The organism is Acidimicrobiales bacterium, assembly GCA_035512495.1.
GTDB lineage: Bacteria > Actinomycetota > Acidimicrobiia > Acidimicrobiales > CADCSY01 > DATKDW01.
Genome location: DATKDW010000070.1, coordinates 1 through 57,671, shown reverse-complemented (window position 1 = coordinate 57,671; position 57,671 = coordinate 1). Strand labels below are relative to the sequence as shown.

Genomic DNA, 57,671 nt, shown 5'->3' with positions numbered 1-57,671 from the left:
GTTGGCCAGCGACTGGTCCATCGTCTGCATGCCGTACTTCGCGCCCGCCTGCATGGCGGAGTAGATCTGGTGGGTCTTGCCCTCCCGGATCAGGTTGCGGATGGCCGGCGTGGCGATCATCACCTCGGCCGCCACCGCCCGGCCCTTGCCGTCGGGCGTGGGCAGCAGCTGCTGGGTCACGATGCCCTGGAGGGCGGTGGCGAGCTGCACCCGCACCTGGCCCTGCTGGTTGGCGGGGAAGACGTCGATGATGCGGTCGACCGACTGCGGGGCGTCCTGGGTGTGCAAGGTGCCGTAGACGATGTGGCCGGTCTCGGCGGCGGACAGCGCCATGTGGATGGTCTCGAGGTCGCGCATCTCGCCGACGAGGATGACGTCGGGGTCCTGGCGCAGCACGTGCTTGAGGGCCTGAGCGAACGACTGGGTGTCCTCGCCCACCTCGCGCTGGTTCACCACCGACATCTTGTGGTGGTGGAGGAACTCGATGGGGTCCTCCACCGTCATGATGTGGTGCGGCCTCTTGCGGTTGATGATGTCGATCAGCGACGCCAGGGTGGTCGACTTGCCGGAGCCGGTGGGGCCGGTGACCAGCACCAGGCCACGGGGCAGCTCGGCCAGCTGGGCCACCGCCGGCGGCAGCCCGAGGTCCTCCAGCGGCACGATCTCGTAGGGGATGACTCGCATGACCGAGCCCACCGCGTCGCGCTGGAGGAAGACGTTGACGCGGAAGCGGCCGAGGCCCGGGATGGAGTGCGAGGTGTCGAGCTCCTTGTCCGACTCGAAGCGCTCCCGCTGCTTCTGGGTGAGGATGGCGAAGATCATCCGGCGGATCTCGGAGCCGTTCAACACCGGGAACTCGGTGAGGCGCTTGAGCTCGCCGTTGACGCGCACCACCGGCTCGGAGCCGTTGGTGAGGTGCAGGTCGGAGCCCCCGAGGTCGAGGACCCTCTGGAGCAGCTCGTTGACGTGCAGCTCGTCGGCGCCGCCGTCGTCCCACCCACCGTGGACGGTGGGCTCCTCGCTGATCTCCATGGGCTCGCCGGTGGGGCTGGTGGCGGGCGCGGCCGACGGCGGTTGGCCGTACATGCTGGTGACCACCCGTTGCAGCTCGCTGCGCACGGCGACGGCCGGCTTGACCGCCCACCCCGTCGCCGAGGTGATGGCGACCGTGGCGTCCTTGTCGGTGGGGTCGGCCATGGCAACCACGAGCTGGTCGGCGTCGACGTCGACGGCCACGGCCAGGTGCTTGTGGGCCAGCTCGGCGGGGATGCAGCGGTCGAGGTCGACCGGGATGATCTGCTCGGCCAGGTCGATGAAGGGGGTTCCGACCTGGTCGGCGATGGCCGCCACCAGGTCCTTCTCCCCCACCAGGCCGGCAGACATCAAGATGGCGGGCAGGGGCTGGCCGTCGGCGGTTTCCTTCTGGAGAGACATCTCCAGGTCTTCGCGGGAGAGGACCTTGCGCTCGACGAGGAACTCACCGAGGTGACGCGATCGATTCGACATGGCCTTCCATCGGCACGTCCACCACACATCCTGAGCCCCAGAGCCCGATCTGCTCCCCACGCGGGTCAGCGGTTGCGGACGGCCTGGATCTGGCCGACGGGCAGGGGAAGGGTCGACGAGGTCGAGAGGACGCCGGCAATGGTGCCGCTGGTGGTGCCGTCGGGGCCGGTGGCCGTCCAGGTGGCGGTCCAGCGCTGGGTGGCGGTGACGACGTTGTCGTCGTCGACGTGGCGGTAGGTGTGGCGGACTTCGCCGTCGGGATACGGGCCGCCCTGGCTGGTGACGCCGGTGACCACGGTGCCGTCGCCCCAGTCGATGTCGTAGGTGGAGCTGGTGGTGATGGTGATGGCGAAGCCGAACGCACCCATCGCCGGCAGCCGCTCGCCCTGCGTCCCGCCGATCTCGAGGTACGCCGGCAGGCCGGTGACGGCACGGCCCGGTGAGATCTCGAGCGTCGGCGCCGGCAGCGTGACCCGCTCCCGCCACAGGTGCTCCGCCGCGGCATCGGCGCTCACCCTCGGGAGGTCCTGGAGCGGCGACGACGGGCAGTAGCCGTGCTCGGCGATCTGCGCCCTGGCCCGAGCCTCGTTCTCGATCCCCTCCCGGGAGGTGGGGCTGCCCGGGACGCTGAACACGTTGACGCACCGAGACCCGTCGTCCCGCAACCCCAGCGACGTGCTCACCATCGTCAGGGGAGGAGGGGCAGAAGGGCCGGTCGAGACGGGCGAGGTGGAGGGTTGGGAGCGGCGGGAGCGTTGACGCTGCGATCCCAGCTCCACTTGCATCTCGTCAAGACCCACGGGTGTCACCGTGGGCTCCTGAGCTCCCAACGGAACCCGGCCGTGACTTGCCAGTACGAAGATGACCCCCAAGGTCAGGACTCGTCGCCACATGGGTCGATCACCTCCTCAACGGTGCGTCCCTCAGCTGTGACCTCTCGGCTGACTCTCCAAGCAGTGGGATTCCTGATACTCACTTGAGTCGGCGCCGGAACCAACTGCAGATAGCCGGGCGAGACCTCATATCCACTACTGAAGATTCCGCCGTAATCGCGTTGGTCGCTCACAAAGATGCACTCAGGGGTTGCGCTCACAACCTGCAGGACCTCGGTGACTGGATCGCTGGGTTCCTCCCTGATCCCATCGAACTCGTCGCCCGCGATCTCCCCCAGTAAGTCCTCCATCTGCCCATACGCCGGTTCGGCGTAGAGCTCGGCTAGCCAGGCGTGGTTGTCGACGGTGGGGCCTTCGTCGGCCTTGTACTGGCGGAACATCTCGCCCCAGGACTCGTCGAGGGCGTCCATCACGCGCTGGACGTACTCGACGGTGATCTCGTCGGGGATCTCGTCGACACCCACGGTGGTGGAGGTGGTCGTGGGGGCGATCGGGAGGGTGGTGACCGGGGCTGAGTCGGGCGCTGCATCGCCGCCGCAGGCCGACACGGCGGCGAGGGCCGCCACGACCAGGCACCATCGCTTGCGAACCCTCACCGGCTGCTCCCGCTGCGTGTCATTTCATGCACTTCGACGCAAGGGCGCAATCTACGCACCGCCACGCCTCCACCGCAACGCCCACACGGCACGCCGCCCGCGACACCGGAGTGCCCCGCGGGGCACTCGGCGAGCCCGCGCACCCGTTCTCCGGACCAAAGCTCCCGGAAATGCGGAAGAACCGTCCGGAGAAGCGCCCGAAACGGTCCGGAGAACGCCCGACAACGCCCGCCAACGCGCCTGACCGCGCAGCACCCGACTGGGGCGCTACGCCACCACCCGGAGGAGCTCCTCCACGGAGGTCTGGCCGCTGGCCACGTGCTCGAGGCCGGCCTGGCGGAGGGTGAGCATGCCCTCGGACACGCTGACCTTCTTGATGTCGTCGGACGCGGCACGCTCGGCGATGAGGGTCTCGATCTCCTCGGTGACCAACAGCACCTCGTGGAGGGCGAAGCGGCCGACGTAGCCGGTCTTGCCGCAGGTGCCGCAGCCCACGGGGCGGTGCAGCTCGGCAGGCAGCTGGCCGCCCTCGATGTCCCACCCGAGCGCGGTGATGTCGCCGGCGCCGGGCGTGTAGCGCTCCTTGCACCGCTCGCACAGCCGGCGGATGAGGCGCTGGGCCACCACGCAGTCGATGGCGCTGGAGACCAGGTAGGGCTCGAGGCCCATCTCGACGAGGCGGGTCGGGGTCGAGCAGGCGTCGTTGGTGTGGAGGGTCGAGAGCACGAGGTGACCGGTGAGGGCGGCCTCCATGGCGATGCTCGCCGTCTCGCGGTCGCGGATCTCGCCGACGAGCACGACGTCGGGGTCGGCGCGCAGGATCGTGCGCAGCGCCGAGGCAAAGGTGAGGCCAGCCTTGGGGTTCACCTGCACCTGGTTGATGCCGGCGAGGCGGTACTCGACCGGGTCCTCCACCGTGATCACGTTCTTGGTGGGGTCGGACAGGACGTTGAGCGTGGCGTAGAGGGTGGTCGACTTGCCGGAGCCGGTGGGGCCGGTGACGAGGATGGTGCCGTAGGGCTTGGTGAAGACCGACTGGTAGCGCTTCAGGGTCTGAGGCAGGAAGCCGAGCTCGGGCAGGGCCAGCAGGGCGGTGCTCTTGTCGAGGATGCGCATGACGATCTTCTCGCCGTAGACCGTCGGCAGGGTCGCCACCCGGAGGTCGACCTGGCGCCCGCCCATGGTCGTGGAGATGCGCCCGTCCTGGGGCAGGCGCCGCTCGGCGATGTTCAGGTCGGCCATGATCTTGACGCGGCTGATCAGGCCGGCCTGGACCCGCTTGGGCGAGCGCATGACCTCGTGGAGCACGCCGTCGATCCGGTAGCGGATGCGCACGTCGCGCTCGGTGGGCTCGATGTGGATGTCGGACGCACGGTCCTGCACCGCCTGGCGGATCAGCAGGTTCGCCAGCTTGACGATCGGCGCGTCCTCGGTGACCTCCTTGAGCTGCGCCAGGTCGCCGGCATCGTCGGCCTCGTCGATGGCCATGCCGCCGACGTCCTCGAGCTCGGCGTCGAGGCGGTGGTGCTTGTCGATCGCCTCGTGGAGGGCGACCAGGGTGGTGACGACGGTGCGGACCTCGGCCTTGGCCACCGAGCGGATGTCGTCGACGGCGAGGACGTTCGACGGGTCGGCCATCGCCACGATGAGGACCTTCTCGTCCCACGCGATGGGCATGGCCTGGTAGCGGCGGGCCAGCGCCTCTGGGATGGCGGCGACGGCGACCGGGTCGATCGGGTACTCGGCGAGGTCGACGAACTCCATGCCGATGCCGGCCGCGATGGCCTCCACCAGCTGGGACTCGGTGACGATCTTGCCCTCGATGAGGATGCGGCCGATGGCGTGGCCGGACTGGGCGGCCTCGGCGGCGGCGGCGTCGAGCTGCTCCTCGGTGACGAGGCCACGATCGAGGAGGAGCCCGCCGAGCTGATCACGCTCACTCGTGCTCGCGGTTCCCACCCCCTCGTCGCTCGTCGTGGTCATGGTTCCCACCGCTCAGGTTCGCACAGATGAGAGGAACTTGAGCAGCGCGCCGCGGTGGGCGGGGTCGACCGGCTTGGGGGGCTCGTGACCCTTGCGGTCGGGCTTCGGCGAGGCATCGCCTGCCGGCGCGTCGGCCTCGTCGTCGTCACGGGCGGACTCCCGCTCGGGACCGTCGGCGGTCTCGCTCGGGCGGAGCCCGGCGAGGTGCTGGAGCAGGGCAGGGTCTTCCGGGACCGGGAGGACAACGTCGGTGCTGAGGGCGTCGGCCCTTGTCGCCGACTTGGCGGGGGTCGCGGGGCGGTGCTGGGGGTAGAGGCTCGACCAGGTGGGACGGGGGCCCTGCGGCTCCTCGACCGGCGCGTCGACCGCAGCCTCGGCCACCTCGGCGCCTTCGTCGTGGGACACCGGCCCGTAGGTCCCGGTGACCGGGTCGATGTCCACGTCGACGTCCTCCTCGTCGTCGAAGGCGGTCACGACCAGGTCATCGACCTCATCGTCGATCTCGTCGCCGAGGGCGGTCACGACCAGGTCATCGAGCCCGTCGACCTCGTCGTCGTCCTCCTCATCGAGGGCGGTCACCTCGTCGTCGAGCAGGTCGGCCACCAGGTCGGCCCCGACGGTCCAACGGTCCGTCTCGGTGGCCGATTCGCCGGTCGAGGGCTCAAGGACCTCGACCAGTCCCGCCTCGACCAGGGCCCTCACGGTCCGGCTGGCGGCGAGCTCGTCCTGGCCCAGGTCGTCGCCCATGGCGCGGACCGACGTCCCGCCGCCGATGGCGACCAGGCCGTCCCACTGCGCCTGGTCGACGGGGACCGACTCGGCCGGCAGGATGCGCGTCAGCGCCACCCGGTGTTCGAGCGAGGGCACCACGGCGACGATCTCCCGCCACTCGGCGAGGAGGACCTCGGCGCCGGTGAGCAGGTCTTCGACCTCGGTGGGCTCCTCGGGGTCCTCGGAGCGCTCACCGCTCTCGAAGGCGAAGCTGCCCTCCTCGAGGCGCAGCAGCTCGAAGGCGCGGGTCTCGGGGGTCTCGCCACCGAGCGGCGACTCGATCCCCACCACGAGGCCGGCGTCGAGCCAGGCGCCACCCGCGCCGCGCGGGCTCGTGATGCGCAGGTGGCCGGTCTTCGATGTCGCCGCCAGCAGGCGGATGACATCAGCGAGTGCGAACGTGTCGAGGGTGCCCTGTAGGGACACGGTGACCTCCGAAGGGGGGATGACGGTTCTATCCCATCGGCCGTCCCCGGCCGGAACTTCACCGGTTTCTCCGGATCGGGGCTCAGGTTCGCTCAGGGTGGCCGGCGCCGGCGAGGTGGGCCAGCACGGCCGCCGACATCGCCTCAAGGGGCGCGTCCTCCCTGGTCCAGAGGCGAAAGGAGAGCGCCGCCTGGTGGATCAGCATGCCCACGCCGTTGGCCGCCCGGGCGCCTCGCTCCCGCGCCGCGGCCACCAGCGGGGTGACGAGGGGCTCGTACACGAGGTCGACGACGAGCTGGCCGGGGCCGAGGAGCCCGGGGTCGAGCGGCAGCAGGGCGGGATCGACGTGAGCCTCACCGATGGGGACCACACGCTCCCCCTCCTCGGGCCCGCCGGCGACCCGCTGGCCCATCCCCACGGGGGTGGCGTTGACGACGAGCTCGGCGCCGTCGACCTCGTCGGGCGACCCGACCCGCCCGGCGGCACCGGCGAGGGCGGCCGCCACCCCGGCGGGCTCCTCTCGGCGGGCGACCACCACGACCTCCGACGCCCCTGCGGCGGCGAGGGCGCGGACCACGGCCCGGGCCGCCCCACCCGACCCGAGGACCAGGCAACGCCGGCCGGACGGGTCGAAGCCGTCGTCGGCCCGCAGCGACGCCACGAAACCGTCACCGTCGGTGTTGTGGCCCTCGAGCACCGACCCCGACCGGACGACGGTGTTGACCGCCCCGAGGGCGGTCGCCGCCGGGCTGAGCGTGTCGACCGCCGCCGCCACGTCGGCCTTGTGGGGCATGGTCACGTTCAGGCCGTCGATCCCGAGGGCCCGCACGCCCTCGATCGCCGCCCTCGCCCCACCGGCCGGCACCGCGAAGGCCAGGTACACCCAGTCGAGCTCCAGCGCCCGGAACGCGGCGTTGTGGAGCCGGGGCGACAAGGAGTGGCGCACCGGGTCGCCGATCACCCCCGCGACCCGCGTCGACGCCCCCGGCCACGACGAGCCGGAGCCGGCGAGGGCGGTCACGGGATGAGCCCGGCTTCCTGGGCCGCGCGCCGATCACGCAGGAAGTCGTTGTAGTCCTCGGAGAACGAGTGGACGCGCGGGTCCTTGAGGACGTAGTAGAGCCACGGCCCGTCCTCGGGGTTGAGGGCGGCGTCGAGCGACGCCCGGCCGGGGGCCCCGATCGGGGTAGGCACCAGACCGGCGTTCTGGCGGGTGTTGTAGGGCGAGTCGATGGCCAGGTCGGACTGAGTGAGGCTGCCGCCCCGCCGGCCGAGGGCGTAGTAGAAGGTGGCGTCGATCCCGAGGGTCATGCCCTCCTCGAGGCGGTTGTGGATGACCCGGCTGATCTTGGCCCGGTCCTCGTCGGCCTTGGCCTCCGCCTCGATGAGCGAGGCCACGATCACGACCTCGTAGGGCGTGAGGCCCACCCGCTGCTCGGCCTCGGCATAGCCCAGCTCGTCGAGGGTGGCGTCGAAGGAGGCCACCATCCGCCGGAGCAGCACGGCCTCGTCCTCCCGGCCGTCGAGGGTGTAGGTCTCGGGGAAGAGGAGCCCTTCGAGCGGCTTGCCGTCGGGCTGGTAGCGCGAGCGGACCTCGCCGGCCTCGATGACCTCTCGGAAGGCGTCGGCGTCGAAGGCCTCGTCTCGCCCGATCACCTGGACGATCTCGTCGAGGACCAGGCCCTCGGGGACCGTGAGCCGTCCGGCCACCGTGGCGCGCGGGCCCCGTTCGAGCACCTCGACGACGTCGCCCATGCCCATGTTGCGTGCCAGCTGGTACTCACCGGCTTGGAAGGGGCCACCACCGTTGAACCGCAGGTAGAACCGGAAGATCTGACTGTCGCTGATGACGCCCTCGGCCTCGAGCATCTGGCCGATGGCGGTGGTGCTGCTGCCCTCGGGGATGACGAGGACGATCTCCTCGCCGGGGCCGCCGGGCGGGTTGATCTGGCGCTGCACCCACACCCCGACGAGTGCGGCGCCGATGAGGCCCACGATCGCGACCACGCCGAGCACGGTCAGCACCCGGCCGACCCGCCCTCCCCCTCCCCCGTCGTCGACGTAGCGGACGTCCTCGTCGTCGTGGAGGAACGCCGGGTCGTCGTCCGCCCCCTCGTCACCGGCGAGCACGGGACCCCGGCTGGCCCCCCGCTCGTCGTCCTGGTCGAAGAAGATCTCGCTCATCTGGGGGGCTCCGTGGGCTGGGATCGGGGCCGGCCGTCGAGCCAGGTCTGCAACAGGACGGCGGCGGCCACCTGGTCGACGACCTTGCGGCGGGCAGGCGCCTTCATACCCCGTTCGATCATCGAGCGATCGGCGGTGACGGTGGAGAAGCGCTCGTCGACGGTCTCGACCGGGACGTCGAGGGCGGCGGCGAGCTCTTCGACCTCCGCCAGGACCTTGCGGGCGGCCGGACCGGTGCGGCCGTCGAGCGACAGCGGCAGGCCCACCACGACCCGTTCGGCGCCCGCCTCCTCGACCAGCTCGGCCACCCGGCAGTGGTCGGCGGCCGAGGAACCGGAGCGCTGGATGACCTCGCACGGCGAGGCCAGGGTGCCGCTCGGGTCGCTGACGGCGACGCCGATGCGGCGCGCGCCGAGGTCGAGCGCCAGCACCCGCACCTAGCCCCCGATGCCGGCGGCAGCGCGGACCTGGTCGAGGGCGAGGTCGAGGGCGCTCGGGTCCTTGCCCCCGGCCACGGCCAGGTCAGGGGCTTTGCCGCCCCCGCCCTTGACGGTGCGGGCAGCGTCGGCGATGAGCTCGGAGGCGTTGAGGCCGCTGTCCTTGGTGACGGCCGAGACCAGGGCGGCGCCCCCGCCCTCGGGCGCACCACCGAGCACCACGGCCCGGACCCCGGGCTGGTCGCGCACGGCCACCGCCAGGTCCTTGAGCTCGTCGCGGGACACGCCGTCGACCCGGGCCACCACGACGCCGTCGACAGCCTCGGCGGCGAGCGACGAGGCGCCCGCACCGGCGGCCTGCTTGCGCAGGGACTTGAGCTCGTCGCGCAGCTCCTTGATCTCGTCGAGGCGCTTGGCCACGCCGTCGACGACCTGCTCCGGGGGCACGCCGAGGAGGCGAGACGCCTCGGCGAGGCGGTCGTGCTCGTCGCGGACGATCTCGAGGGTGCCGGTGCCGGTGGTGGCGAAGATCCGCCGCTGGTTGGCGCCGATCGAGCCCTCGGAGGTGATCCGGATGGGGCCGATCTGGCCGAGCGCCCCGACGTGGGTGCCGCCGCAGAGCTCGACGGAGCGCCGGCCCGCCTCGAGGACCCGCACGACCTCGCCGTACTTGTCGCCGAAGAAGGCGATGGCCCCGAGCGCGTTGGCTTCGTCCTGGGTGGTCTCGTAGTGGCGGACCGACTCGTCGGTGAGGACCTCTCGGTTGGCGAGGTCCTCGATGGCAGCGAGCTGCTCGTCGGTGACCGCCTCGTGGTGGCTGAAGTCGAAGCGCAGGTACTCGGGTGACACCAGGGAGCCCTGCTGCTTGACGTGGTCGCCGAGGACCTCGCGCAGCGCCCAGTGCAGGATGTGGGTACCGGTGTGGTTGCGCCGGATGGCGGCACGGCGCTCGTCGTCGATGGTGGCCACGGCGTCCTGGTCGGGGGTGATCTCGCCCTCGACCACGTGGCCGGTGTGGCGGTGGAGCCCGGGCAGGGCGTAGGTGGTGTCGATGACCTCGACCCGGCCGGTGGCGGTCGTGATGGTGCCGGTGTCGCCCACCTGGCCGCCGGCCTCGGCGTAGAACGGGCTGCAATCGAGGAAGACCTCGACGAGCTCGGCGGCGTCGTCGGCCTCGGAGGCAGGCCGGACGAGCAGCGAGAGGACCCTGGCCTCGGTCTCGGGCTCCTCACGCCCGGTGAAGACCGTGGGCCCGCTGCGCTCGAGCAGCTCGCGGTAGGCCTCGGAGGCCGTCTCGTCGGCGGGACCGGCCTTGCGGGCGCCCTTGGCCCGCTGGCGCTGGGCGTCCATGGCGACGGCGAAGCCCTCGTCGTCGACGGTGACGTCGCGCTCGGCCACCACCTCGCGGGTGACGTCGAGGGGGAAGCCGTAGGTGTCGTGCAGGCGGAAGGCGACCTCGCCCGGCAGCACGCCCCCCGCCGGGAGACCTGCCAGCTCGGCCTCGAGCAGGTCGGAGCCGGTCTTGAGGGTCTGGCGGAACCGGCCCTCCTCGCGTTCGACGAGGGTGGTGATCGAGTCCTGGCCGGCCCGGATCTCGGGGTAGGCGTCGCCCATCAGCTCGACGACACCGGCGATCATCGGTGGGGTGACGGGCTGTTGCACGCCGAGGAGGTGAGCGAAGCGCACGGCCCGGCGGATGATCCGGCGCAGCACGTAGCCGCGGTCCTCGTTGCTGGGCAGCACCCCGTCGTTGACCAGGAAGGTGATGGTGCGGGCGTGGTCGGCGAGGAGGCGCAGGGCCACGTCGGTCTCCTCGTCCTGACCGAGTTGGCGACCGGTGACCGACTGCGCCCGATCGACGAGGCCGGCGAGCACGTCGGTCTCGTAGACCGACGTCACCCCCTGGAGGATCGACAGGATCCGCTCGAGGCCGGCGCCGGTGTCGATGCCGCGCATGGGCAGGTCGGTGAGGCTCCCGTCGGCCTGGCGGTAGTGCTGGGGGAACACGAGGTTCCAGATCTCGACGTAGCGCTCCTCTCCCCCATCGGCCGGGCCGCCCTCGGCCCCGAGGTCGGGGCCGAAGTCCCAAAAGAGCTCCGAGCTCGGGCCGCAGGGACCCGTGTCGCCCATCTCCCAGAAGTTGTCCTTGTCGAGGCGCTGGATGCGCGCCGCCGGGAAGCCGACCGAGTCGCGCCAGATCTCCTCAGCCTCGTCGTCGCTGACGTGGACGGTGACCCACAGGCGATCGGCGTCGAGGCCGAGGACCTCGGTGCACAGCTCCCAGGCCCACGGGATGGCCTCGGCCTTGAAGTAGTCGCCGAAGCTGAAGTTGCCGAGCATCTCGAAGAAGCTCACGTGGCGGTGCGAGCGACCGATGGCGTCGAGGTCGTTGTGCTTGCCGCCGGCCCGCACGCACTTCTGGACGGTGGTGGCCCGCTTGAAGGGCGGGGCCTCCTCACCGAGGAAGTAGGGGACGAACTGCATCATCCCCGAGTTGGTGAACATCGGGGCCGTCGGGTGGTGCGGGATGAGGCCCGCCGAGGGCACGCGCGTGTGGTCGCGGTCGGCGAAGAACTCGGTGAAGGCGCGGCGGAGCTCGTCGGCAGTCATTGCCCTGGCAAGCCTACCGGCGGGCCCAGACGGGTCCGGCCGGCTATCGGTCGAGCTCGGCCCGGAGCTCTTCCTCGCGCTCGCGCATGGCGAGGCGACCCTCGGCGACGGCGGCGCGGAGGTCGGACCCGAGCTGGGTGATGGCCCCAGCGAGGTCGGCCGACACCTGCTCGGGGCGGTAGCGCTCGACGGTGTCGCGCACGAAGCGCATGAGCCAGAACGAGATGCCGAAGCCGAAGCTGGCGCCGACGACCAGCCAGAAGATGCGCTTGAACATCCCTATCGCCGCCGCAGGGCACGGGCGGCTCGGCCCGTCCCGGCACTGAAGGCCAGCACCTTGATGATCGGGTTGGAGAACGCCAGGTAGGCGAGGCGGGAGGCGGAGTCCACGGTGAGGGTCACCGACTGGGCCGAGTCGAGGAGGCCGTCGACCCGCTCGAGCTCGACGTTGGCCTGGGCCACGGTCCGCTGCAGGTCCTTGACCACGGGCAGGGTCTCGCGACGCAGCTCCTCGATGCTCAGGCGCATGGTGGTGAGGGTGCGGTTGACGGAGATGAGCGCGAAGACCAGCAGCACCACCACCACCACGCTGGCGATGGCCACCACGACGGCGGCGAGGTCGGTGGCGGTCACTGCTCGCCGGACGTGGTGTCCGGCCCCTCGGTGCGGTGGGCTGCCATGCGCTCGCCGATCTCCTGTTCGTGGCCGTGGGATGAGGGCTCGTAGTACGCGCGGCCCGCAACCTCGGGTGGGCGGTAGGCCTGCGGCACCCAGCCCTCGGGGTGGTCGTGAGGATAGTCGTAGCCCTTGCCGTGCCCGAGCGCCGCCGCGCCACGGTAGTGGGCGTCGCGCAGGTGGGTCGGGACCTCGCCGGCGGGCCGCTCGGCCACGTCGGCCCGGGCCCGGCCGATGGCCACGGTGACCCGGTTGGACTTGGGGGCGGTGGCCAGGTGCACCACGGCCTGGGCCAGGTTCAGCTGGGCCTCGGGCAGGCCCACCAGCTCGACCGCACGGCCCGCGGCGTCGGCCACCAGCAGGCTCATCGGGTCGGCCATCCCGACGTCCTCGGAGGCGAGGATCACCAGGCGGCGGGCGATGAAGCGGGCGTCCTCCCCGGCCTCGAGCATGCGGGCCAGCCAGTAGAGGCCGGCGTCGGCGTCGCTGCCCCGGATGGCCTTGATGAACGCGGAGACGATGTCGTAGTGCTCGTCGCGGCCGTAGCGCAGGGCCCGGGCGTCGAGCGCCGCCTCGGCGTGGGCCAGGGTGACGTGGGGGGTCGTCGTGAGCCCGGCGGGGTCGATGGCGAGCGCCACCGCCACCTCGAGCGCGGTGAGGGCAGCGCGCCCGTCGCCACCGGCTCGGTCGGCGAGGTGGTCGAGCGCCTCGTCGTCGGCGGTGGCCCCCTCCTCCTCGAGGCCCCGGCGGAGCAGCGTCGCCACCGGGCCGGCCTCGAGAGGGTGGAGGCGGAACAGCGTGGAGCGGCTGAGCAGCGGGGCGTTGACCTCGAAGTAGGGGTTCTCGGTGGTCGCCCCGATCAGGGTGAGGGTGCCGTCCTCGACCGAGGGCAGCAGGGCGTCCTGCTGAGCCTTGTTGAAGCGGTGGACCTCGTCGAGGAAGAGGATCGTCCCCGTGCCCTGCTCGCCGAGCCGCTGCCGGGCGAGGGCGATCACCTCCCGCACGTCCTTCACGCCGGCGGTGACGGCCGAGAGCTGCTCGAACGCCGAGCTCGTGGCCCCGGCGATCAGGCGCGACAGCGTGGTCTTTCCGGTGCCGGGCGGTCCCCAGAAGATCACCGACGAGAGGCGATCGGACTCGATGAGGCGCCGCAGCGGGCGGTCGGGCCCGAGGAGGTGCTCCTGGCCGACCACGTCGTCGAGGGTGCGAGGACGGAGCCGGGCGGCGAGCGGGGCGGAGCGGGCCAACCGGTCCTGGGCGGCCGCCGCGAAGAGGTCGTCGTCGGCGGTCGGGGGCACGGCCCGGAGGGTACCGGGGTGGCCGGGAAGGGTCAGCGGGCGGACATCTCCAGGCGGTCGAGGAAGGCCTCGAGGCAGGTAGCGACCTCGTCGCTCCGCCGGCGGTAGACCCTGCGGCCGACGCCGACGCCCCCACCGGCGACCGCACCGGCCACCGGCAGGCTGACGAGCGCCAGCTCTGCGGCGATCGCGACGCCCAGCATCCCCCCGCTCACGACCCCGGCGACGGCCGCGACGCCACCAACACCCCACGCCGTGGAGGTGCGGAGCGGCGCCAGGTCGGCTTCGAAGCGGACCAACGTGCGGGCGGCGTCGCTTCCGGGCTCCTCGACCACCGACAGGGTCACGGGGTCGACCACGCCGTCGAGGTCGAGGCGCTTCCACAGCCTGTCGACCTTGCGCCTCGCCATCGCCACCCAGCCCCGGCAGGGTCGCCAGGTGGAACGACCAGGCTGCTGGCGCTTGACCTCGAAGAGCTGGTCGCGCAGGAAGCGCTCTGCCTCGCCGGCCGCCCTCGCCGGCGACACCTCGACGACGCGCTGGGCCTCGACCGCCGGCGGACCCAGCCAGGTGATGGGGGCCTCGTCGTGGCGGGGCGCCAGGCCGCCCGTCCGCAGCTCGGCCAGCGCTCGCCGAATGGCCACCGGCGACAGCCCGGCACCCGCCCCGATCTCGAGCAGGGCGTCCTCGTCGAAGTGGCCGTCGTCGCCGGACACGCCGTCGCCCACCTCGAGCTCGGCCGCTCGGGCGAACACCACGGCAGCCTCTTCGGCGGTCACGGCCCGGCCGCTGACCGCCGCTGCCCGCCCTCGCACCCTCGGCTTCATGCCTCCAACGCTACCGATGGAGCCTCCACCCCGTTCTGGCACCAGAACCGCGCCGGTTTCCAGCGCGATCCTGGTGCCAGAACCTCAGCGTCAGGCCTGGGGCAGGCAGCTGGCGAGACGTTCCCGCCGGGCGGCCCGGATGCGGTCGACGACCTCCGCCGGGCGGTACCAGATCGCCTCCTCCCAGATCCGCACCACGCTGGCGAACCCCGCTCGATGCAGCGCGGCATCTCGTGCCCGGTCGTTGCGCGCATCGACAACGCTCGTGTGGTGCAAGACGCTGTCCACCTCGTAGATGATCCCGAGCTCCCGGTCGAGGTAGTCGACACGACCGACCCACTCGTGCCCGCCGACGTCGACCTGACGTTCCACGGGTCCGGCACCCGCCTCGGCCACGAGCTTCTCGAAGCGCGCCTCGAGGCCGCTGGCAGGTACCTGCGCTCCCACGGGGCGCGTGTCGAGGATGGCCCGCATCACCGCGATGCCGGGTCGCCCGCGCGCAGCCAGCTCACCCATCAGCTGGTGCAGTCGCGCGGTGGTCGCCGGGCTCCTGGTGATGACGGTGTCGACCAGCCGTTCGAGCCGAGCGGCCGGAACCCCGACGGCAGCGAGGTCGAAGATCGTGCGAGCCACTGACGTGCAGGGGATCCCGTCGACCACGGTCACGTGGTGGGCCGGCAGGGAACGAGGACGATGGATGGTGGCTGCCACCGGCTGGCGCCCGTCGAGGCCCCGCAACCGGCTCACCTCGAGCCGACGGAGGTCGAACCCGGGAAGTCGCCACAGCGCGGCCGCCGATCGGTGCGACAGCACCGCGGCCGGCCCCGCGTCGAGCACCGCGCACATGGCATCCTGCCGCTGGGTCTGCGGCGCACCGGTCAGCCTGAGGACCCTCGGGGAGGCTGACTCCCAGTCGGGTCCTCGAAGGCGGCGCAGCACGTCTGCCCGGCTTGCACCGAGCGCCCGCGCCTGGCTCCTCGCCATGAGGGCGTGTTGCCGCTCGGCCAGGTCTCGGAGTGCGTCATCCAGCTCCATCGGCCCATGCTGTCGGCGGCATGTGACACTCGGCGACGGTGGGGCTCCCCCAGCACCTCCCCCGCCGCTTCTGGCACCAGAACCGCGCCGGGTTCCAGCGCGGTTCTGGTGCCAGAACGCCTCCGGGTTGAACGCGGCTCAGGCCTTGGGTGGGAGGAGGCGGAGTGCGAGGTCGTCGAGGACGCGCTGAGACACCGGCTTGGGGGCGTCGGTGAGCGGGTCGTGGCCGGACTGGGTCTTCGGGAAGGCGATGACCTCGCGGATGTTGTCCTCACCGGCGAGGATGGCGACGAGGCGGTCGAGGCCGACGGCGAAGCCGCCGTGGGGCGGGGCGCCGTAGCGGAACGCCCCGAGCAGGAACCCGAAGCGCGCCGCCGCCTCCTCTTCGGAGATGCCGAGGGAGGCGAACACCTTCGCCTGGACGTCGCTGCTGTGGATTCGGATCGAGCCCGACCCGAGCTCCCAGCCGTTGAGCACCAGGTCGTACGACTGCGAGCGGACCCGCAGTGGGTCAGATTCGAGCAGGTCGAGGTCGTCGAGGTGGGGCATGGTGAAGGGGTGGTGGGCCGACACCGGGTTGCCGGCGTCGTCGATGCTCTCGAAGAGCGGGAAGTCGGTGATCCAGACGAACTCGTATGGCCCCTCGCTCACCGGCGGCCGGCCGAGGTCGTTGCGCAGCTCGCCGAGGACCTTCCAGACGGTGGGGCGGTCGTCGGCCACCAGCAGGAGGAGGTCGCCGGCCTCGGCCCCGAGGGCCGCGGTGATGCCGGTGGCCTCGTCGTCAGAGAGGAACTTGGCCACCGGCGAGTCGAGGGCCCCGGCGTCGCCGACCTTGAGCCACACCAGGCCCTTGGCGCCGAGGGCCTTGGCCCGGTCGGTGAGCGCGTCGAGGCGGCCGCGCCCGTGCTCGGCCGCCGCCGACGGCACCCGGATGCCCTTGATGCACGCGGCCGACGCGAACGCCTTGAAGCCGGTGGAGGCGAAGACCTCGGTGAGCTCCACCAGCTCCATCCCGAAGCGAAGGTCGGGCTTGTCGGAGCCGAAGCGCTCCATGACCTCGGCCCACGTGAGGCGAGGGATCTCGGGCGGCCGCTCCCCCGTCACCACTTCGGCGGCATCGAGCACCGCCTCGCTGATGAACCCCAGCACGTCGTCCTGGTCCACGAAGCTGGCCTCGACGTCGAGCTGCATGAACTCGAACTGCCGGTCGGCCCGCAGGTCTTCGTCGCGAAGGCAGCGGGCGAGCTGGTAGTAGCGATCGAGGCCCCCGACCATGAGCAGCTGCTTGGCGATCTGGGGGCTCTGGGGCAGGACGTAGAAGCTGCCGGGCTGGAGGCGCGACGGGATGACGAACTCGCGGGCGCCCTCGGGGGTGGGCGTCCACAGCATGGGCGTCTCGACCTCGGTGAAGCCCTGGCGGTCCATGGCCTGGCGGAGGGCGCGGTTGACCTCGGAGCGGACGCGGAGGTTGCGCTGCATGCGGTCGCGACGCAGGTCGACGTAGCGGTGACGGAGGCGGATGGACTCGTCGGCGTCGACCCGGTCGGTGACGGGGAACGGCGGCGGCTCGGCGGTGTTGAGGACCTCGATGCTGCAGTCGCCCACCTCGACCTCGCCCGTGGCCAGGTCGGGGTTGACGGTGCCCTCGGGCCGGGCTCGCACGGTGCCGGTGACGCGCACCACGTACTCGGAGCGGAGCTCGTGGCCGCCGTCGACCACGCACTGCACCACCCCGGAGCGGTCGCGGAGGTCGACGAAGGCGAGGTGCTCACCGTGCTCGCGGCGGCTGGCCACCCAGCCGCAGACCGAGACCTCGGCCCCGACGTCGGCTGCGGTCAGCTCACCGCAGCCGTGGGTGCGCATGCTCGTGGCCGGCGCGGCGGCCGGGCCCTCTCTCGACGTCACAGCAGTCCCTTCACGTGGTCGATCACCTGGTCGCGGGCGACGGTCTCCTGGCCGCCCCCCTCCTCCATCCGACGGACCGTCACCGTGGCCTGAGCCGCCTCGTCCTCGCCCACGATGAGCGCGAGCGGTGCACCGGACCGGTCGGCCAGCTTCATCTGGGCCCTCATCGACCGGCCGTCGAAGGCCCGGTCGGCCGCGACACCGGCGCGCCGGAGGCCGGCGGTCAGGTCGCGGGCAGCGTCGCCGCCGGTGAGGTCGACGACGAACACGTCGAGCGTCGTGGCCGGGCCAGGGAAGACGCCCTCGGCGTCGCACGCCAGGAGCATGCGCTCGATCCCCAGGCCGAAGCCGATGCCCGGGGTGGGATCCCCGCCCATCACCTCGACGAGCCGGTCGTAGCGGCCACCGCCGCCGATGGCGTTCTGGGCCGACTCCAACGCCGAGGCCTGGAGCTCGAAGGTGGTGCGCGTGTAGTAGTCGAGCCCGCGTACCAGCCGGCTCTCGATGGCGAAGGGGATGCCGGTGGCCGCCAAGCCCTGCTGCACGCGCTCGAAGGCGGCGTGGCACGGCCCGCAGAGCTTGTCGATCAGGCGGGGGGCGTTGCGGGTGGCATCCCTGCAGGTCTGACGCTTGCAGTCGAGAACCCGCAGCGGGTTCTCCGTGTGCCGAGCACGGTGCTCGTCACAGAGCTTGTCGGCACGCTCGCGGAGGTAGACCGACAGCCCGTCGAGGTACGCCGGCCGGCAGGCCCGGTCGCCGAGCGAGTTGAGCAGGAGGACGACGCGGCGGAGGCCGAGCGACGCGAACAGGTCCCACGCCATGGTGATGACCTCGACGTCGAGGTCGGGGTCGTCGGAGCCGACCGCCTCGACCCCGAGCTGGTGGTGCTGGCGGTAGCGACCGGCCTGGGGTCGCTCGTAGCGGAAGCTGGGCGCGGCGTACCAGACCTTCCAGGGGGTGGTGGGCCGGTGCTGCACGTAGGCCCGCACCACCGATGCCGTGCCCTCCGGGCGCAGCGCCAGGTGGCGGCCACCCTTGTCCTCGAAGTCGTACATCTCCTTGCGCACCACGTCGGTCGCCTCGCCCACCCGCTGGAACACGCCGAGCTCCTCGAACATCGGCGACTGGATGAGGCCGTAGCCGGCGGTGCCGGCGGCGGCGGCGAAGCGGGCCACGAGGGCCTGCCACCGGTCGGACTCCGGGGGGAGGACATCGTGGGTCCCCGTCGGGGCCTTGAAGCGGGCAGGGGGCACGGTCGGCGAGGTTACCGGTGGCCCGGTGGGCCTCCCCAACCGGTTGTACCGTCGGACGCCATGGTGCGACAAGGACGAGACCGGGCACGACGGCGCCGACGGCCGGTGGTGCTGGCAGCGGCAGCCTCCGCGCTGGCCGTGGCGGTGGTCGTGGTGGTCATGGTCCCCGGTGACCGGGCGCGCCGCGACGGAGGCGGGCTGGCCACCATCGGCCGGGCGGGGAGCGAGCTGGTCGACCGCGACCCCTCGTCACCCCTCCCGATCGGGGACGTACCCGTGGCCTACCGGATCACCTACCGCGTGGAGGCACCGATCGAGGGCGAGATCGACGTCTCCACCGAGGAGCTTGCGGTCCGGCGCCCCTTCGACACCGTGGTCCGCTCCTACCGCGGGGAGCGCGCCGAGGGTGTCGCGACGAGCGGGCGGATCGCGTCCTTCGGCCGCTTCGCCATCATCAGCGGCACGCAAGAGCTGGTGCTCGCCTCCCGCCCGGGGGTGAGCCCGTCCGACGTCCGCCTCGATCCGGTGCTGCGCCAGGCCCTGGTCGGCCAGCAGCTCGAAGCACGCGAGCAGCGCCAGGTCGCCGGCCGTCCGTGCCAGGTGTACCGCTCGCTCGACCCCCTCGGCTCGGGATCAATCACCCCGGCGACCTCCGACCAGCGCTACACCGACACCTGCCTCGACGGCGCCGGACTGGTGCTCGAGGACGTGGTGGTCGCCGGGGGCGACGTGCTCGTGCGCCGCCTGGCCACCGAGGTCGAGGTCGACCCGCACCTCACCGACGACGACTTCGAGATCACCGCGCCCACCATCGACGTGAACAGCGGCGGTGGCTCGCTGCTGCGCATGGCCGAGGGGAGCCGGCCCCCCGGCACCTTCTGGGAGCTTGCCGCCGCCCCCGCAGGCTTCACCCACTGCGGGCGGTTCAGCTACGTCGCCCCCAGAGAGCAGCCCGACGACCCCGACGACCCTCTGCAGGAGGTCCACGCCGTCGCCAGCGCCGTCGACGTGTGGGTCCGGGGTGCAGACGTCCTCGTGGTGGACCAGGGGGCCCCGCTCCGCGGGCCGGCCCCCTTCGCCCTTGGCGCACCGCTGGTCGACCTCGGCGACCTCGGCGACGGCGACGTGGTGCTCGGAACCCAGGGCGCCTCGGTGCGGGCCCTGCTCGGGGGTGGTCGCTTCCTCAGGGTGATCGGCACCCTGCCCTCGAGCGAGCTGATCGAGGTGGCCCGCTCGCTCGAGGAGGTCGAGGGCGGCACCCTCGAGGTCGTCCAGGGCACACCCACCTGCGACGGCTGACCGAGCGGCGGGCACCCGTGGCGCGACAGCGGGCGGCGGCCCCACATTGCCGCCGCCCGCCACCACCGATCAGTGGTGTGGTCGCCCGCTCACTGGGGGGCGCGATCGCCGTACTCGGGCGGCGCGTCGCCCTCGGGCCGGCTCTCGTGGAACGTGATCGCCCGCGACGGGTCGAACACCGCGGCGTCCTCCGTGGGGTGCTGACCGGGCAGGTAGCGCAGGCCGTCGTGCACGTAGCGGTACATGCCGGCCCCGGGGTTGCCGACCTCGTCGTCGCCGGTGGCGGCGATGTCCCACCAGATCTCGGTCACGTCGTCGTACTGGGTGTAGTCGCGGAACGGCCAGATGCCGTGATCGCCCCAGGAGGTGTGGGGCGAGGTGAGGAACCCGCCGGTGGGCGGGTAGGCGAAGAGGCCCCGCACCCATGAGATGGTGTTGAGGTCCGGGCCCGCCATGTGGATCCCGGTGAAGATGGTACGGGGCTCTGCGTAGATTATCCCGTAGGTGTTGCCGGCTTGGGGGGCGGTGCCGTGGTGCCACATGTGCACCTTGTACGCCTCGCCCTGCTCCTGCGGGTAGCGGGCGGTGAGGAACGAGATCCCGAACGCCTTGTCCCACTGGTTCTTGTCGTAGGTGCGGGCGAAGATCGTGGTGTCGGTCAGCGCTGAGCCGGTGATGATCCACTCCGGGAAGTAGGCCTGGTTGGTGGCCTCGGAGGTGAAGATCGCCGGGGTGATGGGATCACCGGAGAAGATGACGCTGGTGACGCCCTCGCTCTTGAGCTTCTGGATGAACGGGCGAGCCTGGCGCTGCACGTTCTCGAGCGGGTAGATGAACGCCAGCCGGGCGGCGAGCTTCACGTTGCACTTGGCCAGCTCGCGCTCGAAGTAGTCGATGCCCGCCTTGTAGGCGTTGTCCTCGCTCTCATAGTAGAGGAGGCCGAACTTGCGGTCGTTGATGCTCAGCGGCGCACCGTCAGAGGTGCCGGCGTACTGGGCCTTGCGACCGGCCACCCGCTTGCAGATGTACTCCGACCGATGGACGTAGCCCTGGGTGGAGCCCATCAGGGTCGTGTAGCCCAGGTAGGGCGACAGCGCCTCGTAGGTCTCGTTCGGCTGGGAGACGGTGCACACGCAGAGCACCTGGCGACTGGCCATCTCGGTGACGAACGCCAGCGAGTTGCTGCCCCACACCAGGAACGGCTGGATGTCGGTGGCGATCTTGATGGCGTCGGCCTTGGCGGCGGCGTCGTCGGTGGCCTCGGCGGTGGCGTCGACCACGATCAGCTCCACCTGCCGGCCGTACAGGTTGTAGTGGGCGTTGAGGTAGTCGACGTAGGCCTTCCGCGTGGCCATGGTGTCGTCGCGTTGGTCGGCCGCACCGGCAGCGGTGAGCGCCGCCGTGGTGGCCGGGTTGGCCTTCTCCCAGTAGTAGACCACCTTGATCGTGTCGGCAGTGACGCCGCGGGCGGTGGCACCACCGTTGTCGCCGGAGAACGGCGGCATGCACGGCGGGGCGAAGTTGGTCGGCACCTTGATGCGCCCGGTGGCCGGGTCGCAGTTGGCAGCCAGCTCGCCGGTGGTCTGCAACGGCTCGGAGCCACCGCCGGAGGTGCCGGTGGAGCCCGCCCCGGAGGTGCCGCCGGCACCCCGGCCGGTGGAGCCGCCCCCTCCTCCCTTCGACCCCCCGCCGGAGCCACCGATGATGTTGCCCTCGTCGTCGAGCTCGAGTTCGCCCAGGTCGCTGTCGCCACCGATGCCGCCGGTTCCGGAGCCACCGGTGGACGGAGAGGCGAAGTCGTCGATGGACTCGATGTCGCGACCGTCGTCCGGGGTGCCGGGGAGGAAGACCATGAGCATGACGATCACCGCGCCGACGGCGATGAACGGCTGGTAGCGCCGCAACCCCCGTGCGATGTCGCCGAGCTTGATCTCATCGAGCTTGTTCATGATTGACCCCCGTTGGTGGTGTCGTCGCCGGCCCGCAGGGGAGCCCGGCGACGCCGGCTGGTGGCGGTGCGCTTCCCGCCGGTGGAAGAGGAGCGCGGCACAGACGAACGAGCCGGTTCGGAACCGGATCGATAGATGACCTCCTCGGAGGTCCCGAGGTAGGAGGAGACGACCTGTGGGTCGTTGACCACGTCGTCGGGGCTGCCCTCCACCACGGTCTGGCCGAGGTCGAGGGCGAGCATGCGGTCGGAGATGGAGGTGATGAGAGGCATGTCGTGCTCGATCACGATGAGGCTGGCACCGGTGGCCTCACGGATGCGCAGGAGCAAGGGCCCGAGCGCCTCCGTCTCGCGCTGAGCGATGCCCGACGACGGCTCGTCGAAGAGCAGGACGTCGGGCTCGTGGGCCAGCACGCAGGCCAGGTCGACGATGCGCCGGCTGCCGGTGGACAGCTCGGAGATGAACTTGTCGGCGAAGGCGCCGAGGCCCATCAGCTCGACGAGCTCGTCGACCCTGCGGGCGATCGACCGCTCGGAGTCGGCCACGACCGGCAGGTTGAGGGCGGCCGCGATGGGGTCGCGGATCTCGATCTGGCGCTCGAGGGAGAGGGCGATCGTGTCGGTGACCGATAGCGCCGGGAACAGGCGGGCGTCCTGGAACGAGCGGCCCATCCCGAGCCTGGCCCGGGCGTCTGGCGGCATGGTGGTCACGTCGAGACCGTCGAGGATGATCACGCCCCCATCGGTGGGGAGGTAGCCCGACAGCAGGTCGAACAGCGTGGTCTTGCCGGCGCCGTTGGGCCCGATGATCCCGAGGATCTCGCCCTCGTCGAGCGAGAACGAGACATCGTGGACGGCGCGGATGCCGCCGAACGTCTTGCCCACGGAGCGCACGTCGAGGATCGGCTGGCCCGTGCGGGCGGCGCTCGAGCGACGCACCACGGCACCGCCCCGCTTTGCCCTGGCCACATTGCTCTCGCCGTCCATGCTGCCGGCGCCCTCGAGGAACACCGAACGCAGCACGTCGGGGCGCTCGAGCAGCTCGGCGGTGGGACCCTGGAAGCGGATCTCGCCCTTCTCCATGAAGAAGGCGGTCTCGGCGATGGTGAGCGCCACGTTGACGGACTGCTCGACGAGGATGATGGTCGTGCCCCGGGCGCGGATCGCCTCCACGATCACGAGCAGCTGCTCGACGATGACGGGGGCGAGGCCGAGCGAGAGCTCGTCGATCATGAGCAGCCGCGGCTTGGCGATGAACGCCTGGGAGAGGGTGAGCATCTGCTGCTCGCCGCCGGACAGGTTGCCGGCCGTCTGATCCCAGCGCTCGCGGAGGATGGGGAAGAACCCGAGGACCTCCTCGGTGGCCTCCTTCAGGTACGCCTGGTCCTTCTGGTAGAGCCACCCGGCGATGCGGATGTTCTCCTCCACCGTGAGCCCGGGGAACACCCCCTTGCCGCCCGGCACCTGGATGACGCCGCGCGCCGCGACCTCCTGGGGCGGGGCGTAGGTCATGTCCTGGCCGTCGAAGATGACGGCTCCCGCCGTGGCCGGCAAGAGGCCGGAGATCGCCTTGAGCAGGGTCGACTTGCCGGCACCGTTGGTGCCGAGCAGGGCGATGATCTCGCCCTCGTCGACCTCGAAGTCGATCCCGAAGAGGACCTGCACGCCGTCGTAGCCGGCGTCGAGCTCCTTGACGAGCAGCAGCTTGGACTCGCCGCGGCGCCGCGCGGCGAGCACGTCGGCCTGGGCCACGCTCGAGGCGCGGACCTTGTTGATGTCGGACGAGAGGAACGAGCCGGCCGAGGCGATGATCATCGACCCGATGAGGTAGATGGGCACGAGGAACAACAGCGCCCCGCGGATCCCGATGTCGTCGGCGATGCCGCCGATGATCGGGATGATCAGCAGGCCAGGGAGGATGTAGAGCGACCCGATCGAGAAGCCGATCGCCCGGGCACGGGGCGGGATTGCCAGCGACAGCACCGCATAGACGCCCGGGATGATCACCGCGAGCACTCCGGCGACGAAGATGTTGGCCACGATCGCCAAGGCCAGGTTTGGGGCGCCGGCGAAGGCAACGATGCCGACACTCACCACCACACCGACTGCGGCGAGGAACTTCAGGACCAGGGCTGGGTCGCGAGCTGCCAGCTTGGCGGCGATGGGGATGCCGATGACGATGCCGAGGACCTGGAACGGCTCGGTGCCGGCGAGGATGAAGCCTCGCTGCGCCTCGTTCATCCCGAAGACCTCTTCGTAGTAGATCGAGTACAGCGAGGCCAGGCCGAAGAGCGACACGGCGAGGAACGGCAGCGACAGCCAGATGCGGCGCAGCGTCTGGACCTGGTTGCAGATCCGCCAGGCCTCGGCGAACGAGGGGGGTACCTCCTCGGTCCCGATCGACTCCTCGCTGGCGCCCATGGCCCGGCGCTCGTGGCCGCCGCGCACCGGGTCCTTGAGCATGGTGACGGCGAGGAAGACGAGGATGGCGGTGGGGATCCAGAAGATGAGGAAGGGGGCCCGCCACCCGAAGTAATAGGCGACGACGCCGGCGATGGCGGGGCCGAGGAACTGCCCGACGGAGTTGGCCGCCCGGTGGAAGCCGTAGACGGCGACCCTGGTCTCTGGCGGGTAGTAGTCGGAGAGCAGCGAGTTGTGGGTCGGGTCGTTGACGGCCCGACCGATGCCGGTGAACGACCGGGCCACCACGAGCAGCACCACGGTGGGGACGATGCCGGTGAGGAGGGTGAAGAACCCCCACGTGGCAGCCCCCGCGCTTGCGATCTTGATGCGGGAGAACCGGTCGGCGTAGTAGCCGATGAAGACCTGGCCGCCGAGGGCGACGAAGCTGACGAGGGCGATGACGCTGAGGATGCCTTCGTTGTCGAGCTCGAAGTGGTCGCGGATGTTGGGGACGAGCACGCCGAACGCGCTGCGGTCGAGCTCGTCGACGGCGTTGAGGCCGAAGAGGATGAGCAGGGGGCCGATGGCGGCCCCCTTGGTGACCCGAGAGGGTGAGAGCTTCTCGCGGAGCGTCATCACCGGCCGCGGCAACGACGGGACCTCGGTGATGGGATCGGGGTCGATGCTCATGACTTCCTCCCGCCCGTGCCGACGGGACGTCGGCGGCGCGGCTCGTCGGGCGGATCGTCCTCCAGGAGGACGGTGGGATCGGTGACCGGCGCGGTGCCGGAGCCGTGGCCCGACGCGCTGACCACCAGTGCTTCCTCGAGCTCGTGGGCCACGTCGGTGGGCACCACCGGGGCACCCGTCTCGTGGCCGGGCTCGGCGAAGCCGGGCGGGAGCTGGCGGGAGTCGGCGAGGAGGCTCGGCACGATGATCCCCCGCCGCTCGGCCACCTTGCGCAGCATGCGGTCGCGCAGGTCGTAGAAGACCTGGCTGAAGCCGCCGGGGATGATGAGGAGCACGATGACCAGGCCGATCCCGCCGGTGATGAAGGTGAGGTAGGGCCGCAGCACCTCGGGGAAGACGTTGGCGAAGTACTGCGTCCCCTGGATGAACACCGTGCCGAGGAGGGCGCCCGGGATCGTGCCCAGGCCGCCGATCACGACCATGACGAAGACCTCGAAGCTGCGGTCGATGCTGTAGGCGGAGATGCCGAGACCCTGCTGGTGGTGGACGAAGATCCCACCGGCGAAGGCGGCCATGAACCCCGAGACGGCGAACGCGGTGAGCTTGGCCGACGTTGCGTTGATGCCGAAGGACTGGGCGGCGCGCGGGTTCTCCCGCACCCCGATCAGGACCCTTCCCGTCCGGCTCCTGCGGATGCCCCGCGCCATGACGATGGTGAGGAACAGGGCGGCGAGGGTGAGGTAGTAGAAGCGAGCCTCGCTGTCGATGACGATGCGGCCGAAGAGGGGCGGGCGGCTGATGCGGCCCTGCGGGAGCCACGTGACGAACTCGGGGTTGAGGCCGTAGATCGACACCGCCAGGGCGAACGAGAGGGTGATCACGGCGAGGAAGAGGCCCCGGATCCGCAGGGCCGGCAGCCCGATGAGCAGGGCGGCCACCGCGCCGGCGAGGCCCGCGACGATCACCGCCAGGGAGAGGTCCCACCCGCGCGTGCTGGTGAGGTAGCCGGCCACGGCGGCGCCGATGGCGAAGAACCCCATCTGGCCGAGGCTCACCTGGCCGGCCCAGCCGGTGAGCACCACCAGCGAGATGCCCACGATGGCGAGGATGGCGATGACGGCGGCAAGGTTGATCTGGCCGATGGAGAGGATGAGCGGGAGCAGGAGCAGGAAGGCCACGAGCGCCGCCATCCCTCCGATGCGCCCCCAGCGGACCTCGGGCAGGTTGACCAGCTCTCGGGGGATGACCCGGATGTCGCGTGCCGCCTGCCAGGACGAGGTCTGGTCATCGTCGCGGGACTGCTGCCCGCGGCGCTGGAGGAGCAGCGCGACGAGCACCACCAGGAACAGGATGGGCGGCACGAACACGCCACGGCTGGTGGAGAAGAGGATCGACGCCTCGAGCACGCCCAGGGCCAGCGACGCCACGAAGATGGTGGGCAGGTTGACCATCCGGCCGATGATGGCGGCGGTGAGAGCAGGCACCATGACGATGGCGCCGAGGGAGCTGCCGATGGGGAGCCCGATGATCCCGGCCCGGAGGAAGATGCCGGTGGTGGCCAGCACGCTGGCCACCACCCAGACGATGGTCTGGGTCCGCTTGACCGGCACCCCGCGCAGCGCGGCCCGGTCGGCGCTCTCGGCGCTGGCCCGCACGGCGATGCCCACGTTGGTGTAGCGGAAGAACGCGCCCAGGGCAGCGATCACGAAGGGGATGGCGATCATGGCCAGCACCTCGTTGCCCCGGAACACCGTGCTGCCGACGTTGAAGTTGATGCCCATGGGCGAGGGGAACGACTGCCCCGGGCTGCTGACGTCGAAGATGGCGGGCAGGGCGAAGGTGAGCCCTGCCAGGATGGTGGAGACGCCGATGGTGACGACCGTGAGGATGAGCCGCGGGGCCTTGGCGAAGCGCCGGATGAAGATGAACTCGACGAGGGCGCCGAGGGTGATGCCCGCGACGATGGCGACCGGGAAGGCGACGAGGTAGGGGACGCCCGGCCCGAGGATGAGGATCACGCCGAGGGCGGCGGGCGCGCCGCCGAGGTCGCCCTGGGCGAAGTTGATGATCCGGTTCGAGCGGTAGATGAGGGCGATGCCGAAGGCGATCATGGCGGTGAGGCCGCCGATGACCACGCCCTGGAGCAGGACGCCGATGGGCGCCGGCCAGAGGAGCTGGAGCACGAAGTAGAAGCCGAGCACGGCCGCGAGGGCGTTGAGGCCCTTGCGCACGCGCTCGTCCTCGACCACGGACCCGAGCCCGCCCGAGGGCTGCCCGATGACCTCCGTGACGCCGCTCTCAGTCAACACACGACCCCCATGCATCTGTCTGCCGCCAGGGACCCCGCGCCCTGACCCGCGGGTCAAGATTGGCACACGGTCTGGCATACTTGCCACTCATGGGACATATCGCCGACCTCAGCCTCGCCGACGTGCTCCGCGGCGCCGGCCGGTACCGGCCGGTGGTGCTCACCGTCGCAGCCATCGCCGTGACCGCCCTGGTGCTCGGCCCCATCTCGGGGGGCGGCGACGAGGTCACCACCGACCTCCTCGCCAGCCCGCCCACGACCCAGCCGGGCGCGGGGTCCGACGGGGACACCGACCGCGACGAGACCGACGACGGCGCCGGGCCCACGGCACCGACTCCCCCGTCGCCCGCGCTCGGCTCGGCCTTCACTCGCTCCCCCGCGTTCTCCCCCACACCCAACCGTTCGCCGTCACCGGCTCCCACTCCTGCCCCCTCGGACCCCCAACCTGGTGATGGCGGGCTCGGCCCCGCCCCCGTGTACGACAGCGGCGACGAGGACGACGACCCCCTCGTGGTCACCACGACCCTCTGGACCAGCCGCCAGGCGGGAACCCCCCTGGCGTCGGCCGGCGTGCCCGAGGGCGCCCTCCCGGTCGGCAACCGCCTCGGCCAGCACGACAAGCTCACCTACCTCCGCTTCGACGGCACCGGCGCATTGACCCTCGCCGAGGACCCCGAGGGGACCCGGGAGCCCAGCCCAGCCGGCGAGATCGACCTCCTGGCGTGCCAGGTGACCGATCCGGGTTGGGAGGAGGGCGAAGCCGCCTCGTTCGACGACGCCCCGGCCCACGACGATGCCGCCTGCACGCCCGGCGCGCGGGCCGACGACGGGACCTGGACCTTCATGCTCTCGGGGATGGACGGCGCCGCCGGTGTCGTGGTCATGCCCGGGGAGGGCGCACCGGTCGACTTCCAGGTCGCCCTGGTCCCCGCCCCCTGAGCAGCCCCGCCGGGCGCTCGACTAGAACGATGACGTCCGCATCAACACAGGAGATCGACGATGGCGTGGGATTTCTCTACTGAGCCCGAGTTCCAGGAGAAGCTGGACTGGATCGAGCGGTTCTGCCGCGAGGAGATCGAGCCGTTCTCGATCGTCTTCCCCTACGCGCTTCGCACCAAGGACCCCAAGGTGCTGGCCATGGTCCGGGAGATGCAGCAGCAGGTGAAGGACCAGGGCCTCTGGGCGCTGTTCCTCGACCAGGAGCTCGGCGGGCCTGGCTTCGGCCAGCTCAAGCTGGCACTGGTCAACGAGATCCTCGGCCGCTACCCGGCCGCCCCCCAGTTCTTCGGCACAGCGGCGCCCGACACCGGGAACATGGAGCTCCTCGCCGCCTACGGCACCGAGGAGCAGAAGGAGCGGTGGCTCGTGCCGCTCATGAACCAGGAGATCTTCTCCGCCTACTCGATGACCGAGCCGCAGGGTGGCTCCGACCCCACCCTGTTCAAGACCACCGCCATGCGCGACGGCGAGGAGTGGGTCATCAACGGCGAGAAGTGGTTCACCAGCGCCGGGCGCTACGCCGACATCCTCGTCGTGATGACCACCAACGGCATGTTCGTCGTGCCGACAGACACCCCAGGCGTGGAGTTCGTCGAGGGCGGTCCGCGGGCCCACTCCCACATCCGCTACAACGACGTCCGCGTCCCCCTCGACCACCTGCTCGGCCCGGAGGACGGCGCCAAGGTGCTGGCCCAGCGGCGCCTCGGCGGTGGTCGCATCCACCACGCCATGCGGGCCATCGCCCAGTGCACGCTCGCCTTCGACATGATGTGCGAGCGGGCGCTGAGCCGCGAGTCGCACGGTCACGTGATCGCCGAGCACCAGATGGTCCAGGAGGCTGTGGCCGACTCCTACGCCCAGATCCAGCAGCTGCGCCTGCTCGTGCTCTGGACGGCCTGGACCATCGACAACTCGAGCACCCAGGAGGCTCGCACCCAGATCGCGGCGTGCAAGTTCACCGCCGCCACCGTGCTCCGCGAGGTGTCGTACCGCGCCATCCACATCTTCGGCTCCCTCGGCGTGACCGACCTGACCCCGCTCCAGGCCATGTGGGCCGGCGCGCCCACCATGAGCGTGATGGACGGCGTCGACGAGGTGCACAAGGTCACCGTGGCCCGCAACATCCTCAAGGGCTACCGCCCGCACGACGGCCTCTGGCCGACCGAGTACCTGCCGGCCAAGAAGGAGGCGGCCTGGAAGAAGTACGAGGGCCTCTTGGCCGAGGACGAGGACCTCAAGCGCTACGCCGAGGGCATGGCCAAGTACCTCACCGCCAGCGGCCGCTGAGCCGGTCCGCCCCTGCGTCCGAGGGCGTCTCCTCAGTCGTGGGTGGCGCCCGGCAGGACCCGGTATGCGTCGTAGACGGAGTCGATGCGGCGGATGGTGGTGACGAGCGAGTCGAGGTGACCGGGGTCGGCCAGCTCGAAGTCGAAGCGCATGCGCGAGATCCGATCGGTCCCGGTCTGGGTGGTGCACGCCAGGATGTTGACGTGGTGCTCGGCCAGGGTGGCCGAGACGTCGCTGAGCAGCTTGGCGCGGTCGAGGGCCTTCACCTCGACAGAGACCACGAAGGTGTCACGCCCCCGGTCCTGATCCCACTCCACCTCGATGAGGCGGGCGCCCTGGCCCTCGGCGAGCGAGACGGCGTTGGCGCAGTCGGCCCGGTGGACCGAGACCCCCCGCCCGCGGGTGACGAAGCCCAAGATCTCGTCGCCGGGCACGGGCGTGCAGCAGCGGGACAGCCGCACCATCACGTCGTCGAGGCCCTCCACGTGCACCCCGCCGGTGGGCTTGCGACGGCGGGGCGCCCGGGCGGTGACGGGCAGCTGCTCCTCGCCCTCCCCGCCCCGCAGCTCGCGGGCGAGCCGCTGGGCCACCGACTTCGCCGACAGGTGGTTCTCGCCGATCGCGATGTGGAGCGTGTCGAGGTCCTGGTAGTTGAGCTTGGCGGCCAGCTCGACCATGGCCGGCCCACTCGCCACCTTCTGGACCGGGAGCCCCTCGCGACGGATGGCCTTGACCAGCTCCTCGCGCCCGGTCTCCATGGCGTCCTCGCGCCGCTCACGTGAGAACCACTGGCGGATCTTGTTGCGGGCGCGGGGGCTGGCAACGATCTGGAGCCAGTCGCGCGAGGGCCCGCCCTCGACCTTGGCGGTGAAGATCTCGACGGTGTCGCCCGACTGGAGCTTCGAGTCGAGCGGCTGGAGGCGGCCGTTGACCCGTGCGCCGATGCAGGCGTGGCCGACCTCGGTGTGCACCGCGTAGGCGAAGTCGATCGGCGTGGAGCCGTCGGGAAGGGTGATCACCCGGCCCTTCGGGGTGAAGATGAAGACCTCGTCGTGCTCGAGGTCGACCTTCAGGGTCTCCATGAACTCGGCGGGGTCGGTGGTCTCCGACTGCCAGTCGACCAGGTGGCTCAACCAGGCGATGTCGGTGGCGGTGAGCTCGTCCTTGTAGGCCCAGTGGGCCGCCACGCCCATCTCGGCCCGGTGGTGCATCTCGCGGGTGCGGATCTGGACCTCGAGCGGCTTGCCCTGGGGCCCGACCACCGTGGTGTGGAGGCTCTGGTACAGGTTGAACTTGGGCATGGCGATGTAGTCCTTGATTCGCCCCTGCACCGGCTTCCAGGTTGCGTGGATCGAGCCGAGGGCGGCGTAGCAGTCCTCCACCCGCTCGACGACGACCCGGATGCCCACCAGGTCGAAGATGTCGTCGAACTCCTTGCCCTTCACGACCATCTTCTCGTAGATGGACCACAGGTGCTTGGGCCGGCCCGTGACCTCACCGGTGATGTGCAGCTCGACGAGGCGCTCGCGCACCTGGTCGAGGACCAAGCTCAGGTAGAGCTCGCGCTCGGGGCTGCGGGTCGAGACCATCTGCTCGATCTCGGCGTAGCGCTTGGGGTGCAGCGAGGCGAAGCCGAGGTCTTCGAGCTGTTGCTTGAGGTCCTCCATCCCGAGGCGGTGCGCCAGCGGTGCGTAGATCTCGAGGGTCTCGGTGGCCGTACGCTCCTGCTTCCAGGTCGGCATGGCGGCGATCGTGCGCATGTTGTGCAGCCGGTCCGAGAGCTTGATGATCAGGACCCGCAGGTCCTTGGCCATGGCCACCAACATCTTGCGCATGGAGGCGGCCTGCTGAGCCTCCTTGGTGTCGAAGCGCACCCGGTCGAGCTTGGTGACACCGTCGACGATGGCGGCGACCTCGGGGCCGAACGACGAGACGATCTCCTCGAGGGCGAGTGCCGTGTCCTCCACCGCGTCGTGAAGGAGGGCGGCGGCGATCGTGACGTCGTCGAGGCCGAGGTCGGCGACGATCATCGCCACCGCCAGGGGGTGCTCGATGTAGGGCTCGCCCGAGTTGCGGACCTGCCCGGCATGTGCGTTGGCGGCCTCGGCGTAGGCCCGGCTGATCAGGGCGGTCGGGGCCTTGGGGTGGCGGGCGCGGTAGGTGACGAGGAGCGGGGCGATCTCCTCGGCCGGCAGGGCGTTGCGACGCCACGGCAGGACGCGGTCGACGGTCGCCATGGCTAGGCGTACGAGGCCAGGGTCACGACCTCCCGGCCCGGGAGCTTGGCCCGCCCCCCGAGGGCGGCGAGCTCGAGGACGAAGGCGAGGCCGACCACCACGCCGCCGAGGCGCTCGACGAGGTCGGCGGTGGCCGCCGCCGTCCCGCCGGTGGCGAGCACGTCGTCGATGATCAGCACCCGCTCGCCCGCGGCGACGGCGTCGGTGTGGATCTCGAGGGTGTCGGCGCCGTACTCGAGCCCGTAGGCGGCCGACTCGACCGCGGAGGGCAGCTTGCCTGCCTTGCGGACCGGCGTGAAGCCGGCCCCGAAGCGGTAGGCCACGGGGGCGGCCAGGATGAAGCCCCGTGCCTCGATCCCGAGGACCCGGTCGACCACCTCACCGGAGAAGGCATCGGCGAGGGCGTCGACGGCGAAGCGGAAGGCGTCGGCGTCGGCGAGCAGCGGCGTGATGTCCTTGAAGGCGATGCCGGGGCGCGGGAAGTCAGCGATGTCGCGCACGTGGCTGGTCAGCCACTCGGCCCTCAGCTCGCTCGTCGCCACGACCTCACGGTACAAGGTGGTCGACCCGTCACCGGGTCGAGCGACCGGGCTCGCCCCACTAGCGGCGCCGGCCCTTCTTGCGGCCCCGCGGCTCGATCGGTCCGCGGGCGGCGGGCGGGGTGGTCCGCGCCGGTCCGGCGGACTGCGTCCGGTCGGATCCGAACGGCACCTCGACCTCGTCGCCACCGTCGTCTCGACCGGCGGGCGCAGCAGGGCCGGGGTTGCGGCCACCGGTGGGCGCCACGGCGCCGGTGCGGCTCTCGGCCCGCTCGCGCAGCGCCTGGTTGCGGGGCTCGCGCTCCTTGAGCCACACCAGCACGGGGGCGGCCACGAAGAGCGAGGAGTAGGCGCCGACGGCGAGGCCGATGAGCAGGACGAGGGCGAAGTCCTGGAGCGTGGCGGCGCCGAGGAGCGAGCCGATCACGATCAAGGAGGTGATCGGCATCAACGAGGTCACCGTGGTGTTCACCGAGCGCATGAGCACCTCGTTGAGGGCGTTGTTGACACCCTCGGCGTAGGTGAGGGCGCGCTGGCCCGGCGGCGGGACGGCCACGTTCTCGCCGACCTTGTCGAACACCACGATGGTGTCGTACAGCGAGTAGCCGAGGATGGTCAGGAAGGCGATCGCCGTGGCCGGGGAGATGTCGAAGCTGAACAGCGAGTAGATCCCGATCGTGACCAGGATGTCGTGGGCCACGGCGGCGAGGGCGGCGACAGCCATCTTCCACTCGAAGCGAAGCGAGATGTAGGCCGCGATGGCGAGGAAGAAGAACACCAGGGCGCGCAGCGCCGAACGGCTGATCTCCTCGCCCCAGGTGGGGCCCACCTCGTTGATGCTGATGTCGTCGACATCTGCACCGGTGAGCGCGGCCAGCTCGTCGGTGATCTCGGCGGTCCGCTCGGTGGCCTCGACCCCTGCGGTCACGCGGATCGTCTCCACCCCCTCGCCCCCGAAGGCGGGACTGACCCGCTGGATGGTGGCGTCCTCGAGGCCGAGGGGGGTGAGCCCGCTGCGGACCTCGGCGATGCCGACGTCGTTGGCCGGCACCTCCCAGACGGCACCACCGCGGAACTCGATGCTGAAGTCGAGGCCCTGGACGGCGACGGAGATGCCACCGACGACCAGGAGGGCGACGGAGATGACCAATCCGACGCGCCGGCGACCGTAGAAGTCGACGCGCTGCTCGCCGCGGTACAGCGTGGAGATGACACCCATCACGAACCTCCCGGGGCACCGGCCGTGGCCAGGCCGGCGGTGTGCTCGGGCACGCCGAGCATGGCCGGCCGGCCGAACCTGGGGCTGCGGCCGAGGAGGATGACCGCCGGGCGCATGAAGAACCAGCTGGTCACGACGTCGATGACGGTGGCGAGGCCGAGGTAGAAGGCGAAGCCCCGGACCGGCCCCACGGTGAAGTAGTAGAGGAGGGCGGCGCCGATGAGCGAGGCGGCATCGGCGCGCAAGATGGTGCTGAACGCCCGCTTGAACCCGCGGTCGGTGGCCGAGCGCATGGTGCCCCCGGCCATGACGCTCTCCTTGAGGCGCTCGTAGTAGACGACGTTGGAGTCGACCGCCACGCCGATCGACACGATGATGCCGGTGATGCCGGCCAGGGTGAGGGCCAGCCCGGTGGTCTCCCCCAGATAGGAGATGACCGCGAAGAGCAGCGATGCCGACACGGCCAACGAGGCGATCGCCACCAGCCCCAGCAGGCGGTAGTAGGCGACCATGTACAGCGCCACCAGCGCGAGGCCGATGCCACCGGCGATGAGGCCGGCCCGCAGGGAGTCGCGGCCCAGGCTGGCCGAGATCGTCTGGACGGTCTGAGGCTCGAGCTCGACCGGCAGGGCACCGAAGCGCAGCACCAGGGCGAGGTCACGGGCCTCCCGGTCGCTGAAGCTCCCGGAGATCTGGATGCGGTCGCGGGCGAACTGGGGGGCGTTGATGGTCGGTGCCGACTGGACGACGCCGTCGAGCACGATGGCCACCGCGCCGCGCGCGCTCGTGGCGTCGATCCCGATCGGCGGGCATTCCTGGGAGGTGGCGAAGCACTCGGCCGCCAGCGCGTTGAAGGCACCGATGCCCTCGCCGGTCATCTCCAGGTTGACCGTCCAGGTGCCGAACTCGTCGACCCGGGCCTGGGCCGTCGAGACGGCGTCGCCCCGCAGGCGGGTGGGCCCGAGCAGGTAGCGCTGGCCATCGAGGCCGGGGAGGAGCACCACGGCGTCGGGCTCGTCGTCGTCGGGATCGGTGGTCTCCAGATCGGCCGGAGCCTCCGGCACGGTGGTGACAGGCACCTCGGGGTCGTCCTCCTCGACCGCATCGGGGTCGTCGTCCACGGCTGCATCGGGGTCCTCGGCCAGCGCTGTGGTCGTGGTGGTGTCGTCCGCGCCGTCCTCGAGGCCCTCGTCCTCGAGGTCCCCGAGATCCTCTCCCTCGGGGGGGATGCCGGACCGCAGGACCGGGCGGAAGCGCAGCTCGGCGGTCTGGCCCACGACATCAAGGGCCCGCTGGCGGTCAGCCACGCCGGGCAGCGACACGATGATCGAGTCACCCTGGCGGGCGATCTCCGGCTCGGCCACGCCGAGGCCGTCGACGCGGCTGCGAATGATGGAGATGGCCTGCTCGAGGTTCTCGTCCGGCGTCGGCTCGGTGGGCTGGAGCACCACCGAGGCGCCACCCTGCAGGTCGAGGCCGAGCGCCGGGGAGTAGTTGGCGGCGACGGTGGCGGCGAGAGACCCGAAGGCGAGCACGACGATCCCGATCATCGAGACGTAGAGCGGGCGACGACTCCTCACGCGTCGGGTCCCGGCATGCCTCCCTCGGCGGCGCCGGGCCCGAGCTTGCGGCTCACGGCGCCGCGCAGCACGCGCACCTCGACCCCGGAGCCCACCTCGAGACGGAGCTCAGCCTCGTCGAGCACCCGGATGGTGCCGACGATCCCGCCGGCGGTGACGACCTCGTCGCCGACCTGGAGCTCGGCAACCAGCTGTCGCTGGCGCTTCACCCGCTGCTGCTGGGGTCGGATCAGCAGGAGGTACATGATGAGGAACAGGAGCGGAAGGATGATCAGGTCCATGAGGGAGGGGGTGGCACGCACCGGTCGTTCCGGGCCCAGGCCAGCGCCCGACACTACCGGACGCCCACGCCGGCCCGGCACCGCGACACCCGCCGCGCTGGCCTGGGCGCGGAGGGGGGCGGGACGCGCTGCGGCCGGCGACGGCATCTTCGACCTCGTCGACGCCCCGACCCTGCCGCGCCCCTAGCGCTCGGCGTCCAGGCCCCCGCCACCCGTGCCGTCGGGGTCTGCGGGGTCCGCGTCGAAGAGACCAGGGACCGACGACACCGGTGCTACCGGCGGCGCATCCAGCCCCATGTGGGCCCACGCCGCGGGGGTGGCGACGCGTCCGCGCGGGGTGCGCATCAGCAGTCCCTGCTGGATGAGGAACGGCTCGTAGACGTCCTCGACGGTCTCGGTCGGCTCGCTCACGCTGATGGCCAGGGTCGACAGCCCGACGGGTCCGCCGGCGAAGCGGGCGCACAGGGCGCTCAGCAGCGACCGGTCGACCTTGTCGAGGCCCAGCTGGTCGACCCCGAACAGCGCCAGGCCGGCGACGGCGGCGGCGTGGGTGACCGTGCCGTCGCCCCGGACCTCGGCGTAGTCGCGGACCCGGCGGAGGAGGCGGTTGGCGATCCGGGGGGTGCCGCGGGCGCGCCGGGAGATCTCGACCGCTCCATCGGCATGGAGCTCGACGCCGAGGATGGCTGCCGCCCGGGCGACGATGGCCTCGAGGTCGCTCGGTGGGTAGTGCTCGAGCCGCTCGACCAGGCCGAAGCGGTCGCGGAGCGGGCCGGTGATGAGCCCCGTGCGGGTGGTGGCCCCCACCAGGGTGAACCGGGGGAGGTCGAGGCGGATCGAGCGCGCCGAGGGGCCCTGCCCGATGACGATGTCGAGCTGGAAGTCCTCCATCGCCGGGTAGAGGACCTCCTCCACCGTGCGGGGCAAGCGGTGGATCTCGTCGATGAAGAGCACCTCCCCCTCGTCGAGGTTGGTGAGGATGGCGGCGAGGTCGCCCGGCCGGTTCAGCGCCGGTCCCGACGTGATCCGCATCCCCACGCCCATCTCGGTGGCGACGATGCCCGCCAGGGTCGTCTTGCCCAGCCCGGGCGGCCCGGCGAGGAGGATGTGGTCGGCCGCCTGCCCGCGCCCCCGCGCCGCGCCGAGGACGATGGTGAGGTGGTCCTTGAGCTCGGCCTGGCCCACGAACTCCTCGAGGCTCCTCGGCCGGAGGCCGACCTCGTCGGGCTCGTCGTCGGGCACGGCGGCCCCGGTCAGCAGCTCTTCCCGCACCTCAGCGCACCGTCGAGAGCGTCGTGAGGGCCGACTTGAGCAGGAGCGCCACGTCGCCGTCGGCAGGGAGGTCGCGCACGGCGTCGCGGATCTCGTCGGGGCCGTAGCCGAGCGACGCCAGCGCGGCCCGCACCTCGGCGCGTGCCGGCGCGACGGCCGGCGGGTCGTCCGCGGCGCCGGCGACGGCACCCACCATCGTGGCCAGGTCGCCGTCGGGGAGGTCGAGGCGGGCCTTGAGCTCGATGAGCAGCCGCGCCGCCGTCTTCTTGCCCACGCCGGGCACCAGGCACAGTGCGTCGACGTCGTCGTCGGCCACCGCCCAGCGGAGGGCGTCGGGCCGGTGCACCGACAAGATGGCGAGGGCCAGTGCCGGCCCCACCCCGTGAGCACCGATGAGCGCCTCGAAGCAGGCCCGCTCGTCGCGCGACGGGAAGCCGTAGAGGGTGAGGGCGTCTTCTCGCACGTGGAGGTGGGTGTGGAGGAAGACCTCGGCCCCGGGCTCACCCACCGCCGCGACCGCCGCCGGCGACACCAGCGCCCGGTAGCCCACCCCCGCCACCTCGACCAGCACCTCGCCAGTGGCGGCGCGCTCGAGGAGCGTGCCCCGCAGCGAACCGATCATCGGGCGACCTCCTGGTCGACGGCGCCGGCCACCCGCGCTGCCAGCGGCGCCACCGCGTGGTGGCACAGGGCGAGGGCGAGGGCGTCGGCGGCGTCGGCGGGCTCGGGGAGCGCGGCCAGGCCGAGCTGGGCCTGGACCATCCGCTGCACCTGCTCCTTGGGCGCGGCACCCCAGCCGCACACCGCCAGCTTCACCTCGTTGGGGGTGTACTGGACGACCTGGCAACCGGCGCTGCTGGCCTCGGCGAGGGCGAGGCCGCTGGCTTGGCCGACCGACATGGCGGTGCGCACGTTGACCTGGAAGAAGACACGCTCGACGGCCACCACCGCTGGTCGCAGCTCGGCGATGAGGTCCCGCAGGCCCGCTTGGAGCTCGGCCAGCCGCTCGGGCAGCGGTGCCTCCCGGGGCGTGGTGAGGACACCGGCCGACACGGCGACCAGCGCAGCGGGCTCCCGGGCGACGGCGCCGTAGCCGCAGCGGGTGAGCCCCGGGTCGATCCCCAGTACGAACACGGGTTCGACCCTACTGGGGTCCACCCCGCAGGCGGGGGATCCCTGCGGGCGGGCCCGGTCTCGCGACGCCGACGAGGGCTACGAGGCGTCGCGCACCGCCGCCACAAGCTCGTCGGTCTTGCGGAAGGTGAGGCCGGCGATGGCCCGATGGGCGTAGCGGATGACCCCGTCGCCGTCGACCACGAAGATCGAGCGCCGGTAGAACCCGAGCGGGCCGAGCACGCCGTAGGCCTCCCCCACCGACTTGTCGGCGTCGGCGAGCAGGGGGAAGGCGAAGCCGTGCTTGTCGGCGAACGCCTCCTGGCTGTCGATGCCCTGGGGGCTGATGGCGAGCACGGCGGCGCCGAGGTCGGTGAAGTCGTCGATGTCCTCGCTGTAGGACCGGAGCTGGGTGGTGCAGACCGGCGTGTTGGCGCCCGGGTAGAAGACCAGCACCACCGGCCCACCCCGGAACCCGTCGAGGGTGCAGACCTTGCCGCCGGTCGACGCCAGCGAGAAGTGCGGCGCCCGGTCGCCCACGGCGACGCTCACCGGGTCACCTCGAACTCGGGGGTCGGTGCGGCGGCGAGGTCGGGGAGGCTGGGCACGAGCCGGAGGCTACCGCCGGCCTCAGGCCCCCACCGTTTGCAGGATCTGGTCGGGGATGTCGAAGTTGGCATAGACGCCCTGGACGTCGTCGTGGTCGTCGAGGGCGTCGATGACCCGCAGCACCTTCTTGGCGTCCTCGGTCGTCTCCAGCGGCACCGTGGTGGTGGGCAACATGGTGACGTCGGCGGAGTCGAAGGCGATCTCGGCGGCCTCCAGCGCCTCGCGAACCTGGGTGAGGCTGCTCGGCTCGCAGGTGACGCGCCACGTGTCACCGTCGTCGGCGAGGTCCTCGGCGCCGGCCTCGAGCACCACCATCATCAGGTCGTCCTCCTCGATCGCCTTCGGGAGGATCACCACGCCCTTGCGCTCGAACTGCCACGCCACCGCCCCGGGCTCGGCGAGGGAGCCGCCGAGCTTGTTGAACAGCGAGCGGATGTCGGCGCCGGTGCGGTTGCGGTTGTCGGTGAGCACCTCCACGTAGACGGCCACCCCGGCGGGGGCGTACCCCTCGTAGGAGACCGGCTCGTAGCGCACGCCCTCGAGCTCGCCGGTGCCTCGCTTGACGGCCCGCTCGATGGTGTCGATCGGGACCGACGCGTCGCGGGCCTTCTGGAACATGGTGCGCAGCGTGGCGTTCGAGTCGAGGTCGCCGCCGCCCTCACGCGCCGCCACCTCCACCTGACGGATCAGCTTGGCGAACAGCTTCCCCCGCTTGGCGTCCTTGGCACCTTTCTGGTGCTTGATCGTGGCCCACTTGGAGTGACCCGACATCGGCTAGCCCTCCCTCTCCCGGGCACTTTTGCCCGCGTCCTCAGTCTCGTCGATCGATCGCAGGAACAGGTCGTGGAGCCGGGCGTCACCTCCGAGCTCGGGGTGGAACGACGCCACCATGATCGCGCCCGCCCGACAGAGGACCGGGCCGGCCTCGACCTCGGCCAGCACCTCCACGCCCTCGCCGACGCGCTCCACCACCGGCGCCCGGATGAACACGGCGTGGAACGGGTCGTCGAGGCCCCTCACGTCGAGGTCGGCCTCGAAGGAGTCCCGCTGGCGCCCGAAGGCGTTGCGGCGCACCATCAGGTCGATGGCGCCGAAGCTGCGCTGGTCGGGCCGGCCGTCGAGCACCTCAGAGGCCAGCACGATCATCCCCGCACAGGTGCCGAACGCCGGCATGCCTTCGGCCAAGCGGGCGGCCAGCGGCGCACGCAGCCCTGAGCTGTCGAGCAGCATCGACATCGTCGTCGACTCACCTCCGGGGATCACGATGGCCTCGACCGCCTCGAGGTCGGCGGCCGTGCGGACCAGCGCCGCCTCAGCCCCGAGCTGGTTGAGGGCGCCGACGTGGCGCGCGGCCGCGCCCTGCAGCGCCAGGACGCCCACCCGGCGTCCCACCTGGGGGCCGTCCCACGGGGCTACCAGCCCCGCTGGGCGAAGGTCTGGTCGAGCGAGCCGATCTCGAGGCCGGGCATGGCGTCGCCGAGGCCGCGGCTGACCTTGGCGACCAGCTCGGCGTCGGCGAAGTGCGTGGTCGCCTCGACCACGGCACGGCCCATTCGGGCGGGGTCGCTGCTCTTGAAGATGCCCGATCCCACGAAGACGGCCTGGGCGCCGAGCTGCATGACGAGCGAGGCGTCGGCCGGGGTGGCGATGCCCCCTGCACAGAACATCGGCACGGGCAGCTCGCCGGCCGCGGCGACCTCCTTGACCAGCTCGACGGGGGCCTGGAGGCGCTTGGCCCACTCGTAGACCTCGGCCGAGTCGGCGGTGGTGATCTTGGCGATGTCGCCGCGGATCGCGCGCAGGTGGCGCACCGCCTCGACGATGTTGCCGGTGCCGGCCTCGCCCTTGGAGCGGATCAGGGCCGCACCTTCCGAGATCCGGCGGAGGGCCTCACCCAGGTTGGTCGCGCCGCAGACGAAGGGGACGGTGAAGGCCCACTTGTCGATGTGGTGGGCTTCGTCAGCGGGGGTGAGCACCTCGGACTCGTCGATGAAGTCGACCCCGAGGGACTGGAGCACCTGGGCCTCGGCGAAGTGACCGATGCGGGCCTTGGCCATGACGGGGATGGTGACGGCGGCCTTGATCCCCTCGATCATGGCCGGGTCGCTCATGCGGGCCACGCCACCGTCGCGGCGGATGTCGGACGGCACCCGCTCGAGGGCCATGACCGCCACGGCACCGGCGTCCTCGGCCACCTTGGCCTGCTCGGGGTCGACGACGTCCATGATGACGCCCCCCTTGAGCATCTCGGCCAGGCCGCGCTTGACGGTGGTGGTGCCAGTGAGGGGACGGGGGTCCTGCTTCGAGGCCATGCCCTAAGTCTAAAGGGAGTCCGGCGCGACCACGGTGGCTGATCCGGGCGGGGCCAGCTCGATCCAGGTCCGGCCCGGCGTCAGCGCCACGGGCTGGCCGGTGGCATCGGTGTACGAGGTGGGCGAGGCGGCGTCGGGCCGCGACCAGCGACCCTGCACCAGGCGGCCTCCGGAGAGGATCCACGCGTCGCCCTCGCCCACCAGGACCGCCTCTGGCGAGGAGGCGCCGGTGACGTCGCGGAACCCGGAGGCTCGGTACTGGGTGAACTGCACGATGACGTTCTCGGGGTCGAGCGGGTCGTCGTCGGCGTCGAGGTGGACGCTGCCGTCCTGGCTCCGGATCCACCCGGTGGCCGACCCCTCGTAGCTGACGGTGGTCCCCACATGGCCGCCGTAGGCGATGCGCACACCACGGGCCAGCTCGCCGGCCGTGGCGTCCTCACCCTCCTGCCGGTGGGTGAAGAGCGCGTTGGGGGGTCCGGCGTCGTCGGGGGCGAAGCCGTAGAGCGTCTCGGTGCTGATGAAGAACCGGAGCACACCGCTGCCCTGGGTCATGTAGGACCCGGATCGGGCGTCGTAGCCGACATCGACGATGTCGGCGCCCCGCACCATGCGGAGCACGCCGCTGTTGGCGCCGGAGAAGGAGAAGAGCGGCCGGTTGAGGTTGGCCAGGATCTCGATGTCGCTGGTGCGGGCCGAGCGGACCGGTCCGACCCGTTGGGAGTCGGTGGAGTGGAACACCGCCGCGAGGCGGGTGGCACCCGCCTCCACCTTCTCGACGTACACCACGTCGGCGTCGGCCAGGCCGGCCTGGCGGCCTCGGGCCTTGGTGCTGTTGTCGACCTTGACGACCATGGCCGGCCGGTCGAGGACCGACTCGTCCGACACCGGCAGGCCGGTGAGCGGTGCGGTGGGCGGCGCCGTGGTGGTCGTGGTGGTGGTCGGCCGGGTCGTGGTGGTCGGCACCACCACGACATCGTCACCCCCACGGGTGGCGAACACGGCGATGCCGAGGAGGGCCAGGAGGGCGACGACGGCACCGACGATGACCGGCGGGCGGCGGTAGATGGGGGTGGAGGGGTCAGGCATGGGTTCAGAGCTCCCGGAGCGCCGCGATGCGCTCCTCGAGTGGGGGGTGGGTGTTGAACAGGCGGTCGAGGCGGTTTGCCCGGCGCTGAGACGCGTGGCGGGCCAGCGGCTCTTCGATCCAGAGGTGGGCGGTCGCCCTCGAGGCGCTGCGCACGACCGTCTGGTCGTCTCGCAGCTTCTCCAGGGCGGAGATCAGACCGGGAGGGTACCGGGTGAGCGAGGCAGCGGAGACGTCGGCCAGCGACTCACGGCGACGGCTCACCGCCGCGTGCATGATCCGGCCGAGCAGCGGGGCCAGCAGGAGCAGCACGAAGCCGAGGAGCGCCAGGAGGGCAGCCGGACCGCCACCGCCACCCTGCCGGCCGCCGCGGCCGCGGGTGCCGCCGCCCCACCACAGCGCCCGGATGGCGAAGTCGGCCATGAGGGTGACCACCCCGACGAGCGTGACCGCCAGGGTGGAGACGAGGATGTCGTAGTTCTTGATGTGGCTCAGCTCGTGGGCCAGCACCCCCTCGAGCTCGACCCGGTTGAGCTTCTCGAGCAGGCCGGTGGTGACCGCGATTGCCGCGTGCTGGGGGTTGCGGCCGGTGGCGAAGGCGTTCGGGGCCGGGTCGTCGACGACGTAGACCCGCGGCTTCGGCAGGCCCCCGGCGATGCAGAGCCCCTCGACGAGGTTGTGCAGCCTTGCGTGGGCGACCGGGTCGGCCGGTTGGGCCCGGCTCATCCGCAGGGCGATGGCGTCGCTCTTCCAGTAGGCGGTCCCCGACGCCACGCCGGCGACGACCAGGCCGATCACGAGGCCGACGACGCCAGCACCGCTGCCGAGCGTGACGTCGACGGCCCACGCGACCCCCACCACGAGGAGCACGAAGCCGGCGAGCAGCAGTGCCGAACGGCGCTTGTTGGACGAGATCTGGTCGTACAGAGCGCGGCCTAGAACTCGACCTGGACGGTGCCCCGGGAGGTGTCGTCGGCCTCGAAGTACTCGCGCGCCGCGAAGCCCATGGCGTTGGCCAGGATCACCGCCGGGAACGACTGGATCTTGGTGTTGTAGGCCAGGACGGCATCGTTGTAGAACTGCCGCGCGTAGGCGATCCGCCCCTCGGTGCCGCTCAGCTCCTCCTGGAGCTGGAGGAAGCCCTGGTTGGCCTTGAGGTCGGGGTAGGCCTCCGAGAGGGCGAAGAGCGACTTGAGCGCCGAGGTGATCATCGTCTCGGCCTTGGCCTGATCGGCCACGCCCTCGGCGCTCATGCCGGCGTTGCGCGCCCGGATCACCGCGTCGAGCGTCTCCTTCTCGTGGGTGGCATAGGCCTTCACGGTCTCCACGAGGTTCGGGATGAGGTCGTAGCGACGGCGCAGCTGCACGTCGATCTGCGCCCACGCGCCCTCGATGCGGTTCCGGAGGCGTATCAGGCCGTTGTAGAGGAGGACCACGTAGAGCCCGAGCAGGACGACGACGGCGAGCAGGATCCAGACGGCGGTCACGAACGCACCTCGGTGTTCAGGGGACCAGGAGGACGGGCCGATGGTACCGGCCGCCGCCGCACCGACCCGGCACCCGCAAAGGACTAGTCCGCTCAACCGTCGCAAATGGCACGGTCGGGCCATGGTTCGGCGGGCTCACGTGCCGCAAAGTGCACACAACGCCGCACAACGACATCGCACCAGACCTGCAGCACCCACCACGACTCACCCCCACACCACCGGGAGCCACCAGCCATGCGCACCAAGCACATCCTCGGAGCAGCGGCCGCCGCCGCACTCCTCGCCGCAGGCCCGCTGTCAGCGGGCCTCGCGGCCGCCAGCGACGCCGCCGACCACGGCGTGGGCACCGGCGCCGCCACCGCCACGCTGCTCGGCGTCGAGATCGGCGAGGGGGGATCGATCCTCTCGGTCCGCCTCGTTGGCCACGACGCCACCGCGTCCATCGACCCTGCCGCCGGCGACGCCTTCGCCGAGGGCATCCTGCACCCCCTGGATGTCACCTCCTCGGTCGAGGCGCTCAACCTGGCGGCCCCGTCCGTCGGCACCCGGAGCACCGGTGCGCAGGACAGCAGGTCCGCCGACCCCTTCGCCGGCGTGCCGTCGAACCCCGCCGTCAGCGGCTCCGGCACCACAGCGCTCTCGTCGGTGGTCGACCAGGCGGGCGCCCGCTCGCTGCTCGACGCCGCCCTGAGCGATGTGGGCGTGGCCGGCGGCCTCGTGCACCTCCCCGCCGGATCCCTCACCCTGGCTGCCGACTCGGCACCCGACGCATCGGGCGCCTCGCAGGGCGTCGACGTCCCCTCCGCCACGGTGCTCGACCTCAGTGCCCTGCTCGAGGGCATCGGCATCTCCCTGTCGTCGCTCGACCTCAACACCCTCGTGCGGCTCCTCGACCAGCTGGGCGTGACGCTGCCGATCGGGTCCGGCCTCGACGGCGCCGCCGTGGAGGCCCTCGCCGACGCCCTCGACGGGAGCGTCGATGCGATCCTCGACAGCGGCCTCGAGCTGACCACTCCGATCACCACCGAGGTCTGCGCCCAGATCGACGCCATCCTCGACGGCACGCTCGGCGACGTCAGCGGGTCCCTGCCCGACGGCGAGGACCTCGGCGGCGTCGAGCTGCTCGACGGGATCGGCGATGCCGTCGACTCGCTGCCTGGCACCGAGGACCTCCTCAACAGCGCCGCGATCGGAGACCTCAGCTGCCAGGCGCTGGTGGACTCCGCCACCGCCACCGTGCAGACCCTCGTCGACACGATCCGCAGCGAGCTCCGCAACCTGCTCCGCGGGACCCTCCTCGTGCTCGACGGCACCGCCCTCCTCACCATCACCGACGTGCAGGCCGGGCTGGTCGCCAGCGCCGCCGGCACCGTCGACGACTCGGTGGCGAAGGTCACCGCCAGCATCGGCGACGTGCGGGTCGGCGCACTGGCCGTACCCGGTGTCGCCGATCTCGACCTGAGCGACACCCTGGCGAGCATCAGCGGCGCCGCCGACCTGGTGACCGCGGCGGTGAGCGACGTGCTCGCCATCATCGACCCGGCCCTGGGCAACGTCGTCGACGTCGACCTGCTGGCGATCACCGAGTCGGTGGGCGCCGACGGCGACGTGGTCAACGCCGTCAGCACCCTGTCGGCGCTGGTTGCCACCATCACCCCGCCTGCCGTGCTCAGCGCTGCGATCCTCGGCACCGACGACGCCGTCGGCGACGTCATCACTGAGCTGGGCGGGACGGTCCCCGCACTGGCGCCGGTGATGGAAGAGCTCGAGGTCGTCCTCGGTGAGGTGTCCGCCCTCGCCGGGCCCACCACCGTGTCGGTGGTCAGCCTCAGCAGCACCGGCCAGTTCGTGGCCCATGCCCCCGGCGACGGCTCGACGACCAGCGACAGCCCGGCGACCCAGCTCCCTCGCACCGGTGCTGACACCGTCCTCCCTGCCCTGCTCGCCGCCGCCTTCGCCGGCGCCGCCCTGGGCATCCGTCGCCTCGTCCGGAGTGCCAGCGCGACCCGCTGATCACGCCGCACCACCGCAGTGGTGCTCCGGATGGTGAGCGAGGAGGGCCCCGCCTCGGCGGGGCCCTCCTCTCGCGTGCGCCGCCGATCCCCTGCGCCGAACCCGCGCCCGCCGTGTGCGACCATCGCCTGATGCGATCCAGACCTCCCCGCACGGCCGCCGCGACGTCGCTGGTGCTCGCCCTCGCTCTCGTCGTCACCGGCTGCACTGACGGTGGCCGTGGCGAGGACCAGGTCATCGGCGACCGCAAGGAGACGACGACCTCCACGCTCGGTGCCGCTGAGGGAGAGGCCGGCGGGGGGACGACGACCGCACCGCCCGCCACCGCGGCAGCGGCCCCGTTCGAGGGGACGGAGGACCCGACGGCGGTGCCCTCCACCGACCCCACCGCCGACCGGGTCCTCCTCGACGACCTGCGGGTCGGCCGCGAAGACGCCGTCGAGCGCGTCGTGTTCGAGTTCCGGGGCGACATCGGCCCCGGGTACGAGGTGCGCTACGTGGACCGGCCGGTGCGCGAGGCGGGGTCCGGCGACGAGATCCGGGTCGAGGGCGACGGCCTCCTCGAGATCGCGTTCAGCCCTGCCTCGACGGTCGCGTTCACGCCGGACGGCGACTTCGAGGAGACCTACACCGGCCCCGATCGCGTCGACGGCACTGGCGGCACCGTCGCCGAGGTCGTGCGCATCGGCGACTTCGAGGCCCGACTCGAGTGGGTCATCGGTCTCACGGAGCGCGTCCCCTACCGCGTCCTGGTCCTCGATACTCCGCTGCGGGTGGTCGTGGAGCTCGCACCCCGGCCCTGACGGTCGGAGCCCCTTAGACGAGGGTGGCGTAGAGCTCGAGGTAGCGCTCGGCGAGGTGGTCCATCGAGAGCTCGTCGGCACGCGCCTCGCCGGCCGCCACGAGGGCGCCGGCCAGGTCGGGCTCGGTGAGCACCCGCCGGAGGGCGACCGCGAGGGCGCTGGCGTCACCGGGCGGGACCAGAACCCCCTCGCGGCCGGGTCGGGCCACGTTCGCGTAGCCCGCCAGCTCGCTGGCGACGATGGGCGTCCCCGCGGCCATGGCCTCGAGCAGCACGACCCCGAACGACTCGCCGTGCAACGACGGCGCACAGAACACGTCGGCACCGCAGAGCCTCGCCGCCTTCTCCTCGTCGTCGATGCGCCCGAGCCACTCGACGCGCTCGTCACCCGCCACCGCCGCCTTGAGGCGATCCGTGTCGGGCCCGTCGCTGGCGACCCACACCCGCAAGTCGGCCGGCAGGTCCGGCAGGGCCTCGAGGAGGACGGCCAGGCCCTTGCGCTCCTCGTGACGCCCGAGGAAGAGGATCGTCGGCGCGACGGTGGGCGTGGGGGTGGCCTTGGCGAAGGGTTCGAGCTCGATCCCGTTGAAGACCTGGGTGTACTCGCCGCCGAGGTAGCGGCCGGCGAGGAGGCGTGCGTCGTCGGAGACGGCGCAGCGCAGGTCGAGGCGGTTCGCCAGCCAGCGCAGCGGCGGCCCCGCCCAGCGGTAGGCGGCGCTCACACCCGCGGCGTGGAAGGTGCCGACAAGGGGGGCGCTGGCCATCACCGCCGAGGTGAGGCACGGTCCGGGCACCAGCGGCTCGTGCAGGTGGACCACGTCGAAGTCCTCGTCGCGCAGGGCCCGGATCGTGCGCAGCGCACACGGCAGGTCGGGGGCGATGGGTGCCACCGAGCCGTTGGCCGCCAGCGGCACGCTGCGGCCCAGGGGGGTCACGCCCGCCTCGGGGGGAGGACCGTCGCACGGGCCGAGGACCCGCACCTCGTGACCGTGGCCGCGCAGCGCACGCGCCAAGCCGAGGACCTGACCCTGGACACCGCCCGGGAGGCTCAGGCTGTAGGGGCAGACGAGGGCGAGGCGCACGTCGCGAGGCTACGGCCATCGTCCGGGTGTGTCAGACGCGCCTCGCCGCCACCGGCCTGACGGGTCAGTCCAGGCGCTCGACCATCGCGTCGGGCAGCTCTCAGGTGGCGACGGCCTCCGCCGAGGCGAGCAGCTCGGCGAGGGCGGGGCCGATCTCATCGGGATCCCAGCGGGCACCCTTGTCGACGCCGGCGCCGCGGGCCCAGCCGTCGGCCAGCGCGATGCGTCCCCCGCCCACCAGGAACACCCGCCCGGTCACGCCTGCCGACTCGGCGCTGGACAACCAGGTGACCAGCGGGGCGACGTTGTCGGGTGAGCGCGGGTCCCACTCGCCCTCCGGCGGTGCTGCAGCACCACCGAGGTTCTCGGTCATGCGGGTGCGGGCTCCGGGGGCGATGGCGTTGACCCGCACCCCGAACCGGCCCAGCTCCTTGGATGCGATGATCGACATGGTGGCGATGCCCGACTTGGCGGCGCCGTAGTTGGACTGTCCCGGGTTGGCGAACAGGCCGGAGGTCGACGAGGTGTTGACGACGCACGCGTCGACGGTGGCGCCGGCCTTGGCCTGGGCCCGCCAGTGCTCGGCGGCCCAGCGCAACGGCGCGAACGTCCCCTTGAGGTGGACGCGGATCACGTCGTCCCACTCGGCCTCGGTCATGTTGAACAGCATGCGGTCACGCAGGATGCCGGCGTTGTTGACGAGGGCGTCGAGACCGCCGAGCTCGTCGATGGCGGTGTGGACGAGTCGGCGAGCTCCCTCCCAGTCGGAGACGTCGTCGGTGTTCGCCACCGCCCGCCCGCCGGCGGCGACGATCTCGTCGACCACCTGCTGGGCCGGACCGGCATCCATGCCCGTGCCGTCGACGCCGCCGCCGATGTCGTTGACCACCACCGCGGCTCCCTGGCGGGCCAGCTCGAGGGCGTGGCCCCGGCCGATGCCGCGTCCCGCACCGGTGACGATGGCCACCCGTCCCTCACAGATCCTGCTCACGGTCGCACCTCTCACTCTCGGTCGCTGGGCCAGTTCGGCTGGAAGACGTGCCACTGCTCGGGGGCGCCGCGGATGAGGTCGGCCAGCTCGTCGGCGAGCACCTGGGTGATGCGGGCGACGTCGTCTCGCAGCGATCCCCGCCGGGTGCAGTCGATCGGTGGTCGGACCACTCCCCGGTGGTGGTCCTCGCCCACGTGGTACACGGTGGTCGGCAGCAGCGCGGCACCGGTGCGGATGGCGATCGTGGCGGGTCCCGCGGGCAGGGTGGTCCGCTCGCCGAAGAACTCGACCTCCACCCCCCCACCGGCGATGTCGCGGTCGCTGAGCAGCGCCACGTAGCCGTTGGCCCGCAGCGTCCGCATCACCGCGGTCGAGGCGCTCAGGCCGAGGGGGACGACCTCCATGCCGAGGCCTTGACGCAGGTCGGCGAACCACTCCAGCAGCTCTGGCGGATCGAGCGGCTCGACCACCACGGTGAGCGGGTAGCCGTTGCGAGCCAGCCAGGCACCGCCGTAGTCCCAGCTGCCGAGGTGGGGAAGGGCAAGGATCGCCCCGTTGCCCGCCGCCTTGGCCGCCTCGAGGTGCTCGAGGCCCTCGGCGGTCATGGCAGAGTCGATCTCCTCGCCGGACATCGCCGGCACCCGGAACGACTCCACCCAGTAGCGGGCATAGGAGTCGAAGGCCCGCTGCACCTCCCGCCGGAGCTCGGCGCCCTCCATCGGACGCCCGTGGACCCGCTGCAGGTGGCGCTCCACCATCCGCCGGCGGCCGGTGGCGGCCCGGTACATGACGGTGGCCAGCACCCGGCGCATCGGGGGCAACAGCGGTCGGGGGATCGCCCGGGCGACGACCGAGCCCGCCCGGTAGCCGTTGAACGCGAGCCGCTGGCCGATCGAGGGGGACGATCGGCGTCCCGCGGGGTCCCCGTCCTCGCGGGAGGAGCCAGGCAACGGCAGGGTCAGCGCCGGCGGTGCTGGGCCCGGCGACGCCACGCCTGGGCCGTCGGCCGGGCGATCCGGCGACGAGACCGCCAACGGTCCGTCATGGGCGAGGGCGCCGGTGCGCTGGCCTGGCGCCACACCTTGGCGAAGCGCTGCACGGCGGTGAGGAGGGTGAGGACCAACATGAGCACCAGCACCGGCACGAGCAGGGAGTCGAAGAGGAGACCGATCCCGAGGACCACGAGGCGCTCGGCCCGCTCCATGATCCCGCCCCGGGCGTCGAACCCGAGCGCCTCGGCCTTGGCCCGCTCGTAGGAGATCAGCATGGAGGCGGCGAGGACGGCGAAGGGCAGCAGCACGATGTGGCTGCCGTGGGTGCTCGCCAGGTACCACGCCACGCCGCCGAGCAGGAGGGCGTCGGTGACCCGGTCGGCCACGGAGTCGAAGAAGGCGCCCCGGGGGGAGGCGGTGCCCGAGGCCTTGGCCACGGCGCCGTCGAGGGCGTCGGGGATGGCGGTCAGCACCAGCAAGAGGACCCCGGCCCGCAGCGCCCCGCTGCCGATGGCGACGGCCGCGGCGACGGCCATGACGATGCCGGTGAGGGTCAGGTGGTCGGCGGTGATCCCGGTGCGGCGCAGGTTCGAGCCCACGGGGCGCATCCGGCGCTCGATGTCTGTCCGCCAACGGCCGTCGAGCATCTCGGGTCCTCCCCGCGGTGGCGGGCATGGAAAGCGATGGGGCGACCGATCGGCACGCCGGACAAAACGGTACCAGCCGATGACCCCGACACCTCAGATGGCGACCTCGGTAGCCTCGGTCACGTGACCTTGCCCGGACGGACCCCGGGGGGCGAGCTCGGCGCCCCCTACGACACGATGCAGCCCCCCGACGCCGCGGTGGCGCTGCGCTCGCTGCCACGACGGTGGCGAACGGCTCTCCGGCTCGACGACGAGGATCTCGCCACCAGGCAGCCCGACGCCGGCACGTGGTCGGCGCTCGAGCATGCCGCCCACGTCCGTGGCGCCCTCGAGCGTGCCGCACGCCAGCTGCGCAGCGTGCGGGGCGGAGGCCAGCCGGAGCTCATGGGAGCCGGCCGCGCCGAGGAGCCGTGGCAGGGCCACGACCCCGCCGAGGGGCTCGCCGCCGTCCTCTACGGCCTCACCGCCGCCGCCGAGGCCGCCGCCGCCGAGGTCGAGGCCGCCCCCGGTTCGGCATGGGTCCGCACCGGGACCCTCGACGGCCACACCGTCGACCTGCTGTGGCTCGCCCGCCACGCCGTCAGCGAAGGTGTCGAGCACCTGACCGCCGCCGAGTCGGCCCTCGCCGCCGCCCGGGCCGCCGCCAACAGGTCGCGCGGCGCCTAGGTCCTAGTCGCCCCGCAGGGCTTCCCAGTCCTCGGGGTTCTCCTCCACGAAGTGCTCCACGACGCGGCCGTCGACGCCGTCGACGAGCACCAGCCCGCGCTGGGTGGGCGGGTCCTCGGCGGAGTAGAGGAGGATCCGCCAGGTGGGCCGGCTGCGGAGACCTCGCCACCCCAGCGACGCCGAGGCATGTCCGACCGGGAAGCCCACCTGCCTGGTCGCGGCCACGAGGGCGTCGGTCTCGTCGGCACCGAGCGGCCAGCCAGCGGCGATGCAGTAGGCGCCGAACACCACGAGGCCGACCCCCACGACCAGGAGGCCCTCGTTGACGAGGACGGCGTCGTCGCCCGAGACCGCCCACAGGATGATGAGGCCGAGCCCCACCACCACGTAGATGGCGCCGGGGATGCGGCGACGGGAGTTGTCGGGGAACGAGTAGGGCCCGACGTAGCCGGCGGCGTCGAGGTCGTCGGGCAGGACGTCGACGGCGTCGTCGTCGGTCCCGGAGGTCTGGGGGTCGTCGGCCATCACCACGAGGCTACGACGGCCCGATGCCGCGCGACGAAGCGGCTACGGCCGGGCCGGCCAGACGGCGCGGAGGCGCTCGCCCGAGGTGGGCAGGGACTCCGGGAGGACCCGGGCCTCGGCGACCGACGTCATGAAGTTCGTGTCGCCGGACCACCGCGGCAGCACGTGGAGGTGCAGGTGGCCGGGGACGCCCGCGCCGGCCGCCCGACCCAGGTTTGCGCCGACGTTGACCCCCTCCGGCCGGTAGGCGGCCTTGAGGGCCACCACCGCCGCCCGCACGGCGTCCCACAGCTCGACCGACTCCTCGGGGTCGAGGTCCTCGAGCTCGCCGACGTGGCGGGTCGGCATCACCATCAGGTGCCCGCTGGTGTAGGGGAAGGCGTTGAGGACGGCCACCGTGCGCGCCCCGCGCCAGAGGGCGGCCTCGCCCTCGCCGTCACCTGCGCCGGCCACCCGACAGAGCACGCAGGCATCACCGCCGGGCGAGGTCTCGGCACCCGTGGAGGTCACGTACTCGTTGCGCCAGCCCGCCCACAGCCGCTCCATCGTCACCCCACCATCGTCGCGCGCCCGCCCGGACGTGGCCGCGGCCTCGCTCAAACGCACGACCCGCGCTGACTAGGAGATCGTGTGGGCGATGACGTCGGCCTCGAGGCGGTGCACGAAGTCGTCGACGGTGACGCCGCGTTCAGGGGCGTCACCGCCGCGGGCGTTGACGCCCACCGTGCCGTGCTCGACATCGTCGTCGCCAACCACCAGCACGTAGGGAAGCTTCTCGAGCTTCGCCCGGCGGATGCGCCCGCCGAGCGGCTCGTTGGCCTCGACCACGTCGGCCCGGAAGCCACCGGCGCGGAGCCGGTCGGTGATGCGCACGGCGTAGGGACCGTGGTCGTCCCGCACAGGCAGCACCCGCACCTGCACCGGTGCCAGCCACGTGGGGAACGCCCCCGCGTAGTGCTCGGTGAGGATGCCGAAGAAACGCTCGATCGAGCCGAACAGGGCGCGGTGGATCATGATCGGCACCTTGCGCGTGCCGTCCGAGGCGGAGTACTCGATGCCGAAGCGCTGCGGGGTCTGGAAGTCGAGCTGGATGGTCGACAGCTGCCAGGTCCGGCCGATGGCGTCACGAGCCTGCACGGAGAGCTTCGGGCCGTAGAACGCGCCACCACCCTCATCGAGGACGGTCTCGAGGCCCATGGCCGTCGCCGCCACGCGCAGGGTCTCGGTGGCCTCGTCCCACTCCTCGTCGGTGCCGACCGCCTTCCCCTCGGGCTTGGTCGACAGCTCGAGGTAGAAGTCGCTGAGTCCGTAGTCGCGGAGCAGGTTCAGGACGAAGGTGAGCAGGCTCGTCAGCTCCGCTGACATCTGCTCCTTGGTGCAGTAGATGTGGGCGTCGTCCATGGTGAGGCCCCGCACCCGTGTCAGACCGTGCACCACGCCGGACTTCTCGAACCGATAGACGGTGCCGAACTCGAACAGCCGGAGCGGCAGCTCGCGGTACGAGCGTCCCCGCGCCCTGAAGATCAGGGTGTGGAACGGGCAGTTCATCGGCTTCAGGTAGTAGTTGGAGCCCTCCATCTCCATCGGCGGGTACATGCCGTCGGCGAACCACTCCAGGTGACCGGAGGTCTCGAAGAGCTCGGCCTTGGTGATGTGGGGGGTGTTGACGAACTCGTAGCCGGCCTGCTCGTGGCGCTGTCGGGAGTAGTCCTCCATGAGCCTGCGCACCGTGCCGCCCTTGGGGTGGAAGACGGCAAGACCGCTGCCGATCTCGTCGGGGAACGAGAAGAGATCGAGCTCGGCACCGAGCTTGCGGTGATCTCGCCGCTCCGCCTCCTCGAGCATCGTGAGGTGGTCGTCGAGGTCCTTCTTCTTGGCCCACGCCGTGCCATAGATCCGCTGGAGCATCGGGTTGCGCTCGTCGCCACGCCAGTAGGCGCCGGCGATCCGCATGAGCTTGAAGTGCCCGAGCCGGCTCGTGTCGGGCACGTGCGGCCCCCGGCAGAGGTCGATGAAGCTCGGTGGGTTGGCGTAGGTGCGCACCACGCCCGCCTCGGTGGCCGACGTGGGGTCCTCGGCGGCACCGTCGATGATCTGGATCTTGTAGGGGTGGTCCTTGAAGACCACGCGCGCCTCGTCGGACGGGATCTCGTCGCGGACGAAGGGCTGGGCCTCGGCGATGATCTCCCGCATGCGGGCGTCGATGCGCTCGAGGTCGTCGGGGCTGAACGTGGCCCCGCCGGGGAGCTCGAAGTCGTAGTAGAAGCCGTGCTCGACGGGTGGTCCGATGCCGAAGGTCGCCCCCGGGAAGAGGTCGAGCACCGCTTGGGCCAGCACGTGGGCCGTCGAGTGGCGGATGGTGAACAGCCCGCGCTCGGAGGCGTCGGTCACGATGGCCACCGTCGCCCCGTCGTGCAGCGGGGTCACGAGGTCGCGCTCCTCGCCGTCGATCTCGGCGATCACCGCCGCCTTGGCCAGTCCCCGGCCGATCGAGGCAGCCAGGTCGCCCGCGGTCGAGCCCTCCGGAAGGGGTCGCTCGGAACCGTCGGGGAGGGTGATGGTGATCTCAGCCATGTCCGGGCGATGGTACCGGGGCCCCATCGGTGGCCCGAACCCGTATCCGCCGCTCAGATCTCGATGCCGAGGAGGGCGGCTGCCTCGCTGACACCACGACCCGAGGACACGGCGGCGTCGACCGCGGCCAGGGCGCGGGGGGTGTCGAGGTCGTCGTCGAGGGCGGCGCGCACGTCGTCGAGGGCGCCGTCACCCGGTCCGCTCCCCCGCCACGCATCGAGCCGGGTGGTGGCCGCCGGCATGAGCTCGTCGGTCCAGTCCCAGTCGTGGCGGTAGTGCTTGGCGGCGATCGCGAGGCGGATGGCGGAAGGGTCCCAGTCCTTGCGCAGCTCGCTGATGAAGACGAGGTTGCCCTTCGACTTCGACATCTTCTCGCCGTCGAGGCGCACCATCGGCGTGTGGACCCAGTGGCGCACGAAGGGCTCACCGGTGGCGGCCTCCGACTGGGCGGCCTCGCACTCGTGATGGGGGAAGATGAGGTCGGTGCCGCCGCCGTGGAGGTCGATGGTCGTGCCCAGGTCCCGCAGGGCGAGGGCGGAGCACTCGACGTGCCAGCCCGGCCGGCCCGGACCCCACAGCGACTCCCACGCCGGCTCGTCGTCGGTGGAGGGCTGCCAGAGCACGAAGTCCAGGGGGTTGCGCTTGTTCGGGTCGTCGATGTTGCCTCCGCGCTCGGCCGCACAGGCGAGCATGGTGGCCTCGTCGTAGTGGCTCACCTGGCCGAACCGTGGGGCTGTGGAGACGTCGAAGTAGACGGCTCCACCGGCCTCGTAGGCATGTCCCCGCTCGAGCACCATGCCGATGAAGCCCCGGATGTCGGCGATGGCCGAGGTGGCGCGGGGCTCGCTCCACGCCGGGAGCATCCCGAGGGCAGCCATGTCGTCCTGGAAGCGGGCCGTCTCGGCCGCCGCCAGGTCGAGGTAGTGGACACCGAGCTCGCGGGCCTTGTCGAGCAGGGGGTCGTCGACATCGGTGATGTTGCGCACGCAGCGGGTCTCGTGGCCGAGGTCGCGCAGACGCCGCTGCAGCACGTCGTAGACGACGTAGGTGGCGGCGTGGCCCACGTGGGTGGCGTCGTAGGGCGTGATGCCGCACGTGTACATGAGGACGAGCGGGCCCGCCTCGAAGGCCACCACGTCCTGGCGGGACGTGTCGAAGATCCGCGGGCCCACGGAGGTCAGGCCCCGCCGTCCCCGCCGCCGTGGTCGGTGTCGGGGTCAACGACGCCGACGGGCGCGTCGGCGTCGGCGATGCCGGTGAGCTTGACCGCCACCCGGGTCTTGTAGCGGACGTTGAGCTGGAGGAGCACCGCGGTGAACGCCTCGATGGGTGTGGCGTTGGAGAGCTCGCCGGCGTCGAGCGGGCGGCAGCCCGGGATGCGCCGGACGATGTCGGCGGTGACCTCGATGGCGTGCTTGTGGTCGGAGCAGATGAGCACGTCGGAGTCGAGGGGGTGGTCGAGCATCCCGAGCTCCTTGGCCGGCAAGTGGTGCATGGCGGCCGACACCATGGCGTCGGGCACGGCGGCCTGGACGCTGGCGGCCACCGAGCCGCGGGGCGGGACGAGGGGCTGGAACTCCCCCGCCACCCGGGCCAGGGCGTTGGCCATGGAGATGACCACCTTGCCCTCGAGCTGCTTGCGAACGGAGAGCGCCGTCTCGGCGGCGCCGTCCCAGGGTGTGGCGATGACCACCACGTCGGCCGCGGCGGCCTCGGGGTTCTCGGCGGCGCCGATGGCGAGGTTCCGGTCCGGCCACCGCTCGACGAGCTTGTCGCGCACCTCCATGGCGCGGTACCTCGACCGCGACCCGATCACGACGTCGAAGCCCACCGACGCCAACCTGGCCGCGAGCGCCCGCCCAGCGGGGCCCGTCCCTCCCAGCAAACCGATCTGCACGGCGGTCACCCTACGGGACCGCCCGCACGTCCCCCGAACCGGCGGGTCGCGGCGGCCCCGGCGGACACCGTCCCGGCGGGCACGTAACGTCACGTGCTCGCGAGGAGGTCGGAGGGACCGTGGGACTGCTCAGCGGCAAGAACGTGCTCATCACCGGCGTGCTCACCGACGCCTCACTGGCGTTCGGTGTGGCGGCCAAAGCCCAGGGCGAGGGGGCCGACGTGGTCCTCACCGGTGCCGGGCGAGGGTTGTCGCTCACCAAGCGGACAGCCCGCAAGCTCGACCAGGAGCCCCCCGTGCTCGAGCTGGACGTCACCGACACCGCCCAGCTCGAGGCACTGGCGCCGGCGCTGCGCGAGCACGGCTGGGACCGGGTCGACGGCGTGCTCCACGCCATCGGCTTCGCCCCGGCCACCTGCCTGGGCGAGGGCATGTTCGCCGCCGGCTGGGACGACGTCTCCGTGGCGCTGAACGTCAGCGCGTACTCCTACAAGGCGCTGGCCGAGGCGGTCCTGCCCCTCATGGACGACGGTGGGAGCATCGTCGGGCTCACCTTCGACGCCACCGTGGCGTGGCCCGCCTACGACTGGATGGGCGTGGCCAAGGCCGCACTCGAGTCCGCCAACCGCTACCTCGCCCGCGACCTCGGTGAACGCGGCATCCGGGTGAACCTCGTGGCCGCCGGCCCGATCAAGACCATGGCGGCCAAGTCGATCCCCGGCTTCGCCCGCTTCGAGGACGTCTGGTCGGAGCGCGCCCCGCTCGGCTGGGACGTGACCGACGCCGAGCCGGTGGCCCGAGCCACCGTGGCCCTGCTGTCCGACTGGTTCCCCGCCACCACCGGCGAGATCCTCCACGTCGACGGCGGCTACCACGCCATCGGGGCGTAGCGGGGCCCGTCACCGAGCGGGGCTCACGGGACCCGTCGCCGACGGGTCCTCCCGCCCTCCGCAGGCTCCGGGCGGGTCCCCCCATCGGCGCCACCCGCTCGCTTCCAGTTGAGCAGACTCGCTGTTCGACCCGTCAGCCTCAGTCTGAATAGGTGGGGTTGGCGACGGTGAGCTTGTCGGCGACCGTCGCCCGGACAGCGGCGGCGACCTCGTCGTAGCGGTCGTCGAGCGCACCGCTGCGGATGGCGGCAGCCAGCTCCGCCTCGTCGGCCACCCCGAGGGCGGCCAGGCGGTCGGCGTGGGCCGCCTCCTGCCCGGCGCCGAGGGCCAGCTCGCGCTCGACCTGGGCCAGGACCTTCGCCGCCACCCGGGCGTGGAAGCGGACCCGCCCCTCCGTGGCTGCCATCACGTCGCCCTCGATGAACTCGCGGACGGCCTCGACCAGCTCGGCTGCCGTGGGGATGTCGTGCGGGGCGCTCACGGCAGCAGGAGGAGCAGGTCGTGCTCCACCTCGCACACCCGACGGCCGATCGCCGCCAGCTCGACGGACCGGACGGCCCCCGAGCGGTGGGTGGCGGCCTGCACGATGCACATGATCCCCCACTTCAGGGTCCCGAGGGCCTCCCACCAGGCCAGGGCACCACGGTCGACGGTGGTACCGCTCGCCGTCTCGTAGGCCTCGACCAGATCGTCGACGGTGCCGAAGCCCCCGACGCGCGGCTCGGCCCCGAAGCGCCACGAACGCACGCACAACCAGCCGAGGTCCTCCACCGGGTCACCGAGGTGGGCCAGCTCCCAGTCGAGGACGGCACGCAGCCCGTCGGGACCGATCATCAGGTTCCCGTTGCGGAAGTCCCCGTGCACCACGGTGGTGCGGGCCGACGGTGGCCGGTTGGCCTCCAGCCAGCGGAATCCGAGCTCGAACGCCGGGTGCGGCTCGCCGAGCTCGTCGAGCAGGTCGCGGTATTGCGACAGCTGCTCGGGCTGGTCGAGGCCGGCGACGTCGTCGAGCGGGATGGCATGGATGCCTGCGAGCGCCGTGCCGCACTGGGGCGCCAGCCGTGGCCGTGCCTCGGCGTAGTCGTCGTCGCGGAGGATCCGCCGCGGGATGGTCTCCCCCTCGAGGCGGGCGACCACCACCCAGGCGTGCCCAAGTCCGGTGGCCTCGAGGTGGTCGGCGTCGGTGGCCACGACCTCGGGCGCCGGGACACCGCGCTGACCCGCCGCCCGCAGCAGCGCCGCCTCGGTGGCCATCCCCGCCTTGCGCACCCCGCCGGCGCGCTCACGCTGGAGGATCAGGGGCCGGGAGCCCCCGCCGTCGACGGCATCGAACGCCCACGTCTCCCGGGAGGCACCTCCGGAGAGGCGCACCAGGCCCTCGACCCGCTCGGCGCCCACCACCTCGGCCAGCGCCCGCCCCAGCTCGTCGTCCCTCTCCCCCATCGCCGACTTCCTAGCACCAGCCATCCCCCAGCCCCATCCCGAGATGTGCACCCCAGACGTCGTCTCCCGACATCCAGCGC

The 57,671-nt window shown here is 71.8% G+C and carries 51 protein-coding genes and 1 pseudogene (1 of these 52 running past the window's edge); 7 read left to right on the top strand and 45 right to left on the bottom strand.

What is annotated here, in order from left to right; translation table 11 throughout:
* The 16 genes from VMN58_10415 to hisS form a co-directional block, all read right to left on the bottom strand.
* Window positions 1–1,506, bottom strand: the 5' portion of a protein-coding gene (locus VMN58_10415) for a PilT/PilU family type 4a pilus ATPase (protein HUF33606.1). Its footprint begins 90 nt before the window's first position; 1,506 of the gene's 1,596 nt are visible here — the first part of the coding sequence; it begins with the start codon at window positions 1,504–1,506; the stop codon falls past the left edge of the window.
* 65 nt (window positions 1,507–1,571) lie between these two features.
* Complete coding sequence (locus VMN58_10410; protein HUF33605.1) at window positions 1,572–2,189, bottom strand: hypothetical protein; 618 nt, start codon at window positions 2,187–2,189, stop codon at window positions 1,572–1,574.
* A 191-nt stretch (window positions 2,190–2,380) separates the two neighbouring features.
* A complete protein-coding gene (locus VMN58_10405; protein ID HUF33604.1) occupies window positions 2,381–2,965 on the bottom strand; it encodes a hypothetical protein in 585 nt (194 codons plus the stop codon).
* Between the two features lie 297 nt (window positions 2,966–3,262).
* Window positions 3,263–4,978, bottom strand: coding sequence for an ATPase, T2SS/T4P/T4SS family (locus VMN58_10400; GenBank protein ID HUF33603.1), 1,716 nt, complete (start codon window positions 4,976–4,978; stop codon window positions 3,263–3,265).
* A 12-nt stretch (window positions 4,979–4,990) separates the two neighbouring features.
* Complete coding sequence (locus VMN58_10395) at window positions 4,991–6,175, bottom strand: DUF4388 domain-containing protein (protein HUF33602.1); 1,185 nt, start codon at window positions 6,173–6,175, stop codon at window positions 4,991–4,993.
* 82 nt (window positions 6,176–6,257) lie between these two features.
* Window positions 6,258–7,196 (bottom strand): shikimate dehydrogenase, encoded by a 939-nt coding sequence (gene aroE, locus VMN58_10390; protein HUF33601.1) that lies wholly within the window; start codon window positions 7,194–7,196, stop codon window positions 6,258–6,260.
* On the bottom strand, window positions 7,193–8,359 hold the full coding sequence (gene mltG / locus VMN58_10385) for an endolytic transglycosylase MltG (GenBank protein ID HUF33600.1): 1,167 nt from the start codon (window positions 8,357–8,359) through the stop codon (window positions 7,193–7,195). The genes aroE and mltG overlap by 4 nt, the downstream gene beginning before the upstream one ends.
* Window positions 8,356–8,796, bottom strand: coding sequence for a Holliday junction resolvase RuvX (gene ruvX, locus VMN58_10380; GenBank protein HUF33599.1), 441 nt, complete (start codon window positions 8,794–8,796; stop codon window positions 8,356–8,358). Before ruvX ends, mltG begins: the two co-directional genes overlap by 4 nt.
* On the bottom strand, window positions 8,797–11,406 hold the full coding sequence (alaS, locus tag VMN58_10375) for an alanine--tRNA ligase (GenBank protein HUF33598.1): 2,610 nt from the start codon (window positions 11,404–11,406) through the stop codon (window positions 8,797–8,799). It abuts the gene before it with no gap.
* Between the two features lie 43 nt (window positions 11,407–11,449).
* Window positions 11,450–11,683, bottom strand: coding sequence for a hypothetical protein (locus tag VMN58_10370; protein HUF33597.1), 234 nt, complete (start codon window positions 11,681–11,683; stop codon window positions 11,450–11,452).
* 2 nt (window positions 11,684–11,685) lie between these two features.
* A complete protein-coding gene (locus tag VMN58_10365) occupies window positions 11,686–12,039 on the bottom strand; it encodes a DUF948 domain-containing protein (GenBank protein ID HUF33596.1) in 354 nt (117 codons plus the stop codon).
* Complete coding sequence (locus VMN58_10360) at window positions 12,036–13,379, bottom strand: replication-associated recombination protein A (protein HUF33595.1); 1,344 nt, start codon at window positions 13,377–13,379, stop codon at window positions 12,036–12,038. Before VMN58_10360 ends, VMN58_10365 begins: the two co-directional genes overlap by 4 nt.
* 32 nt (window positions 13,380–13,411) lie before the next feature.
* Window positions 13,412–14,206: a hypothetical protein gene (locus VMN58_10355; protein HUF33594.1), complete on the bottom strand. Its 795-nt coding sequence runs from the start codon at window positions 14,204–14,206 to the stop codon at window positions 13,412–13,414.
* 90 nt (window positions 14,207–14,296) lie between these two features.
* On the bottom strand, window positions 14,297–15,241 hold the full coding sequence (locus VMN58_10350) for a DUF559 domain-containing protein (GenBank protein ID HUF33593.1): 945 nt from the start codon (window positions 15,239–15,241) through the stop codon (window positions 14,297–14,299).
* A 138-nt stretch (window positions 15,242–15,379) separates the two neighbouring features.
* The gene (aspS, locus tag VMN58_10345) at window positions 15,380–17,146 is read right to left on the bottom strand and encodes an aspartate--tRNA ligase (protein HUF33592.1); all 1,767 of its coding nucleotides are present in this window, start codon (window positions 17,144–17,146) and stop codon (window positions 15,380–15,382) included.
* The gene (gene hisS, locus VMN58_10340) at window positions 17,143–18,399 is read right to left on the bottom strand and encodes a histidine--tRNA ligase (protein HUF33591.1); all 1,257 of its coding nucleotides are present in this window, start codon (window positions 18,397–18,399) and stop codon (window positions 17,143–17,145) included. Before hisS ends, aspS begins: the two co-directional genes overlap by 4 nt.
* 60 nt (window positions 18,400–18,459) lie before the next feature.
* On the opposite strand from hisS, the gene VMN58_10335 reads away from it, so the two are divergent.
* The gene (locus tag VMN58_10335) at window positions 18,460–19,698 is read left to right on the top strand and encodes a hypothetical protein (GenBank protein ID HUF33590.1); all 1,239 of its coding nucleotides are present in this window, start codon (window positions 18,460–18,462) and stop codon (window positions 19,696–19,698) included.
* A gap of 89 nt (window positions 19,699–19,787) precedes the next feature.
* Here VMN58_10335 and VMN58_10330 read toward each other — a convergent pair whose 3' ends face one another.
* Genes VMN58_10330 through VMN58_10320 form a run of 3 tightly spaced genes read right to left on the bottom strand, consistent with a single transcriptional unit; the run spans window position 19,788 to window position 27,048 of the window.
* Window positions 19,788–21,647 carry a hypothetical protein gene (locus VMN58_10330; GenBank protein ID HUF33589.1) on the bottom strand — a complete coding sequence of 620 codons (1,860 nt, stop codon included), beginning with the start codon at window positions 21,645–21,647 and terminating at the stop codon, window positions 19,788–19,790.
* Window positions 21,644–24,739 carry an MFS transporter gene (locus tag VMN58_10325; GenBank protein ID HUF33588.1) on the bottom strand — a complete coding sequence of 1,032 codons (3,096 nt, stop codon included), beginning with the start codon at window positions 24,737–24,739 and terminating at the stop codon, window positions 21,644–21,646. Before VMN58_10325 ends, VMN58_10330 begins: the two co-directional genes overlap by 4 nt.
* Window positions 24,736–27,048 (bottom strand): ABC transporter permease, encoded by a 2,313-nt coding sequence (locus VMN58_10320; protein ID HUF33587.1) that lies wholly within the window; start codon window positions 27,046–27,048, stop codon window positions 24,736–24,738. The genes VMN58_10325 and VMN58_10320 overlap by 4 nt, the downstream gene beginning before the upstream one ends.
* An 89-nt stretch (window positions 27,049–27,137) precedes the next feature.
* Here VMN58_10320 and VMN58_10315 point away from each other — a divergent pair, with 89 nt between their 5' ends.
* Together VMN58_10315 and VMN58_10310 are read left to right on the top strand one after the other, a co-directional pair.
* A complete protein-coding gene (locus tag VMN58_10315) occupies window positions 27,138–27,986 on the top strand; it encodes a hypothetical protein (protein ID HUF33586.1) in 849 nt (282 codons plus the stop codon).
* A gap of 60 nt (window positions 27,987–28,046) precedes the next feature.
* Window positions 28,047–29,333, top strand: coding sequence for an acyl-CoA dehydrogenase family protein (locus VMN58_10310; protein ID HUF33585.1), 1,287 nt, complete (start codon window positions 28,047–28,049; stop codon window positions 29,331–29,333).
* Window positions 29,334–29,368: 35 nt separating this feature from the next.
* Here VMN58_10310 and VMN58_10305 read toward each other — a convergent pair.
* The 15 genes and pseudogenes from VMN58_10305 to VMN58_10235 form a co-directional block, all read right to left on the bottom strand.
* Window positions 29,369–31,570, bottom strand: a pseudogene (locus tag VMN58_10305) (bifunctional (p)ppGpp synthetase/guanosine-3',5'-bis(diphosphate) 3'-pyrophosphohydrolase).
* Between the two features lie 2 nt (window positions 31,571–31,572).
* Entirely contained in the window at window positions 31,573–32,112 is a 540-nt protein-coding gene (locus VMN58_10300; protein HUF33584.1) for an adenine phosphoribosyltransferase, read from the bottom strand.
* 58 nt (window positions 32,113–32,170) lie between these two features.
* On the bottom strand, window positions 32,171–33,328 hold the full coding sequence (gene secF, locus VMN58_10295; GenBank protein ID HUF33583.1) for a protein translocase subunit SecF: 1,158 nt from the start codon (window positions 33,326–33,328) through the stop codon (window positions 32,171–32,173).
* Window positions 33,328–34,908: a protein translocase subunit SecD gene (gene secD / locus VMN58_10290; GenBank protein ID HUF33582.1), complete on the bottom strand. Its 1,581-nt coding sequence runs from the start codon at window positions 34,906–34,908 to the stop codon at window positions 33,328–33,330. Before secD ends, secF begins: the two co-directional genes overlap by 1 nt.
* The gene (gene yajC, locus VMN58_10285) at window positions 34,905–35,189 is read right to left on the bottom strand and encodes a preprotein translocase subunit YajC (protein HUF33581.1); all 285 of its coding nucleotides are present in this window, start codon (window positions 35,187–35,189) and stop codon (window positions 34,905–34,907) included. The genes secD and yajC overlap by 4 nt, the downstream gene beginning before the upstream one ends.
* Window positions 35,190–35,372: 183 nt before the next feature.
* Window positions 35,373–36,461 carry a Holliday junction branch migration DNA helicase RuvB gene (gene ruvB, locus VMN58_10280; protein ID HUF33580.1) on the bottom strand — a complete coding sequence of 363 codons (1,089 nt, stop codon included), beginning with the start codon at window positions 36,459–36,461 and terminating at the stop codon, window positions 35,373–35,375.
* 1 nt (window position 36,462) lies between these two features.
* Entirely contained in the window at window positions 36,463–37,083 is a 621-nt protein-coding gene (gene ruvA, locus VMN58_10275; GenBank protein HUF33579.1) for a Holliday junction branch migration protein RuvA, read from the bottom strand.
* Complete coding sequence (ruvC, locus tag VMN58_10270) at window positions 37,080–37,595, bottom strand: crossover junction endodeoxyribonuclease RuvC (GenBank protein HUF33578.1); 516 nt, start codon at window positions 37,593–37,595, stop codon at window positions 37,080–37,082. Before ruvC ends, ruvA begins: the two co-directional genes overlap by 4 nt.
* Before the next feature lie 78 nt (window positions 37,596–37,673).
* Complete coding sequence (locus tag VMN58_10265; GenBank protein ID HUF33577.1) at window positions 37,674–38,126, bottom strand: peroxiredoxin; 453 nt, start codon at window positions 38,124–38,126, stop codon at window positions 37,674–37,676.
* 78 nt (window positions 38,127–38,204) lie between these two features.
* Window positions 38,205–38,954 (bottom strand): YebC/PmpR family DNA-binding transcriptional regulator, encoded by a 750-nt coding sequence (locus VMN58_10260; GenBank protein HUF33576.1) that lies wholly within the window; start codon window positions 38,952–38,954, stop codon window positions 38,205–38,207.
* 3 nt (window positions 38,955–38,957) lie between these two features.
* Window positions 38,958–39,575 (bottom strand): pyridoxal 5'-phosphate synthase glutaminase subunit PdxT, encoded by a 618-nt coding sequence (pdxT, locus tag VMN58_10255; protein HUF33575.1) that lies wholly within the window; start codon window positions 39,573–39,575, stop codon window positions 38,958–38,960.
* Between the two features lie 20 nt (window positions 39,576–39,595).
* Window positions 39,596–40,495, bottom strand: a complete 900-nt coding sequence (gene pdxS / locus VMN58_10250) for a pyridoxal 5'-phosphate synthase lyase subunit PdxS (GenBank protein ID HUF33574.1) — start codon at window positions 40,493–40,495, stop codon at window positions 39,596–39,598.
* Window positions 40,496–40,504: 9 nt separating this feature from the next.
* A complete protein-coding gene (locus VMN58_10245; protein ID HUF33573.1) occupies window positions 40,505–41,584 on the bottom strand; it encodes a DUF3048 domain-containing protein in 1,080 nt (359 codons plus the stop codon).
* A gap of 4 nt (window positions 41,585–41,588) precedes the next feature.
* Window positions 41,589–42,452 (bottom strand): M48 family metallopeptidase, encoded by an 864-nt coding sequence (locus tag VMN58_10240; GenBank protein HUF33572.1) that lies wholly within the window; start codon window positions 42,450–42,452, stop codon window positions 41,589–41,591.
* A 65-nt stretch (window positions 42,453–42,517) separates the two neighbouring features.
* A complete protein-coding gene (locus tag VMN58_10235; GenBank protein HUF33571.1) occupies window positions 42,518–43,069 on the bottom strand; it encodes a LemA family protein in 552 nt (183 codons plus the stop codon).
* 234 nt (window positions 43,070–43,303) lie between these two features.
* On the opposite strand from VMN58_10235, the gene VMN58_10230 reads away from it, so the two are divergent.
* Together VMN58_10230 and VMN58_10225 are read left to right on the top strand one after the other, a co-directional pair.
* Entirely contained in the window at window positions 43,304–45,082 is a 1,779-nt protein-coding gene (locus VMN58_10230; protein HUF33570.1) for a hypothetical protein, read from the top strand.
* Between the two features lie 131 nt (window positions 45,083–45,213).
* On the top strand, window positions 45,214–45,885 hold the full coding sequence (locus VMN58_10225; GenBank protein ID HUF33569.1) for a hypothetical protein: 672 nt from the start codon (window positions 45,214–45,216) through the stop codon (window positions 45,883–45,885).
* 13 nt (window positions 45,886–45,898) lie between these two features.
* Here the strand turns inward: VMN58_10225 and VMN58_10220 are convergent, their stop codons facing one another.
* The 4 genes from VMN58_10220 to VMN58_10205 form a co-directional block, all read right to left on the bottom strand.
* Window positions 45,899–46,966, bottom strand: coding sequence for a glycosyltransferase family 4 protein (locus VMN58_10220; GenBank protein HUF33568.1), 1,068 nt, complete (start codon window positions 46,964–46,966; stop codon window positions 45,899–45,901).
* Between the two features lie 100 nt (window positions 46,967–47,066).
* A complete protein-coding gene (locus VMN58_10215) occupies window positions 47,067–47,957 on the bottom strand; it encodes an SDR family oxidoreductase (GenBank protein HUF33567.1) in 891 nt (296 codons plus the stop codon).
* 11 nt (window positions 47,958–47,968) lie between these two features.
* Window positions 47,969–48,907 carry a phosphatidylinositol mannoside acyltransferase gene (locus VMN58_10210; protein HUF33566.1) on the bottom strand — a complete coding sequence of 313 codons (939 nt, stop codon included), beginning with the start codon at window positions 48,905–48,907 and terminating at the stop codon, window positions 47,969–47,971.
* Between the two features lie 8 nt (window positions 48,908–48,915).
* The gene (locus VMN58_10205; GenBank protein ID HUF33565.1) at window positions 48,916–49,596 is read right to left on the bottom strand and encodes a CDP-alcohol phosphatidyltransferase family protein; all 681 of its coding nucleotides are present in this window, start codon (window positions 49,594–49,596) and stop codon (window positions 48,916–48,918) included.
* Window positions 49,597–49,719: 123 nt separating this feature from the next.
* On the opposite strand from VMN58_10205, the gene VMN58_10200 reads away from it, so the two are divergent.
* Window positions 49,720–50,262, top strand: a complete 543-nt coding sequence (locus VMN58_10200; protein ID HUF33564.1) for a DinB family protein — start codon at window positions 49,720–49,722, stop codon at window positions 50,260–50,262.
* A gap of 3 nt (window positions 50,263–50,265) precedes the next feature.
* Here the strand turns inward: VMN58_10200 and VMN58_10195 are convergent, their stop codons facing one another.
* From VMN58_10195 to npdG, 5 genes are all read right to left on the bottom strand, one after another.
* The gene (locus VMN58_10195; GenBank protein ID HUF33563.1) at window positions 50,266–50,787 is read right to left on the bottom strand and encodes a hypothetical protein; all 522 of its coding nucleotides are present in this window, start codon (window positions 50,785–50,787) and stop codon (window positions 50,266–50,268) included.
* A gap of 42 nt (window positions 50,788–50,829) precedes the next feature.
* Window positions 50,830–51,333, bottom strand: coding sequence for an HIT domain-containing protein (locus VMN58_10190; protein HUF33562.1), 504 nt, complete (start codon window positions 51,331–51,333; stop codon window positions 50,830–50,832).
* A gap of 72 nt (window positions 51,334–51,405) precedes the next feature.
* Window positions 51,406–53,361, bottom strand: a complete 1,956-nt coding sequence (thrS, locus tag VMN58_10185) for a threonine--tRNA ligase (GenBank protein ID HUF33561.1) — start codon at window positions 53,359–53,361, stop codon at window positions 51,406–51,408.
* A gap of 53 nt (window positions 53,362–53,414) precedes the next feature.
* Entirely contained in the window at window positions 53,415–54,533 is a 1,119-nt protein-coding gene (locus VMN58_10180) for a cysteine--tRNA ligase (protein HUF33560.1), read from the bottom strand.
* 5 nt (window positions 54,534–54,538) lie between these two features.
* Complete coding sequence (npdG, locus tag VMN58_10175; GenBank protein ID HUF33559.1) at window positions 54,539–55,258, bottom strand: NADPH-dependent F420 reductase; 720 nt, start codon at window positions 55,256–55,258, stop codon at window positions 54,539–54,541.
* Window positions 55,259–55,377: 119 nt separating this feature from the next.
* Here npdG and fabI point away from each other — a divergent pair, with 119 nt between their 5' ends.
* The gene (gene fabI, locus VMN58_10170; protein HUF33558.1) at window positions 55,378–56,148 is read left to right on the top strand and encodes an enoyl-ACP reductase FabI; all 771 of its coding nucleotides are present in this window, start codon (window positions 55,378–55,380) and stop codon (window positions 56,146–56,148) included.
* A gap of 139 nt (window positions 56,149–56,287) precedes the next feature.
* Here the strand turns inward: fabI and VMN58_10165 are convergent, their stop codons facing one another.
* Both VMN58_10165 and VMN58_10160 read right to left on the bottom strand, forming a co-directional pair.
* Window positions 56,288–56,629: a DUF6285 domain-containing protein gene (locus VMN58_10165; GenBank protein HUF33557.1), complete on the bottom strand. Its 342-nt coding sequence runs from the start codon at window positions 56,627–56,629 to the stop codon at window positions 56,288–56,290.
* Complete coding sequence (locus VMN58_10160) at window positions 56,626–57,591, bottom strand: phosphotransferase family protein (GenBank protein HUF33556.1); 966 nt, start codon at window positions 57,589–57,591, stop codon at window positions 56,626–56,628. Before VMN58_10160 ends, VMN58_10165 begins: the two co-directional genes overlap by 4 nt.
* Window positions 57,592–57,671 lie beyond the last annotated feature (80 nt).

What these genes read in the sequence shown, in the direction of transcription:
- VMN58_10400 (HUF33603.1), bottom strand. Translation starts at nt 4,978, where the DNA reads ATGACCACGACGAGCGACGAGGGGGTGGGAACCGCGAGCACGAGTGAG.
- mltG (HUF33600.1), bottom strand. Translation starts at nt 8,359, where the DNA reads ATGAGCGAGATCTTCTTCGACCAGGACGACGAGCGGGGGGCCAGCCGG.
- alaS (HUF33598.1), bottom strand. Translation starts at nt 11,406, where the DNA reads ATGACTGCCGACGAGCTCCGCCGCGCCTTCACCGAGTTCTTCGCCGAC.
- VMN58_10370 (HUF33597.1), bottom strand. Translation starts at nt 11,683, where the DNA reads ATGTTCAAGCGCATCTTCTGGCTGGTCGTCGGCGCCAGCTTCGGCTTC.
- VMN58_10355 (HUF33594.1), bottom strand. Translation starts at nt 14,206, where the DNA reads ATGAAGCCGAGGGTGCGAGGGCGGGCAGCGGCGGTCAGCGGCCGGGCC.
- VMN58_10350 (HUF33593.1), bottom strand. Translation starts at nt 15,241, where the DNA reads ATGGAGCTGGATGACGCACTCCGAGACCTGGCCGAGCGGCAACACGCC.
- VMN58_10335 (HUF33590.1), top strand. Translation starts at nt 18,460, where the DNA reads ATGGTGCGACAAGGACGAGACCGGGCACGACGGCGCCGACGGCCGGTG.
- VMN58_10330 (HUF33589.1), bottom strand. Translation starts at nt 21,647, where the DNA reads ATGAACAAGCTCGATGAGATCAAGCTCGGCGACATCGCACGGGGGTTG.
- VMN58_10325 (HUF33588.1), bottom strand. Translation starts at nt 24,739, where the DNA reads ATGAGCATCGACCCCGATCCCATCACCGAGGTCCCGTCGTTGCCGCGG.
- VMN58_10315 (HUF33586.1), top strand. Translation starts at nt 27,138, where the DNA reads ATGGGACATATCGCCGACCTCAGCCTCGCCGACGTGCTCCGCGGCGCC.
- VMN58_10310 (HUF33585.1), top strand. Translation starts at nt 28,047, where the DNA reads ATGGCGTGGGATTTCTCTACTGAGCCCGAGTTCCAGGAGAAGCTGGAC.
- secF (HUF33583.1), bottom strand. Translation starts at nt 33,328, where the DNA reads ATGGGTGTCATCTCCACGCTGTACCGCGGCGAGCAGCGCGTCGACTTC.
- yajC (HUF33581.1), bottom strand. Translation starts at nt 35,189, where the DNA reads ATGGACCTGATCATCCTTCCGCTCCTGTTCCTCATCATGTACCTCCTG.
- ruvA (HUF33579.1), bottom strand. Translation starts at nt 37,083, where the DNA reads ATGATCGGTTCGCTGCGGGGCACGCTCCTCGAGCGCGCCGCCACTGGC.
- VMN58_10260 (HUF33576.1), bottom strand. Translation starts at nt 38,954, where the DNA reads ATGTCGGGTCACTCCAAGTGGGCCACGATCAAGCACCAGAAAGGTGCC.
- pdxS (HUF33574.1), bottom strand. Translation starts at nt 40,495, where the DNA reads ATGGCCTCGAAGCAGGACCCCCGTCCCCTCACTGGCACCACCACCGTC.
- VMN58_10245 (HUF33573.1), bottom strand. Translation starts at nt 41,584, where the DNA reads ATGCCTGACCCCTCCACCCCCATCTACCGCCGCCCGCCGGTCATCGTC.
- VMN58_10230 (HUF33570.1), top strand. Translation starts at nt 43,304, where the DNA reads ATGCGCACCAAGCACATCCTCGGAGCAGCGGCCGCCGCCGCACTCCTC.
- VMN58_10225 (HUF33569.1), top strand. Translation starts at nt 45,214, where the DNA reads ATGCGATCCAGACCTCCCCGCACGGCCGCCGCGACGTCGCTGGTGCTC.
- VMN58_10205 (HUF33565.1), bottom strand. Translation starts at nt 49,596, where the DNA reads ATGCTCGACGGCCGTTGGCGGACAGACATCGAGCGCCGGATGCGCCCC.
- VMN58_10195 (HUF33563.1), bottom strand. Translation starts at nt 50,787, where the DNA reads ATGGCCGACGACCCCCAGACCTCCGGGACCGACGACGACGCCGTCGAC.
- VMN58_10190 (HUF33562.1), bottom strand. Translation starts at nt 51,333, where the DNA reads ATGGAGCGGCTGTGGGCGGGCTGGCGCAACGAGTACGTGACCTCCACG.
- thrS (HUF33561.1), bottom strand. Translation starts at nt 53,361, where the DNA reads ATGGCTGAGATCACCATCACCCTCCCCGACGGTTCCGAGCGACCCCTT.
- VMN58_10160 (HUF33556.1), bottom strand. Translation starts at nt 57,591, where the DNA reads ATGGGGGAGAGGGACGACGAGCTGGGGCGGGCGCTGGCCGAGGTGGTG.